The following is a 54,481-nucleotide window of genomic DNA, read 5'->3' as shown; positions in this document are numbered from 1 at the left end:
GCAACACCCCGGTCGCCGACCTGTTCCACATGGAGCCCGATCAATGAACGCAGCCCCCGCGAAGTCCGACGTCCGATCTACGCCCATCCGGATTGGCTTCGTCATCAACGACATGGCCACCGAGAAGAACAACTACACCACCATCCGGCTCGCCCGCACCGCAGTGAATCGCGGTCACGGAGTGGCATTGATCGGGCTGGGCGACTTCATCTATGACGCCAACGGCACCATCCGCGCCAAGGCCCACGTGCCGCGGCGGGAGCGCTACGAGACCGACGACGAGTTGTTGGCCGACCTGCAGGCCGAGGACGGCGAAACCCAGCGCATTTCGGTGGAGGAACTCGACGTGCTGCTGCTGCGCAGCGACCCGGCCGACGAGGTGGTCGACCGTCCGTGGGCGCCGAACAGTGGCCTGCTGTTCGCCCAGCTCGCAGCGCTGAGGCACGTGATCGTGCTCAACGACCCGACCCACCTGACCGATGCCTCCAACAAGACCTATTTCCAGCATTTCCCGGAGGAAGTGCGGCCGATCACCTGCATCACCCGCGATGCCGAAGAGATCAAGTCGTTCATCGCTGCCCACGACGGCTGCGGCGTGATCAAGCCGCTGCAGGGATCGGGCGGGCAGAGCGTGTTCGTGGTGACGCCCGACAGCGGCGGCAACCTCAACCAGATGATCGACGCGGTCACCCGCGATGGCTACGCGATCGTGCAGGAGTACCTGCCCAAGGCCGCCGAGGGCGACCTGCGACTGATCACCCTCAACGGCCGGCCGTTGCAGATCGACGGTCGCTATTGCTGCATCCGCCGCTACAACGAGAGCGGCGATGCCCGCAGCAACATCAGCGCCGGTGGCAAGTACGAGATGGCCCAGCCGAGCGAGGAGGCCCTGCGGGTCGCCGAGATCGTCGCGCCCAAGCTGATGCGCGACGGCATGTACCTGGCCGGGCTGGACATCGTTGGCGACAAGATGATGGAGATCAACGTCGACACCCCCGGCGGCATCACCATGGCCGACGACCTGACCGACATCGATTTCAGCGGCTGCATCATCGGTGACCTGGAGCGCAAGGTGCGGCTGCGCGAGCTGTACAACCGCACCCTGAGCAACGCCGAGCTGGCCATGATGTAACCGCGCGGGCGTGGGCGATACTGTCGGGCAACGCTACCGAGCCGCCCGCCTTGGATACTTTCCTGATCGCCTTCGACCTCGTCGGCACCTTCGTCTTCGCGATCTCCGGTGCCGCCGTCGGGGTGCGCAACCGGCTCGACCTGTTCGGCGTGCTGGTGTTGTCGTTCGCGGCGGCGACCTCGGGCGGGATCGCCCGCGACGTGCTGATCGGCGCCACCCCGCCGGTCGCGCTGGTCAACTGGCAATACCTCGCCGTCGCCTGCCTGGCCGGGCTGATCACGTTCTACCGCGATGCCGCGATCGAAAAGCTGCGCAATCCGGTGCAGATGTTCGATGCCGCCGGCCTGGCGTTGTTCGCGGTATCGGGCGCGCTGAAGGCGCTCGAGTTCGGTCTCGGCCCGGTTTCGGCGACCCTGCTGGGCATGCTCAGCGGCATCGGCGGCGGCATCGCCCGCGACGTCCTGGTCGCCCGGACCCCGGTGATCTTCCAGTCCGACCTGTACGCGGTCGCGGCGCTCGCCGGCGCCGCCGCGGTGGTGGCCGGGCATGCGCTGGCATTGCCCTTGGCGCCGGTGGTCGTGGCTGGCGCGATCCTGTGTTTCGGTTTGCGCTACATGGCGATCCGCCACGGCTGGCGGCTGCCGGTGGCCGACCATCGCGAGCCCTGAGCCGGCTAAGATGGGCCGATGTCAAAGCTGCTGCTAAACCTGCGTTACGTGCTCGATGACGAGATCGAGCACGTCCGCGCGATGCTCGACGAGCACCGCATCGAGTACTACGAAACCCAGCCCAGCCGCTGGGGGATCTCCCACGGCGGCATCTGGATCCGCGAGGACGGCGACCTGCCGCGGGCCAAGCAACTGATGGCCGACTACCAGGCCAAGCGCCAGACGCGTGTGCGCGCCGAGAACGAGGCCGCCAGGCGCGACGGCACCGCGGAAACCTTCATGGACGTGGTCCGCGCGCAGCCGCTACGGGTGTTGCTGATCGCGCTGGCGATCCTGGTCTTGCTCGGGCTGGTGGCGCTGCCGGCGGTGCTGCTGCGCGGCTGACCGCCGTTGGCCTCGGCCGCGCGGATATGCAATCGTCGCGAGAGGGGGCCGGGGATGGCGTCCTCCTTCCTCCGTCATTGCCATGAGGTTGTCCGCATGACCCAACACCGTTCGATCGTTCGCCGCACGTTGTGCGTCGCCAGCGTGACGTTGGGGCTGGCCGGCTGTGTCACTGGAGCGTTCCGTGCTCCGGGTGACCGGTTGACCGACTACACCGCCGCGACCGGCGCGCCGATGACGACCGAGCAGCAGGCGGTGGTGTTCGAAACGGCCGACCTGAAGTTCAAGGTGTTCCCCAAGCGCCGACGCATCAGCGGCGATGCCACCCTGGTGTTTCGCGCGACTGCCCCGGTCGAACGGCTGGTGGTCGATCTGGACAGCCGTTACGCGATCGAATCGGTGTCGATCGACGGAATGCCGCGACCGGCCGACACCTACGCCAATCCCGGGGGACGATTGACGGTGGACCTGCCCAAGCCGCTGCCGATCGGCGAGGAGGCCACGCTGCGCATCGTCTACAACGGCGCGCCGCACGTGGCCGAGCGCGCGCCGTGGGACGGCGGTTTCGTCTGGGCGACCGCGCCGACCGGCGAGCCGTGGATCGCCAGCGCCGTGCAGGGCGAGGGCTGTGATCTGTTCTGGCCGTGCATCGACCATCCGATGGGCGAGCCGGGCGTGGTGACCCAGCACATCACCGTGCCCGACCCGCTGGTCGCCGCCGGCAACGGCGTCGCCACGGGCATGGACCAGCACGACGGCTGGCGCACCTGGCACTGGCGCACGCACGACCCGAACACCTACGCCATCGCCCTCAACATCGGCCCCTACGAGCTGTTGCGGGACGAATACCGCAGCCGTTACGGCAACACCATCGCATTGCGCTTCTGGCACCTGCGCGGCCGAGAGGACAAAGCGCGCGAATTGTTCGCCGAGTTCCCGGTGATGCTGGATTTCTTCGAATCGACCATTGGCCCGTACCCGTTCGCCGATGAAAAGATGGGGGTGGTCGAGACCCCGCACCTGGGGATGGAGCACCAGACCATCAATGCTTACGGCAATGACTACAAGAAGGGCGAGTTCGGCTACGACTGGCTGCTGCAGCACGAGTTCGCGCACGAGTGGTTCGGCAACCAGCTGACCAATGTCAACTGGGACGACATGTGGTTGCACGAAGGCTTTGGCAGCTACATGCAGCCGTTGTACGCCCAGTACCTGCGTGGCGACATGGCCTATTACACCCAGCTGCACGGCCAGCGGGTGGGCGTGCTCAACCGGCACCCCATCGTCTCCGGGAAGCCGATGCTGGAACACGAGGTGTACGAAGACGAGATCGGTCCCGGCGGCGACATCTATGCCAAGGGATCGGTGGTGTTGCACAGCTTGCGCGAGCTGATCGGCGACGACGCATTCTTCGAGGCCACCCGTCGGTTGGTGTATGGCACCGGCACCCCGCGTCCGGGCAATTTCAAGCCGCGCTACGCCGGCACCGACGAATTCATCGAGATCGTCAACGACGTCACCGGCGAGGACCATCGCTGGTTCTTCGACGTGTACCTGTACTCGGCGGCGCTGCCGGAGTTGCTTGCGACCCGCGACGACGAGGGGCTTGTGCTGCAATGGAAGACCGAGGGCGACAAGCCGTTTCCGATGCCGGTGCAGGTGCGCATCGGATCGGTCGATGGCGAGGTCCGCAACGTGGCGATGGCCGAAGGCCGCGGCCGCCTCGACATGCCGGCCGGCGCGCTGTACACGCTCGACCCGCATTCGAAGGTGCTCCGCGCGCTGCCGCATGTCGTCGAGTACCAGGCCGACAGGAAGGCGCGGGCAGAGAAGGCGAAGGACTAGCATCCTCTCTGCAACTGCCACAATCGCCGCCACTCATCTCTGCCACGCCGATGACCGACACGACCGCACAACCTGTCAACTCCAAGGGCCGGGTGCTGTTCGCCAGCCTGATCGGCACCACCATCGAGTTCTTCGACTTCTACATCTACGCGACCGCGGCGGTGCTGGTGTTCCCGCGGCTGTTCTTCCCGGCCGGCGACCCGGCGTCGGCCACCCTGCAGTCGCTGGCGACGTTCGCGCTGGCGTTCTTCGCGCGGCCCATCGGCTCGGCGTTGTTCGGCCACTTCGGCGACCGCGTCGGCCGCAAGGCGACCCTGGTCGCGGCGTTGCTGACGATGGGCCTGTCGACCGTGGTGATCGGCCTGCTCCCGACCTACGACAGCATCGGGGTGCTGGCGCCGTTGTTGCTGGCGCTGTGCCGGTTGGGGCAGGGCCTGGGCCTGGGAGGCGAATGGGGCGGTGCGGTGCTGCTGGCGACCGAGAACGCGCCGCCGGGCAAGCGCGCCTGGTACGGCATGTTTCCGCAGTTGGGCGCGCCGCTGGGGTTCTTCCTCGCCACCGGCGTGTTCCTGCTGCTGGCGGCGCTGCTGGACGAGCGCGAGTTCTTCGACTGGGGCTGGCGGGTGCCGTTCCTCGGCAGCGCGGTGTTGGTCGCGCTGGGGCTGTGGATGCGGCTGAAGCTGACCGAGACCCCGGCGTTCCAGCGCGCCATCGACCGCGAGGAGCGGGTGCGCCTGCCGATGCTGGTGGTGCTGACCCGCCACCCGCGCGCATTGCTGGCCGGCATGCTCGCCGCGCTGGCAACGTTCGTGCTGTTCTACCTGATGACCGTGTTCGCGCTGAGCTGGGGCACCTCGTCGCTGGGCTACTCGCGCGATGCGTTCCTGTGGATGCAGATGCTAGGGGTGGTGCTGTTCGCGCTGACCATACCGTTGTCGGCAATCTACGCCGACCGCCGCGGCGCACGGGCGGCGATGATCGCGGCGACGGCGGCGATCGCGCTGTTCGGACTGGTGTTCGCGCCGATGTTCGTCGCCGGCAGCCTCGGCGGGACGCTGTTGTTCCTGTCGATCGGGCTGGCGCTGATGGGGTTCACCTACGGCCCGGTCGGGACGATCCTGGCGGAGATGTTCCCGACCTCGGTGCGCTATACCGGCGCCTCGTTGGCGTTCAACCTGTCGGGCATCTTCGGCGCCTCGCTGGCGCCGTACATCGCCACCTGGCTGGCCCTGAACCACGGATTGGCATCGGTCGGCTACTACCTGACCGGCGCGGCGGTGCTGACCCTGCTGGCGCTGCTGATGGTGCCCCGGCAACCGTCCTGGAGTTCCGCATGAACGACACCTCGCTCCTGCTTCCCTGTCCGCATTGCGGCGCGATGAACCGCCTGCCCGGGGCCCGGCTCGGCGAATCTCCCAAGTGCGGGCGCTGCCACGAGGCCTTGTTCGAGGGACGACCGCTGAACCTCGGTGCCGGCAATTTCGACCTGCATGCCATGCGCAGCGGACTGCCGCTGCTGGTCGATTTCTGGGCACCGTGGTGCGGGCCGTGCCGGACGATGGCGCCGCATTTCGAGGCGGCGGCATCGATGCTCGAACCTCAGGCACGACTGGCCAAGGTTGATACCGAGGCGGAGCCGGCGCTGGGTTCGCGCTACGCGATCCGCAACATCCCGACCTTGCTGCTGCTGCACCAGGGCCGCGAGATCGCCCGCCAGGCCGGCGCGATGGGTTCCGAGCAGATCGTCCGCTGGGCGCGCTCGCAGCTGCCAAAGTAGCCATGATGGTCGACCGCGATCCCGCCAGCGCCGCTCCGGCCGCAAACCCGAACGACCCCGCACCCACACGGCCGGAGGAACCCGACCCGGCCGACTGCTGCGGTGAAGGTTGCGTGCGCTGCATATACGACGTGCACGACGAGGCGATGGAACGCTACGAAGCCGCACTGGCCGCGTGGAAAGCGCGGCAAGGCTAGCCGGTCGGCGCCGTCGCCACGGCCTTGCGGTACTCCGGGTCGAACCACGGCAGCGCGACCTGGATCAACGGGCCGATCGCCAGCATGTACGCGATCGTGCCCAGCCCCAGGGTGCCGCCGAGCAGGAACCCGGATACCAGTACGCCACCTTCGATCAGGGTACGGATCAGACGCACCGACCAGCCGCTGCGGCGTACCAGGCCGGTCATCAAGCCGTCGCGCGGACCGGGGCCGAAGCGCGCGCCGATATAGGCCGCCGTCGCCAGCGCATTGAGGACGATGCCACCGATCAGCAGGCCGACCCGCGGGACCAATGCCAGGTCGGCCAGCCCGTCGCCGATCAAACCGTTGACCGCATCGAACACCAGGCCGATCACGATCGCGTTGCTGATCGTCCCCAGCCCGGGCTTCTGCCGGATCGGGATCCACGCCAGCAACACCGCGAAACTGGTCGCCACCGCGACCCGGCCCATGCTCCAGCCGCCCTGCAGCGCGATGCCCTGGTGCAGCACGTCCCACGGCATCAGGCCGAGCCGTGACTGCAGCATCAGCACCATCGATACGCCGTAGGCGATCAGGCCGAGGTAGAGCTGCAGCAGGCGTTGCGGCATCGGGTGGTCAGCAGGGTGGGCAGTGCGCCAGTTTAATCGGGCCGATGCGCGTCTCCGCGACGATCGCTGGAACACAGCGGTGCGGCAGGGATGCCGGCGCCGGCGCCAGCGGAACTGCCGGGCGACGCGCTACCATCGACGGCTTCCCACGAACTCCAGAGGCTCCGATGACTCTTTCCATGCACGCCGCATCCGCGCCGGTGTTCAAGCAGATGCTCGGCAGCCTCGGCGCGCTGCTGGCCAAGGCCGAGGCGCATGCCGAGGAACGCAAGATCGATCCGGACGCGCTGCTGCAGGCGCGGCTGTTCCCCGACATGTTCCCGCTGGTGCGGCAGGTGCAGATCGCCTGCGACTTCGCCAAGGGCGTGACCGCGCGCCTGGCCGGCGCCGAGGTGCCGGTCTACGACGACAAGGAGCAGTCGTTCGAACAGTTGCGAGCGCTGGTCGAGCGCACCATCGCGTTCGTCGCCAGCTTCGACGCTGACGCGTTCGAAGGCAGCGAGGCGCGCGAGATCGTGACCCGTCCCGGCACCCCGAAGGAGCGCCGCTTCAACGGCCAGGACTACCTGCTGACCTACGGCCTGCCGCAGTTCTTCTTCCACGTGAACATGAGCTACGCCCTGCTGCGCCACAACGGCGTGGAAATCGGCAAGCGCGACTACATGGGCGCGTACTGAGCGACCGCCGCCGCGGTGGCGTTCAGAACCGGTCGCCGACCGGCGAATAGCGCCACTCGCCCGGCGGCATCTTGTTGAGCCCGATCCGGCCGATCCGCAAACGCCGGATCGCCACCACGTCGAGCTCGACCTCGGCGCACATGTGCCGCAGTTGCCCGGGCCGCACGTCCTTGATCGCGAAGCGCAGTCGCACCTCGTTCTGCCAGCTGACCTTGCACGGCGGCAAGGCGCGGCCCTCATAGCTCAGCCCGCGCGACAGCTTGCCGAGGGTGTAAGGGCCGGTGGCGCCGCGCACCTCGACCAGGAATTCCTGCTCGATCTTCGCCCCGTCCTCGTTGAGGCGGCGGGCAACGCGGCCGTCCTGGCTCACCACCACCAGCCCGCTGGCTTCGGTGTCTAGCGGCATCAGCGGCGCGAGGTGGGCGAAATGGCGTTGCAGCATACGGACCTCGCTGCTGTCGCCGTCGGCGCGGGTATCGGGCGTCACCAGTGACGTGCACGCCTCGAAGTCGACTCCTGCCGGCTTGTGCAGCAACATCGTCGCCGGCTCGGCGGCCTGCACCATCGCCACCGGCGGGGCGTCGGCGTCGAGCGCGACCTGCGCCGCATCGACCAACGCCTGCGGGGTCTCGACCACCTCGCCGGCGACCCGAACCCAGCCGCCCTCGATGTATTGCTCGGCCTGCGCGCGCGAGCAGCCCAGCAGTTCGGCCACGCATCGGGACAGGCGTTCAGGCGGATGGGGCGTCGGCGGTGGGGTCGGACTGGACATCGATGGCGCCTGCAGCGGGCGGGCCAGTGTAGAACGAGGCGGGCGAGGTCTGCGGATCGGCGGCCGGCGTGCCGACTTCGGCGGCGAGCGCCCGCAGCACCTGCTTGTCCGCGTCGATCGCCAATGCCAGCATCGCCCGTTCAAGCGCGAGCGCGGAATGCCGACGGGCGCTGGCGACATGGCGCGCGTCGCCGAGCCGGGCCAGTGCCCGCAACGATTTCTGCAGGCGGATGCCGACTTCCACCAGCGCCGCGCCGTCGCGCGCGATCGGGTTGAACAGGTCGTCGTACAGCTCCGCGACGTCGACGCCGGGGACATGCACCTGCGGATAGCGGACCTCGTCGTCGGCGATCTCGCGCGGCACGCTCCAGATCGACAGCAGCCGCACCGCGCGGCCGAGGATGTCGATGGCGGTGCCGGGGTCGTTGACCGCCGGTGACAAGGCGCGCGACGCGATTTCCGAGAGCACCGACATGCCGAACCGCGGGTCCTGGTCGAACGAGCGCAACTGGCCGATGGTGAACGCCGCGCGCACGTCGTCCTGCATCGCGTTGTGGTCGATGCCACCCACCCAGGCCAGCGGCCGCGAGGGATCGACGAAGGTGCCGGGCAGCGCCCCCAGGTAGATGGCGGCGTCGGCCTGCCCGGTGGCCAGGCCCGCCAGCGCGTCCATGTCGATGTGCTGCACGTAGCCGATGCGTTCGGCGAACAGGGGCGTGGCGTTCGCGGGGATCTCGCGCGCCGGGTCGAGCAGCGGACGGCCGCCCAGGTAGGGCCGCTGGTGGCGGGCACGCATCGCCGCGCTCGTCGCCGCCTCGATCCGGCCGCTGGTTTCGGCGACCTGGCCCAGGGTCGACACGTGGTCGATCCAGTGCAGCAGCGTCATCACCACGAACGCGATCACCGCCAGGGTCACCACGAACAGCACCAGCCGCCCCTGCACGCCGTACATGCCGGTGCTGAGCGCGATGATGCCGACCAGGCTGAACAGGAACGCGCCGATGAACGTGCCCAGCGCGTTGTGCGCGGTGGCGTCCTCGTCCAGCAACCGGATCGCGCGCGGGGTGACGTTGCTGTTGGCGGCGATGTAGGCCGACACCATCGTGCTGAGCGAGAAGATCGTCACAGCCAGCATGCTCGCGGCGATGACGCCGAGGATCTTGTCGACCGCGTCGGCGCCGACCTGGGTCGAGATGTCCGCCGGGATGTAGGGCTTGAGGACGATCGCGGCCAGCGCGGTGGCAATCGCCAGCACCGAGAACAGCGAGGCGCGGAACCAGAGCTTGCGGCTGAGCTGCAACAACAGCCATTGCCAGCGGGAGGTCATCGGATGGCGGGCCTTGTCGATGGACGGGAGCGACCATCATCGCCGCAAGCGCGGCCGGGGTGAACCGCCGCGCGCGTTGGTGTGGCGGTCAGTGCTCGAGTTTCCCCAGTGCGCTGTCGAGCACCCGTTGCAGCTTCTTCGCCGCGCCGTTGATCGCGCCGCGCACGTTCTCGGCGTCAGCGGTGGCCGCGAGCGGCTGCAGGCCCTCCACCCGCGCCTCCATCGTGCAGTGCTTGTCGGCGGCACCGGACTTGCCGCCGTTGGTGTCGGCCAGGTGGACCTCGACCCGGCCAACCCGGTCACCGAAGCGGGCGAGGGTATCGCTGACCACCTGTTCGACGTGCTGGGCGAGCGGCTCGTCGCCCTGGATGTGGTGGTCGGTGTTGAGTCGGACTTTCATGCGAATACCTCCGTTGGAAGCGGGTGGGGTCGGTCGATGCAGGCTAACGCCGGGCCCATTCACGCCGCGAGAAGGTGCCGGCGGCCTCGTGCCGGCCGGTAAAATGGGCCGATGATCGTCAATCTCGCCGCCTACCACTTCACCCGGGTCGAACACCCGGAGACCATGGCCAACGCCCTTCGCGACTGGGCAGAGGCCGGCGCGCTGCGCGGCACGGTGCTGGTGGCGGGCGAGGGGATCAACCTGTTCCTGGCCGGTGGCGCGGCGGCGGTCGACGGCTTCCTGGAGCGGTTGCGCGGCGACCCACGTTTCGCCGCGATCACGGTCAAGCTCAGTCACAGCCGGGCCCAGCCGTTCGCGCGACTGAAGGTCAAGATCAAACCGGAGATCATCAGTTTCCGCCGCGACGACGCGTCGCCGCTGGCCGGCCGCGCGCCGGCGGTGGCACCGCGCGACCTGGCACGCTGGATCGCCCAGGGTCATGACGACAGCGGCCGACGGCTGGTGCTGTTGGACACACGCAACCGCGAGGAGGTCGGACACGGCACCTTCGCCGGCGCGCTGACCCTGCCGATCGACAACTTCACCGATCTGCCCGGTGCGCTGGCGCCGCACCGCGAGTCGCTGGCCGACGCGACCGTGGTCAGCTTCTGCACCGGCGGGATCCGCTGCGAGAAGGCTGCGCTGTGGTTGCGCGCCGACGGCATGGACAACCTGCTGCAGCTCGATGGCGGCATCCTGGGGTACTTCGAGCAGGTCGGGGGCGAGGGCTACGACGGCCGTTGCTTCGTGTTCGACGAGCGGGTCGCGCTGGATCCGGCGCTGCAGCCGCTGGTGGATGGGGAGCGGGCGTAAGCGCGAGGCCGTTGTAGGAGCGGCTTCAGCCGCGATCGTGGAATCGTGCACCCGCGCCGACTGACGATCGCGGCTGAAGCCGCTCCTACAAGAGCGCGTTCCGCTGTAGCCACTCCACCGCACCCGATCCCGCGCGCCGGCCGCTGGCAAAACACGCCGTCAGCAGGTAGCCGCCGGTCGGCGCTTCCCAGTCGAGCATCTCCCCGGCGCAGAACACGCCGGGCATCGCCTCCAGCATCAGTCGGGCGTCCATCGCCTCCAGCCGCACGCCGCCGGCGCTGCTGATCGCCTCTTCGACCGGTCGTGCGCGCTTGAGCACGAGCGGCAGGCGCTTGATCGTCGCCGCCAGCAACGCATCGTCGTTCATCCGCTCCCGACCAATTACCTCGAACAGCAATGCCGCCTTGGCTCCCGACAACCCCGCCTGCCGGCGCAGGTGGTCGCTGGCGCTGCGGCCGTTGCGCGGCTTGCCGAGGTCGCGTTGCAGGCGGGCGAGTTCGCGGCCCGGCGCGAGGTCCAGATGCAGCGTCGCCACGCCGTCGCGGGCGATCGTCTCGCGCAACGGCGCCGACAGCGCATAGACAAGACTGCCTTCGATGCCGGTTTCGGTGACCACGCACTCGCCCTGCTGCGCGTGCTCGCGACCGTTCTCTTGCCAGTATGCGACCACCGGTTTCAGCGGCGCGCCGGCGTGGCGGCTCGCGAAGTGCGCGCTCCAGCCGATGTCGAACCCGCAGTTGGAAGGAGTCAGAGGGGCGACGTCGACGCCGCTTGCGACCAGCGCTGCCTGCCATGCGCCGTCGGAACCGAGCTGCGGCCAACTGGCACCGCCTAGCGCGAGCACGGTCGCCGCGGCTACCACGCGATGCTCGCCATCGGGCGTGTCGAAGCGCAATGCGCCGACGTTGGCCCAACCCAGCCAGCGGTGTTGCACATGGAAGCGCACGCCCTGTTCACGCAGCCGCCGGACCCAGCCGCGCAGCAGCGGTGCCGCCTTGCGGTCGGTCGGAAAAACCCGGTCGGAGCTGCCGACGTAGGTGTCGACGCCAAGCCCGTGCGCCCACTCGCGCAAGGCGTCGGCATCGAAATCGTCGAGCCAGGCGGCGACCGCGTCGCCGCGTTCGCGGTAGCGCGCGTCGAAACCGGGCCGCGGCTCGGCATGGGTCAGGTTGAGCCCGCCCTTGCCGGCGATCAGGAACTTGCGTCCGACCGAACCCTTGGCCTCGAACAGGTCGACCTCGACCCCCGCCGTGCGTGCGACCTCGGCGGCCATCAGGCCGGCGGGACCGCCGCCGATGATGGCGAGGCCGGGCAGGGGGTGGGAACTATCGGGCATGAGTCACACGGGTCTTTTAAGACTGGAAGGATCGCACGCTCGTGGCAGCCTCGGGCTCTTGTAGGAGCGGCTTCAGCCGCGATCTGGAATCGGATGAGGGGCCGGACACCCGATCGCGGCTGAAGCCGCTCCTACAAAATCGAGGGCAGGCATCGGCGATCAGCTGCGGTAAGGTCCGTGTTTTGTTTCCGGGGATCGATCTGATGCACGTCCAAACACGCAGGGTGCGCGCCATCGCACTGGCACTCGGCTTCGCACTCGCTCATGGCGCGTCAGCGCAGACGGCGCCCGAAGTTCTCGAGACGAAGGTCGCCGCGCCGGCTGGCACCTCTGCGGCCCTGCAAACCTTCGACGCCTACGTCGAAAACGTCCGCAAGCAATTCGACGTGCCCGCCATCGCCGTCGCCATCGTCAAGGACGGCAAGGTCGTGCTCGAGCGCGGCTACGGGGTCAAGGACCTGCAGTCGCGCGAGCCGGTCGACGAGCACACCCTGTTCGCGATCGCCTCCAACACCAAGGCTTTTACCGCCGCCTCGCTGCAGATGCTGGCCGAGGACGGCAAGCTCGACATGGACGACCGGGTGATCGACCACCTGCCGTGGTTCCGCATGTCCGAGCCCTACATCACCCACGAGATGCGCATCCGCGACCTGCTCGCGCACCGCAGCGGCCTGGCCCTCGGCGCCGGTGACCTGCTGTACTGGCCAGGCACCGACTACAGCACCGAGGAGGTCGCCCGGCGCCTGCGCCACGTCCCGATCGACGGCGGTTTCCGCGCGGGCTACGCCTACGACAACATCCTGTTCGGCGTCGCCCAGCTGGTGATCGAGGCCGCCAGTGGCCAGTCCTACGAGGACTTCTTGCGCAGCCGCATCCTGCAGCCGCTCGGCATGGACGCGACCCGCTTCAACAGCGACCACCTGCAACCGGGCGACAACGTCGCGACCGGCTATTCCAAGGCCAACTTCGAAGACCTGGTGCCGGCGCCGCTGATGTCGTGGAGCAACGTGTCCGGCGCCGGCGGGCTGTATTCCAGCGCGCATGACCTGACCCGATGGGTCCGCGCACAGCTCGACCAGGGCGTCATTCCCGGCAGCGATGGCGACCGACTGTTCAGCGAGGAAAGCCAGCGCGACATGTGGACGGTGTTGACGCCGATCCCGGTCGGCAAGACCGAAACCCCCGAACTCGAAGCCGCCCAGCCCAATTTCCGCGGCTACGGCCAGGGCTGGAACCTATCGGACTACCGCGGCGAAAAGCTGGTCTGGCACACCGGCGGCTGGCCCGGCTTCTACTCGCGGATCACGATGGTGCCGGAGCAGGAGATCGGTGTGATCGTGCTGACCAGCGCCGAGGTTGGCGGCGCCTTCAACGCGGTGACGATGCGCGCACTGGACGAGATGCTCGACGCCCCGAAGACCGACTGGACGGCTGCCTATGCCAAGGCCCGCGGCGCGGCCGAGGACGAGGCCGCGACCGACTGGCACAACCACCAGGCCGAACGCGACGCCGACGACAAGCCTTCGTTGCCGCTGGCCGACTACGCCAGCACCTACACCGACCGCTGGTACGGCGATGTCGAAATCAGCCGACAGGGCGACACCCTGCGGATCGCCTTCAGCCACAGTCCGGCGTTGGTCGGCAGCCTCTCGCACTGGCAGCACGACACCTTCGTGGTGCGCTGGGACCAGCGCTGGCTCAACGCCGATGCGTTCCTGACGTTCAGCCTCGACCCCGACGGCCAGATTCGCGAGGCGCGGATGGAGGCGATCTCGCCGATGACCGACTTCAGCTTCGACTTCCACCACCTGCGGCTGGTCCCCGCAGAACCCACCGAACCCGAGTCGGAACCGGAGTCCTGACATGAGCTGGATCGGCATCGTGCTGGTAATCGTCGGCCTGTGGCTGGCCCTGAAAGTCGCGGGTTTCGCGTTGAAACTGCTGATGTGGGCGCTGGTGCTGCTTGGCCTGTACTGGCTGCTGGCGCCTCTGCTCGGGTTGCCACCTGTGTTCTGAGCGCGGCGCCCCCATCTCCATGGTTCGACCCCACCCAGGTTCCGACATGGTCCCGTACTCGCTCCTCGACCTCGCCCCCGTCACCGAGGGCAGCGACATTCGCCAAGCGTTCGCCAACACCCTCGACCTGGCGCGCCATGCCGAGCGGTTGGGCTATCGCCGCTACTGGCTGGCCGAGCACCACAACATGCCCGGCATCGCCAGCGCCGCGACCTCGGTGCTCATCGGCCACGTCGCCGGCGGCACCTCGACGATCCGGGTCGGCGCGGGCGGCATCATGTTGCCAAACCACTCGCCGCTGCGGGTGGCCGAGCAGTTCGGCACCCTGGCCGCGCTGTATCCGGGCCGGATCGACCTGGGCCTGGGGCGCGCGCCCGGCACCGACCAGGCCACGATGCGGGCACTGCGCCGCTACGTCGACGGCGCAGACACGTTCCCGCAGGACGTCGTCGAGTTGCTGCATTACTTCGAGCCCGCGCAGCCCGGCCAGGCGGTGCGCGCCGTGCCCGGCGCCGGCCTCGAGGTGCCGGTGTGGCTGCTCGGTTCCAGCCTGTTCAGCGCAAAGTTGTCCGCCGCACTGGGGCTGCCGTTCGCGTTCGCCTCGCACTTCGCGCCGGACGCGATGGATCAGGCACTGGCGCTGTACCACCGCGAGTTCACACCCTCCGCGCGATTGCAGAAGCCTTACGCGATCCTGGCGTTGAACGTGGTCGCCGCCGAAAGCGACGACGAGGCGCGGCGGCTGTTCACCACCCAGCAGCAGGCGTTCGTCAACCTGCGCCGCGGCCGACCGGGACTGGTACCGCCGCCGATCGACGACATCGAGTCGTGGTGGACGCCAGTGGAGAAGCACGGCGTCGAACGCGCGCTGGCCTGCGCCGTGGTCGGTAACGCGGACACGGTGAAGCAGGGCATCGCCGCGTTCGTCGACCGCCACCGGCCGGACGAGTTGCTGCTGACCGCCAACGTGTTCGACCACGCCGCGCGGATACGCTCGTTCGAGATCGCCGCGGACGTGATGCGGGCGGGTTGAGCACTACTGCTTCTTGACGTCGACCAGCTCGACCTCGAACACCAGCGAGGCATTCGGCGGGATCACCCCGCCGGCGCCCTTGCGGCCATAACCCAGCGCCGACGGAATCAGCAGCACCCGTTGCCCGCCGACGCGCATGCCGGCGACGCCGTCGTCCCAGCCGCGGATCACCCGCCCGGCGCCGAGCAGGAACGTGAACGGTTCGCCGCGCTCGCGCGAGCTGTCGAACTGCTCGCCGCGCTGGTCCGGCGCGTTCTCGTCGTACAGCCAGCCGGTGTAGTGGACGCTGACCTCGTCGCCGGACGAGGCGACCGCGCCGGTCCCGGTCTTGAGGTCGATCCGCTGCAGCTCGGCGACACTGCCGCCCGGCGGAGGCCCCGGATCCGCACAGGCGGCCAGCAACACTCCGTACAGCAGCAAGGCAAAGAGACGGAACGGGCGCAGGCGCATCGGTCGGGTTCCTGTATGGCTCCGCTCAGGTTAGCCGATCCGTCCGCGACGTTGCCGCGGCATTCGACCATACTGGCCGCCATTTCCAGGACGAACCGCGAATAGATGAGAACCCCCGCAGGCTTGCAGCCGCTGATCGACGACGGCGTCATCGACGAGGTGTTGCGCCCGCTCAAGAGCGGCAAGGAAGCGTCCGTCTACGTGGTCCGCGTCGGCGAGGAGATCCGCTGCGCCAAGGTCTACAAGGACATGGCCCAGCGCAGCTTCCAGCAGCGCGTGCAGTACCAGGAAGGCCGCAAGGTGCGCGGCAGCCGCCAGGCGCGCGCGATCGGCAAGGCCACCAAGTTCGGCCGCAAGGAGCAGGAAGCGGCCTGGAAGAACACCGAGGTCGATGCGCTCTACCAACTGGTCGATGCCGGCGTGCGCGTGCCGCAGCCGCACGGGTTCTTCAACGGCGTGCTGGTGATGGAACTGGTGGTCGACGCCGACGGCCATTCGGCGCCGCGGCTGGGCGAGGTCGAGCTGTCGCCGGTTCAGGCGCGCGGGTTCCACCGCTTCCTGGTCCACCAGGTGCAGAAGATGCTGTGCATCGGCCTGATCCACGGCGACCTGTCGGAGTACAACGTACTGGTCGCGCCCGACGGCCCGGTGGTGATCGACTTCCCGCAGGTGGTCAGCGCCGCCGGCAACAACGCCGCGCGGCGGATGCTGCAGCGCGACGTCAACAACCTGACCCTGAGCCTCGGCCGGTTCGCCCCGGAGCTGCTGTCGACCCACTACGCCGAGGAGATGTGGGCGCTGTACGAAGTCGGCGACCTGCGGCCCGACAGCGAGCTCACCGGCGAGTTCGAGTTCGACGAATCCAGTGCCGACCTCGACAGTGTGCAACTGGCGATCCGCGACGCCCGCGAGGAAGCGCTGATCCGCCAGCAGGGCCGCGAGATGGCCGAACAGGACGACTGACGGCGCCGAACACGCGTGCATAACCCCGACGGGCTTACGGTCGCTGCATCGACCGGCACCGAGGAGATCGACATGCACACAGTTCCGCCGAACGCGCTCGTGGTCGTGGCCGATGGCACCGGCGCGCGGGTGTTCCGCAACCAGGGCGATGCGCGCGCCGTATCGCTGCACCAGTTCCAGCTGCTGGAACTGATGAACATGAACGACGACGGCCCCGCGGGCAGCCTGCCGGACGGCGCGACCGGCTATCAGATCGACAAGGCCACGTTCGCCAAGCAACTGGCGCAACGGCTCAACGACACCGCGCTCAAGGGCGCCTACGACGACCTGGTGCTGATCGCCGACGAGCAGACCCTCGGCGAGATGCGGCCACTGCTGCACAAGGAAGTCCAGAACCGGCTGCGGATCGAACTGGGCAAGAACCTGACCAACGTCCCGCTCGAGGAGATCGAGCGCGAACTGTCCTGAACGGGCTTCTCCGGGGGGCGTACCGGAGCGTCACGCCGGTTACACGCCTGCATAACTTTGCAGCCACTAGTGTCGCGCAGCAGTCCGCGCAATGCGCGCTCCCCCGACCGAGGAACCCACGATGAAGCGTTTCAATACCCTAGCTCTCCGTACTGCCACCGTGATCGGCGCGCTGGCACTGGCCGGCACCGCGTTGGCCAACGAGGAAAAGTGGCAGAAGCTCGACACCAACGGCGATGGCATGATTTCCGCGCAAGAGCACGACGCCGGTGCCACGGCGATGTTCCAGGAAGCCGACGCCGATGGCGATGGCAGTATCACCGCCGCCGAGATGGATTCCGCCCACGCGGCGAAAGGCGGTGCACACGGCAAGTCCTCCGCCGAAATGATCCAGAAGATGGACACTGATGGCGACGGCGCCGTGTCCGCGGCCGAACACGCTGCGGGCGCCCAGGAAAAAATGACCAAGCTCGATGCCGATGGCGATGGCAACATCAGCCAGGCCGAGTTCGAGGCCAAGAACGACCGTTAAAGCACCGCTCGCACCAGTGGGCGCGCGGCACTCAGGCCGCGCTGCCCGCCGCATGGCCCGACGCCCAGGCCCATTGGAAGTTGTAGCCGCCGAGCCAGCCGGTGACATCGAGCACCTCGCCGACGAAGTACAGGCCCGGCACGTGGCGCGACTGCATCGTGCTCGACGATACCCCGTCGGTATCGACCCCGCCCAGGGTGACCTCGGCCGTCCGGTAGCCCTCGGTGCCGCTGGCGACCAATGGCCAGTCGGCCAGCACCGCGGCGACCTCGCGCAACTGCGGCAGGTTGAACTGGCGGATCGGCCGGTTGGGTTGCAACTGCGGCAGCCAAACCTCGCACAGGCGTTGGGCGAAACGCTTGGGTAGCAGTTCGCCGAGTAGGGTTCGCAGTTCCGCGGCCGGCCGCTCGGCCTGCAGTTGCAGCAGCGCGTCGAGCGCGTCGCGGCCCGGCAGCAGGTCGAGCCGCAGCGTATCGCCGGGCTGCCAGTACGACGAGATCTGCAAGATCGACGGCCCGCTGATGCCGCGATGTGTCACCAGCATGTAATTGCTGAAGTCCTGTCCGTTGCAACTGGCGGTGACAGGCAACGCCACGCCGCTGAGGTCGGCCAGCCGCTCCTGGTGCTTGCCGCTGAGCGTCAGTGGCACCAGCCCGGCGCGGGTCGGCAGCAGCGCATGGCCGAATTGCCGCGCCAACTCGTAGCCGAACCCGCTGGCGCCCATGCTCGGGATCGACAGCCCGCCGCTGGCCACCACCAGCGCCGGCGCGGCGAACGCCCCGCGCGCGGTGTGCAGGTGGAACATTTTGCTGCCGGTCGCGCCGGCCTCGCCATGCACCACCCGGTCGACGCCGCAGGAAGTCTCGATCCGCACCCCGGCATCGCTGCACTCGTCGAGCAGCATCTTCACGATCAGCTTGGATGACACGTCGCAGAACAGCTGGCCCAGCTCCTTCTCGTGCCAGGCGATGCCGTGGCGCTCGACCATCTCGATGAAGTGCCACGGGGTGTACCGGGCGAGGGCGGACTTGCAGAAATGCCGGTTGGCCGACAGGAAGTTCTCCGGCGACGTGCCGGTATTGGTGAAATTGCAGCGCCCGCCGCCCGACATCAGGATCTTCTTGCCGACCTTGTTGGCGTGCTCGACCACCAGCACCCGCTTGCCGCGGCGCCCAGCGGTGACCGCGCACATCAGCCCGGCGGCGCCGCCGCCGATCACCAGGACGTCGTAATGCTCCATCGCCGCGCGCGGTCGCTCAGCGCGGCGCCATCCGCACCGTCGGCCGCACCGAGGTGCTGCCGCGCTCGCCCATCAACTGCAGTTCGCCGTCCTGCATCAGCGCGTTCAGGCGCATCCCGCGCTCGCCGATTGCCGGCAGCGCGTCGACCACCTCGGCCGGGAGGTCGATCACGGTGACGTTCTTCAGCCGAGTCAGCGAACTGGCGATCTTGTCCCACCAGATGTCCGACGCACGGCCACCGTAGTTGACCACCACCACCTGCTCGGCGCGGCCACTGGCCTTCTTGATCCGCGACTCGTCGGGATGGCCGAGCTCGATCCACAACTGGATCTCGCCGGTGTAGTCGCGCTTCCACAACGCGGGCTCGTCCTCGTCGCTGATCCCGCGGCCGAACTCCAGCCGCTCGTCGGCATACAGCGCGAACGCCAGCAACCGCACCATCAGCCGCTCGTCGGTTTCCGACGGATGCTGGGCGAGGGTGAGGTTGTGGGTCGCGTAGTAGTGCCGGTCCATGTCGCTGACCTGCAACTCGGCTTTGACGACGGTGGAATTGAGGGCCATTGGCGATGGGCTCGCGGAAGGGCAGCCATTCTAGCGTCCATGGCCAGGTCGCGTTCCCCCGGACCACGCTCGTCGAGCGCCTCCACCGGCGTCAGGGCAGCTGCTCGAACTTCGCAAGTTGGTCGGTAAGTTCGAACCAGGGGGCTTTCGACGCGGTAAATATGTGGACGTTGGGTCTCTGCGTGGGCGCGTCGTCCAGGATGCCGAGCCGGACAATGTAGCTTCCGAGTTTCAGCTTCTTGGAAAACAAACTTGCACCGCAGGTGCCGCAAAAACACAAGTCCGTTTCCTCGGAATTATGGTAGCAAGAGACAAGTTCCTCGCCCGAGACGATCTCGAAATTCTCGGCGCCGACAAGTCCGCCCGCGGCGAATGCCGAGCCGGACCATTTCCGGCACTCCGAGCAGTGACAGTAACCGACAAAGTGGAACTGGTCGGCCACGCGAATTTTTACGTTGCCACACAGGCAAGAACCGGTTAAATATTTCATCGAATTCTCAATTGCTTAAAGTTGGTCGAACAGTACCTATTCGCCGACCTTGTCACGACGATGTTTGCCCAGGATCGCTCCCAGAGACGCAAGGACGGCATAGGATGCGATTATCACCGGTGCCCCTGCCCAAGAGTATCCTGGCACTAGAGATACAGGAGCAATAAACAACAGTACGCCTACCGCGCCACCGATAGTGCCATGCAAAACACGCCTGTCAGGCGCACGGTAGGCCGCTACGTACCCGGCGACCACAGGAACCATGTAGCCCAACACGGTAAACAACGACCACCCGGCCGTGCCTATGGGTGAAGGGCCAACGTTTACTACGCCCGTACCGATGACGCTCATGGCCAACCAGCCGGCGATAAATGTGGCGAATCCGTAACCGATTGCCTTGAGATCAAGGGGGAATATCATCTGGGCTCTCCAGGCAGTACCTAGGCTCGTTTGATCCTGTAGCGGAGCGGCGTCGGCTTGAATGAATTGTCAGGCCGCAGCCAGTTCTGGGCCTAACGCTCGAATCGGCTTGAACGAATTGTTAGGCGCCAAACTACTTGCAACGGGCCGCCCCACGCAGCGTGGCGACAAGAGTGCCAGCGTCAACTTGAACTGAAGGCGCCGGGTCCGGGGTGAGGTCATATCCGGTTGGACACTCGATTGAGGCAGCTGTTTCCAGCATGTCGCCTAGCTGCAGCGTGGCTTCACTTGAGGCGTCGGCGCAGCGGTCTTGCCGGTCACGACTAATGCAACTGAGCCATCGGGTTAGCGAGTGGCTGTGTAGTTGCTAATAGCGTCAGCAGAGGAGTGCGGGGAGTTGGTAGCGCATGCCGCGAGCGTTATGAGTGAAATTGAGAGTGCGAGAGCTTTCATGCTGAAGTTCTCCATGATTTGACGACGTGTCATTTGGNCCAATACCGCTGCACTTTGAGCAGTAAGGCCAGTCTCAAAGCGCCCAGCAAGCTGAGTTAGGAAAGGCTTAACCAAGTGTGCGTCAAAGTTGGCCGATGCTTCGACTAAGCCATCAGTGGCAATAGGCTCTTTGCCGGATCTGAGGCCAATTGCAGCAAAGAGTGCTAACGGTAGTGACAAAGCTGCCTCCAGGGGCCTAACGCCTGAGTTAAGCCGAACCGCGTAGTGGAGCCAAAGGCATGGCAAGCTTAACCTGCCATGCCTTTGGTGGAACGAAGCGGTTTCGGCTTGAACGAATTGTTAGGCGGCCTACGGCAGAGGTAGGCCGTACGATCTTGGTATTTGCGCGCCCTTTGCAGCATGTCGCTATCACCTTCGGCGCCAGAAGAGCACATATGAAAGCAACCGCCTCCGACGCCCTTGGCGCATCCGCTACGGATGCATGATAGGACACACGCATCTGTTGCGTCACAACGTTCGGCAGATGCCGCAAGGTAATCTCGATCCTCGGGATACGAAAAAGTAATGCCGCTAAGGTGGCAATACTTAGCCCAAGGCTTGCCTGAATTGCTTGACACGGACGAGCTTGATTGAGCCGCAGTGCCCGCAGCCGACAGAAGCAGTAGAAAACTGAGCAATGCGATTCTAGACATGGCCGCCTAACGCCTGAGTTAAGCCGACTTGTGTAGCGTAGCCGACAACGTGGCAAGCTTTACCTGCCCCGTTGTTGGTGTAGCGAAGCAAGTTCGGCTTGAACGAATTGTTAGGCACCGGCCCGTGAACCGCACACCTAGATCGTTCGATCGGCGGTCCCGCGGGATCTTAACCGGTCAAGAAGTGCTGAAAGAGACCAGCGCAGTGCAGGCAGCAGCCGCCCCTCCTTCGCTGCGGCGGTCGCGAGCAGTTCTTTGGCACGGAGCAGTCCTAGTGTCAACGCTGCCTTGGCATGGTGGCGCGCGAAAACGACCTGCTCCGGGCTGGGTGATTGATCGAGGACGATCTTGGCGCACATATAGTGTCCAATACGGTTGTCGAACTCTGCCATTTTCTCGTAAACGCGTAGCGCCTCGGGAATATCCTGGACCCCAGTCTTGCCTAAATACTTGATGCGAGCATAGCCGAGCGCTGCCTCTACGGAGCCGCCGAGCTCTACCGCCATGGTGTAGTTATGCAGCGCCTTTTCTGCGTCAGGCTTCAGGTCACTCGCACCGAGCTCATAGATGGCGCCCAAGAGGGCGTGGCCGTGTGAGTCGCCTTTTGCAATCAGACGCTCGGCATGCTTCCGCGCGTCGAGGCCTGACCCGTCGCGAAGCCGATCGAGTGCCCGGCCGTATGCGGGCACATCAAGAATGTTGGTGATCTTGGGGTCGCGTTGTCTGGACAAGCCGACGATCTCGATTCCGCTGCCTAACGCCTGAGTTAAGCCGACTTGCGTAGTGGAGCCAAAGCCATGGCAAGCTTTTTGGCCATGGCTTTGGTGGAACGAAGCAAGTTCGGCTTGAACGAATTGTTAGCTTGCAAGCGGTGGCTCCTCCTGCAAGCTCTCCAGAAACGCTCGATTAACGCCTCTGAAGGAGGTGGCGACGTGGCGCAGTTCGCCGTGGAGCTTGGCCAAGCTTGCGAGCACCTCGGTGTGCTTGCCAGCTTCTAGGTCCGCACCATATACCTCAAAGAAGTGGTGAACTACATTATTGCGGCGATCTAGTAATAACTGAAAGTAACTTTCTAGATGGGCGACACTGCCTTCCGTTACGGTCACATTTGCAAGGAAGCGTTTTACGACCTCGCCCAAAGAGCGGCGCCTTAGCCCCTGATGTCGCTGGATTACGGACGTCGTCGCTGGTTGATCCATAGCCGCCACGACCAGCTTGAGATTGCGCTCAAGCTCTTGGCTCTGAAGCACAATCAGGCCAATGTTGTGGGCAAGTTTACTGGCGAGTGGCAACTGATCTGTCATTGCAAGCTAACGCTTAGTAGATCCCCAAAGTGGGGTATTAAAGGATCGTCGCCTGCGGCGGTGGGCGGCGTCAATCAGGGAAATCTTACACAACACCAACGACTTATCCGCTTTCGACGTCGCGACGGATGTCGGACGCTGGATGGAAATCCGGCGTTTGTGAGGTGTCATGTCTTATCGCCCCGAAGATGCGGTGTTATCTGGCGGGAAAGGCGCGTCGGACGGGGCTTCAACGCCGACCTCCACTTTTCAGGAGCGGGTGCGGGCGCCGCGGTTGCTGGAGCAGGTTCGCGCGCGTTGCAGGGTCAGGCACTACAGCGTTCGCACCGAGCAGGTGTATCTGTACTGGATCAAGCGCTTCATCCTGGCCTACGGCAAGCGGCATCCGCGCGATCTGGGAGTGGTCGAGGTCGAGGCGTTCCTGTCATCGCTGGCCACGCGCGACGATGTGGCGGCCAGTACCCAGAACCAGGCGCTGTCGGCACTGTTGTTCCTGTACCGGCAGGTGCTCGGCATCGACCTGCCGTGGATGGAGTCGGTGGTGCGGGCCAAGCGGCCGCAGAAGATCCCGGTGGTGTTGTCGCGCGAGGAGGTGGCGCGGCTGCTGGCGCTGCTCGATGGGCAGGTATGGCTGATGGGGGCGCTGTTGTACGGGACCGGGATGCGGTTGATGGAATGCTTGCGGCTGCGGGTCAAGGACGTGGACTTCGGTCGCAACGAGATCTGCGTGCGCAACGGCAAGGGCGGCAAGGATCGACGGGTGCCGTTGCCGCGCAAGTTGCGCGAGCGGCTTCGCGAGCAGGTCGGGCGGGTGCGCGTGATCCATGGCCAGGATCTGCTGCTCGGGCTGGGTGAGGTCCATCTGCCGCACGCGCTGGCGCGCAAATATGTCAATGCGGGACGCGAATTCGGTTGGCAGTACGTGTTTCCGTCGCCGCGACATTCGCTGGACCCGCGCAGCGGCCGCAAGCGCCGCCATCATGTCGACGAGGCGGTGCTGCAACGCGCGGTCAAGACGGCGAGGGAGCGCGCAGGTATCGACAAGCCGGCGACCTGCCATACCCTGCGCCATTCGTTCGCCACCCATCTGCTGGAGTCGGGCCAGGACATCCGCACGGTGCAGGAACTGCTGGGCCACAAGGACGTGGCGACCACCCAGATCTACACCCACGTGCTGGGGCGCGGCGCGGGCGGGGTACTGAGTCCGCTGGATCGCGACTGACCCGAGCGGAGGGGCTGGTCCAGGTCGATCAGCGCAGCAGCACCAGCGTCGCCAGCCCGAGGAAACTCAGGAACCCCATCACGTCGGTCACCGTGGTCAACACCACGCCGCCGGCCAGCGCGGGGTCGAAGCCGAGTCGCTTGAGCGTCATCGGCACGATCACGCCGCCGGTCGCGGCGGTCAGCAGGTTGATGGTCAGGGCGCTGCCGATCACCAGCGACAGCATCGGGTCGCGGAACCACCACAGCACGATCAGGCCCAGGCCGACGCCCAGGCACAGGCCGTTGATCAGCGCGACCGCCAGTTCCTTGCGCAGCAGCACGCCGACGTTGGACGAGCCGATCTGGCCCAGCGCGAGGCCGCGGATCATCAGCGCCAGCACCTGGGTGCCGGCGTTGCCGCCCATGCCGGCGACGATCGGCATCAGGATCGCCAGGGCGACGATCTGCTCGATCGCGCCCTCGAAGCGGCCGATCACGCCGGCGGCGAGGAACGCGGTGCACAGGTTGACGCCGAGCCAGATCAGCCGTCGCCGGAACGCGCGCCGCACCGGCGAGAACAGGTCCTCGTCCTCGTCCAGGCCGGCGGCGCTCAAGGCCTGGTGCTCGGCCTGCTCGCGGATGATGTCGACCACGTCATCGATGGTGATGCGGCCGAGCAGGGTGTGGTTGTCGTCGACCACCGGCGCGCTGAGCCAGTCGTGGTCGGAGAACTGCCGGGCCACCTCGTTGGCCGACTCCTCGACGTCGATCGCGGGCTGCTCGTCGTCGATCAGCCGGTTGATCGGGGTGCTGGCCTCGTGGGTCAGCAGCGCGGCCAGGGCGATCCGGCCGAGGTACTGGTGGCGGCGGCTGACCACGTACAGGTGGTCGGTGTGCTCGGGCAACTCGCCGCGCAGGCGCAGGTAGCGCAGCACCACGTCGACGGTGGTGTCGGTGCGCACGGTCACCACGTCGGGGTTCATCAGGCGCCCGGCGGTGTCCTCGGGGTAGGACAGCACCTGCTCGAGCCGCTCGCGGTTCTCGCGGTCCATCGACTTGAGCACTTCGTCGATGACGGTGTCGGGCAGGTCCTCGACCAGATCGGCGAGGTCGTCGATGTCGAGGTCTTCGACCGCGGCGACGATCTCGTCGGGGTCCATGTGCGCCAGCAGGCTCTCGCGGACCTCGTCGCCGACGTGGACCAGCACCTCGCCGTCGTCCTCGGCGTCGACGAGGCCCCACACGATCATGCGCTTGCCGGGCGGCAGCGATTCCAGCAGGTTGCCGATCTCGGCCGGCGACAAGGTGTTGACCAGGCGCTTGACCGGGCCGAGGCGGCCGCTGTCGAGCGCCTCGGAGAGCAGCCGCAGCTGGCGCGAGGTCTTGTCGTGGCGGACGGCTTCGGCCATGCGGGCTCCGGGGCGGGCGGAAGAGCCGCAGCGTCGCCGGGTGTCCCGGGACGGAGTGCGACCGAATCAGGTGGTCATGGCTGCATTATCGCTGTTGCGCTCGCCGCTGCCCAGCGGGCTTGTTGTAGGAGCGGCTTCAGCCGCGATCGGGAGTCGGACGAGCGACCGGCCATCCGATCGCGGCTGAAGCCGCTCCTACAGGGTTACGAGGTCAGTGCCCGATCTGCGCGTCGACCCAGCGTTCGATGTCATTGCGGTCTCGCGCACGCATCAACGCCGGCGCGTTCGCGCGCAGCCGGTCGAGGTCGCAGTTGCGGATGGTCCGGCGCACCTCCAGCAGGCTGGTCGGGTGCAGGCTGAACTGTTCCAGCCCCAGCGCCAGCAGCAGTGGTGCGAACCGGGCGTCGCCGGCGACCTCGCCGCAGACCGCGATCGGCACGTTGCGCGCGTTGGCCAGGCGGATCGCGTCGCGCAGCAGCCGCAGCACCGCCGGGTGCATCACCGTGTAGAGCTCGCCGAGCGCCTCGTTGTTGCGGTCGGCGGCAAGCAGGTACTGGATCAGGTCGTTGGTGCCGATCGACAGGAAGTCGACCCCGCCGATGAAACTCGACAATCCGATCGCCGCCGCCGGCACCTCGATCATCGCCCCGAGCGCGACGAAGTCGGCGATTTCGTGGCCTTCGCTGCGCAGGTCGCGGGCGATCCGCATCATCTCGGCGCGCACGGTGCGCACTTCCTCGCGGCTGCTGATCATCGGCAGCAGGATCCGCAACGGGCCGTAACCGGACGCGCGCAGCATCGCCCGCAACTGGGTTTCCAGCAGGCCGGTGCGCGCCAGCGACAGCCGCACGCCGCGCAGGCCGAGCGCCGGGTTGGGTTCGTCGCGCAAGGCCAGGCCGGTGCGGTCGGCCTTGTCGGCGCCCAGGTCGAGGGTGCGGATCGTCACCGGTCGTCCGCTCATGCCCAGGATCACGTCGCGGTAAGCGCGGAACTGCTCCTCTTCGTCGGGCAGTTCCATCCGCTGCAGGAACAGGAATTCGGTTCGGTACAGGCCGATCCCGGTCGCGCCCAGCGCATGCGCCTCGGCGACGTCCTCGCGCGACTCGGCGTTGGCGTAGATCTCGATCTCGGTACCGTCACGCGTGCGGTTCGGCTCGCTGCGCATGCGGTTGAGCTCGCGCAACTCGCGCGCATAGCCGCGCTGGCGGGCGCGGTGGCTGCGCAGGTCGTCGGGCGCGGGTTCCAGCACCACCCGGCCGCTGCCGCCGTCGACGATCAGCGCGTCGCCGTCGTTGACCCGTTGCAGCACGTTGGCGACGCCGACCACCAGCGGCAGGTGCAGACTGCGGGCCAGGATCGCGCTGTGCGACAGCGCGCTGCCAACGCTGGTGACGATCGCGACCACGCCCTGCGCCTGTAGCTGCGCCAGTTCGGCGGGAGCGACGTTGTCGGTCACCAGGATCTCGCCGGCCACGCCTTCCATGCCGACATCGCGGCGGTGCAGGGCGGCGTGCACGCGGCCGATCACCTGGTCGATGTCGTCCAGCCGGCTGCGGAAGTAGGCGTCGTCCATCGTCTCGAACACCGAGGCGATGCGATCGCGCTGCAGCCGCAGCGCGTAGTCGGCGCTGTAGCGGCCGGTGCGGATCAGCTCGTCGAGCCCCTGCAGCAGTTCCGGGTCGTCCAGCAGCAGCGCGTGCAGGTCGAGGAACTCGCCGACCTCGCGGGCGAGGGCGCCATGCAGGCGCTCGCGCATGACGTGCATCTCGGTGCGCACCCGGTCGATCGCGTCGTGCAGGCGCCGCAATTCGGCTTCGACCGCCTCGGCGGCGATGCGCTCCTCGACCACGTCGAGCACATGCGGCAGGCGCACCCGGGCACGGCCGAGCGCGCTGCCGCGCGAGGCCCCATGTCCGGAGAATTCCTGTCGCACCGGCGCGCCTTACTGGTCTTCGTCGAAGCGGCGGTCGAACAGGCTCTGGACCGCCTCGGCCACCGTCTGCTCGTCTTCGCCGTCGACCCGCAATTTGACCGCGGTCCCCTGGCCGGCGGCGAGCAGCATCACCCCCATGATGCTCTTGGCGTTGACCTCGCGACCCTTGGCGGTCAGCGTCACGTTGCAGCGGTAGCCCGACAGCAACTGCACCAGCTTGGCGGTGGCACGCGCATGCAGGCCGAGGCGGTTGGAGACGGTCAGTTCACGTTCGATCATGGGGGAGGTTTCCTGTGGTTCCGTCTTTCGGCACCGTCTCGATGGTGGCGCTCAGGTATCGTCCAGTTGCACGCCGTTGCGGGCGCCAGCGGCGGCGACCGCCGGCAGTTCGTCCAGTGGCAGTTCGGCGTAGTTCATTACCCGCAGCAACATCGGCAGGTTCAGTGCCGACACCCTCCGTACCGGGGTGCCGAGCCGCGCGACCCGTGCGGCCAGGTTGCTCGGGGTGGCGCCGTAGAGATCGGTCAGCACCAGCACGCCGTCGCCACCGTCGACCTTGCGCAACGATGCGCTGGCCTGCGGCAACAACGCATCGGGATCGCCGTCGAACGGCACCTCCAGCGCCTCGATCGGCAGCGGCAGGGTGCGCAACAGGCGCGTGGCCACTGCCACCAGCGCGCTGCCGATGCCGGGATGGGTGATGAGGAGGATGCCGACAGCCATCCGGAGAAGTTAACAGACGGGGGTGAATTCCCGGAAGGCGCGGGCGCCGGGCCTGCGCGCCAGGCACGACGCGTCAGTCCAGCTCGCGATGGTGCACCGCGACCTCGTCCCAGCCGCTCTGGCGGGCCCGGGCGGCCATGTGTTCGGCCAGGTAGACCGAGCGGTGGCGGCCGCCGGTGCAGCCGAACGCGACGGTGATGTAGCTGCGGCTGGTGTCGGCGTGCATCCGCGGCAGCCAGGTGTCGAGGAACTGGCCGACCTGCGAGGCGAACGCGGTCACGTCCGGCTGCGCATCGAGGTAGGCGGTGACGGCGGCATCGCGGCCCGACAGCGGTCGCAGGGTCGGGTCCCAGTGCGGGTTGGGCAGGCAACGGGCGTCGAACACGAAGTCGGCATCGGCCGGCACCCCGCGGCGGTAGGCGAACGACTCGAACAGCAGCGACACGCTGCCGTCGTCGCCCAGGCCGAACTCGGTGATGACGTGGCGGCGCATCTGGTGGACGTTGAGGTCGCTGGTGTCGAGCACGATGTCGGCCAGTTGCCGCAACGGCTTGAGCACCTGCCGTTCCAGCGCGATCGCGTCGGCCAGCGACAGGCCGAGCTGGCTCAGCGGGTGGCGCCGGCGGGTGTCGGCGTAACGCTTGAGCAGGATGTCGTCGCGGCTTTCGAAATAGATCAGCTTGGGGTCGAGGCCGAGCGCGCCGACCGCCGACAGCCACGACGGCAGGCTGCTGAGGTCGTTATGGCTGTTGCGCACGTCGATTCCGACCGCCAGCTTGGCGGCGGTGCTGCCGTCGCCGGTGGCGCTCCTGACGAACTGCGGCAGCAGCTCGGCTGGCAGGTTGTCGACGCAGTAGTAACCCAGGTCCTCGAAGGTCTTGAGCGCAACCGACTTGCCCGAGCCGGACATGCCGCTGACGATCACCAGGGTGGCGTGGGGCGCGCTGGAGTTGGGGACGGTGATCATCGTGACTCAGCTCTCGCCGCGTTCGAGGAAGTTGCTGTGCCGGGCGATGAACGCCGCGGCCGGGTCCATGCCCTTCATCCGCAGGCTGTGCAGGCGCGCGGCGGCCTCGGCCAGCACCGCGAGGTTGCGGCCCGGCATTACCGGCAGGGTGGTGGTTGGCACGTCGAGGTCGAGCACCCGGCGCGCGCTGTTCTCGCCGGTCAAGCGCTCCAGCCCGGTCATCTCCGGGCCGGGCGGATCGCCGGCGCGGGTCGGGCGGGTCAAATGGATGATCAGGCGCAGGTACTTGTTGCCCTTGACCGCGGTGTCGCCGAACATCTCGCGGATGTTCAACACGCCCAGGCCGCGCACTTCCAGCAGGTCCTGCAGCATCTCCGGACAGGTGCCGTCGAGCACGTCCGGAGCGATCTGGGTGAACTCGGGCGCGTCGTCGGCGACCAGCCGGTGGCCACGGCTGATGAGTTCCAGCGCGAGCTCGCTCTTGCCGGCGCCGGCATCGCCGGTGATCAGCACGCCGATCGAGTAGATCTCCATGAACACGCCATGCAGGGTTACCCGCGGCGCCAAGGTGCGGGCGAGGTGGTACTGCAGCAGGTTGAGCAACTCGTGGCCGCGGCAGCTCGAGCCCCACAACGGCGTGCCCGACTCCTCGGCCGCGACTATCAGGTCGGCGGGGCAGGACTGGCCCTTGCTGATCACCAGCGCCAGCGGCCGGAACTGGATGATCTTCTCGATGGTTTCCCAGCGGTGGCGCGAATCCAGCGCATCCAGCCAGGCCAGTTCCTCGGTGCCGAGGATCTGCACCTTGTTGGGGTAGATCGCATTCAGGTAACCGGCCAGCGAAGGCCGGCGTGCGAGGGTCTCGCCGGCTTCGAGGAAGCGGTCCTCGCCGGCCTGGCCGGCAAACCAGCGCAGGTCGAGGCGCTCGCATTGCTGCTCGAACAGCTCGCCGGCGCTGATACGGGCGTACATCGGCATCGTCAGGCCGTCGTGGTCTTGGGGGACAGGGGGCGGGTCGACGGCTGCAGCAGGCAGCGGCGCAGTTCGGCGAGGTCGACCGCCGTGCGCAGGCGTTCACGGAACGCGGCGTCGGCGAACTGCTCGGCCACCTCCGCCAGTTGCTGCAGGTGCTCCTGCAAGGAGTGCTCCGGCACCGCCATCGCCAGCACCAAGTCGACCGGCTGGCCATCGGCGGCGCCGAAGTCGACCGGTTCGGCCAGCCGCAGGAACGCGCCGCGGGTGGTGGCGAGCCCGCCCACCCGGCCGTGCGGAATCGCCACGCCGTGGCCGATCGCAGTGCTGGCCAGTTGCTCGCGCGCGTGCAGGCTGGCGCCGATCGTCGCGGCGTCGACGGCGGCCGTGGCCAGCCGTGGCGCGGCCGCGTCGATGACCGCGTCGCGGTCACCGGGCGTGTTCAGGATGGCGATGCGATCGCCATCGAGCAACTGCTGCAGCGGCATCGCGACTAGCCGAATTCGCCGCTGCGGGCGAGGCTTTCGCCACGGTGGTGGTCGACCTGCTGTTCCTTGTGCTTCATCAGCAGGCGGTCGAGCTTGTCGGTGAGCAGGTCGATCGCGGCGTACATGTCGATCGCGGCGGCGTCGGCGTGGAGGGTGCGGCCGGCGAAGTTGACGGTGGCTTCGGCGCGGTGGTCGGGCTTGTCGAGGCTGAGCTGGGTGCGCACGTCGAACGGCTGGTCGAAGTGCCGCTGCAGGCGGCCGAGCTTGGTTTCAACGTAGTCGCGCAGGGCGGCAGTGACTTCGACATGCTGGCCGTGGGTTTCGATACGCATCGGAGACCTCCTCTAACGTCGCGACTGGGAGTCCAGCATAGCCCAGCCCGGCGTCGATGGCTGCCCGCTCAGCCCATCCGCACGCGATCCTGCGACGAGGCAATACCCATGGCCTCGCGATACTTGGCGACGGTGCGGCGGGCGACCGGAATCCCGGTGGATTTCAGGCTTTCGGCCAGACGCGCGTCCGACAGCGGCTTGCGCGGGTTCTCGGCGTCGATCAGCTGCCGGATCATCGACTGGATCGCGGTGCTGGAGGCTTCGCCACCGCCGCCGGTGTCGATCCCGGAGGCGAAGAAGCCGCGCAGCGGGATGGTCCCGCGCGGGGTGCGAGCGTATTTGCGGGCGATCGCGCGCGAGACCGTGGATTCGTGCAGGCCGACCTCGGCGGCGACCTCGCGCAGGGTCAGCGGCCGCAGCGCGCTGTCGCCGAATTCGAGGAAGCCGGCCTGCTGGCTGAGCAGGCAGCGGGTCACCTTGAGCAGGGTGTCGCCGCGCGCCTCCAGGCTCTTGAGCAGCCAGCGTGCTTCCTGCAGGTGGCCCTTGAGGTAACTGGCGTCGGACGCGCTGGCGTGGCGGATCATGCCCTCGTAACCGCGGTGGATGCCGACCCGCGGACGCATGCTGTCCGACAACGCGACCCGCCATACGCCGTGCTGGCGCCAGATGACCACGTCGGGGGCGACGTAGGTGTCGGTCGAGATCGCGCCGATCTGGGCGCCGGGGCGGGGGTCGAGCGAGCGCAGCAACTGCACCGCGGTATCGACCTGCGCCGGGTCGAGCTTCATTTCCGCGGCCAGCCCGGCGACCCCGACCTTCGGCAGGCGTTCGAGCACGCCGTTCGCGAGCTTGCAGGCCAGTGCCTTGCCCGGGGTGTCGTCGGGCAGCGGCTGCAATTGCAGGCGCAGGCACTCGGCGAGGTCGCGGGCGCCGACGCCGACCGGGTCGAAGCGCTGGATCTGGCACAGCGCGGTGTTGATCTCTTCGCAACCGGCGTGGAAGTCGGTGCCCAGGGTCGCGGCGATCGACTCCAGCGATTCGTGCAGGTAGCCGTTGTCGTCGATCGACTCGATCAGCGCCACCGCGATCTGGCGGTCGCGCGGCGACAGCGGACTCAGGTGCAACTGCCACAACAGGTGGTCGTGCAGCGTTTCGGTTTCGGCGACCTGCTCGGCGGCCGAACCTTCGTCGCCGGGGTCGCCCGGGCCGACGCGCTGGTACCAGGTATCGCCGTCGCTGCCGCTCCAGTCGGCTTCCGGCGGGATCGCGGTGTCCATGCCAACGCCATCGGTGTCATGGCGGTCGTCCTGGCGGCCATCGTCGCGGCGTTCGCCGTCGCCCGGCGAGGCCGGCTCATCATGGGTGGCGAGGGCCGGGGTTTCGGTCCAGTCCAGCAGCGGATTGCTTTCGACCGCGTTGACCAGCTCGGCCTCCAGCTCGACCGCCGACATCTGCAGCAGGCGGATCGCCTGTTGCAGTTGCGGGGTCATGACCAGGTGTTGGCCGAGCGAGGTCTGGAGGCGGGGCTTCATGATGGAAAACAAACGCGGGCGGGAGAGGCCGACGGCCGCTGCGGCGCATCATGATCGCTGCACGCGCAGCGCCTTGGGCTACAGGCGGAAGGTTTCGCCCAGATACACGCGACGGACGTCGGGATTGGCCAGCAGCGCGTCCGGAGCCCCCTGCGCGAGCACGCCACCTTCGTTGAGGATATACGCGCGGTCGCAGATTCCCAAGGTTTCGCGGACGTTGTGGTCGGTGATCAATACGCCGATGCCGCGATTCTTGAGGTGGCGCACGATTCGCTGGATCTCGCCGACCGAGATCGGATCGACGCCGGCGAACGGTTCGTCCAGCAGCATCAGTCGCGGCTTGCCGGCGAGCGCGCGGGCGATCTCGACCCGGCGACGCTCGCCGCCCGACAGGCTGGCGCCGAGCTGGTCGGCGACGTGGGTGACCTGCAGTTCCTCCATCAGCGACTCGAGCTCACGCTCGCGGCCGGCCTTGTCGAGGTCCTCGCGCAGCTCCAGCACCACCCGCAGGTTGTCGGCGACCGACAGCTTGCGGAACACCGAGGGCTCCTGCGGCAGATAGCCGACGCCGTACTTGGAGCGCACGTACATCGGGTCGCCGGTGATGTCCTTGCCGTCGAGCGTGATCTGCCCGGCGTCGGCCGGGACCAGCCCGACGATCATGTAGAAGCAGGTGGTCTTGCCGGCACCGTTGGGGCCGAGCAGGCCGACCACTTCGCCGGCATCGAGGGTCAGGCCGAAGTCGCGGACGATCTCGCGCGAGCGGTAGGCCTTGCGCAGGCCCTGGGCGACCAGCATCAGCCGCCCTCCGCGGCGGAGTCGTCGGCCGGTTCCGGCGCGGTGTCACTGTCCTCGGCCGCGCCTGTGTCCCTCGGCAGGATCCGCATCCGGACCCGGCCATTGCCTTCGCCACCACTGGTGACCTGGCCGTTGACCATGTTGTAGACCACGCGCTCGCCGCTCAGGCTGCCGCGCGGCTGCTTGATCACCACGTCGCCGGTGAACACCACGGTCTCGTTGTTGACGTTGTAGTCGATCCGGTTGGCGACCGCGTTCATCGGGCTGCCGTCGTCGAGGACCTGCTGCAGGCGTGCCGGGCTGCCGATGAGCAGCACGCGGGAAATGTCGCCGCCACGGGTGTAGATCTCGGCGCGGCCGGATTCGGCGTGCAGGCTGCCCTGGTCGATGGTGACACCGCCCGACAATACGGTGGGGGTGGCATCGTCGAGGCTGCCCTGCTGCATGCCGGACTCGGCAATCAGCGGCTGGTTGCGGTCGGACTTGCGCGCCAGTGCCGCGGGGCTGCAGCCGATGGCCAGTGCGATCAGCAACCAGGTCGCGGTCGTGCGGTGGGGGATGTTAAGGGGCATACCGGGAGCGGACCTCGGATTGGAGCGTGTACTGCTTGCGGGCCAGGTTCACTTCCAGGCCATTGCCGCGAAGTATAGAGCCCGGTCTATTAATGGTGACCGCGACCGGCGAGGTCACCCGGTCGGCCTCGGGGAACACGCTGAGCTGTTCGGTGGTGATGGTGACCGGCATGTCGGTGCTGCCGTCGCTTTCGGCCTTGACCGCGCCACGCAGGCGCAACTCGTCGCCTTCGGCGCTGACCCAGCCGGTGTCGGCGCGTACCTGCCAGGCATCGCCATTGCTGGAGCCCTCGCGTGGCGGGATCAGGAACAGCGGAGTTACGATCTCCATCGTCTCGGTGCCGGGGTCGCGCGCCAGTTTCGGGGCACGCAGGGTGAAGGTCTCGCGGCCCTGGGCGTCCAGCGCGACCAGGGTGAAGTCGTGCAGCACGTAGTCGGGACGGCTGTCGGCGGCGGCGACGGTGTCGCTCGGGGCGTTGCGCTTGGACCACAGCGACCAGCCGCTGATGGCGGCGATCGCCAGCAGGCCGAGCGATACCAGCACCCGCCAGCTCATCGACGGCAGGTTGATGCCGGCGGCGCTCATGCGTTGCCCTCGACCCGCACGCCTTCGATCCGGGTGACATCTTCGAGCAGGGACTCGACCCGGCCTTGCGCGGCCAGGAGCAGGTCGCAGAATTCGCGCGCCGCGCCCTGGCCGGCAGCGGCGGCGGTGCGCCAGTTGACGCGCTCGCGGACCCACGGATGGGCGCTGGCCGGCGCGGCCGAGAAGCCGACCTGCGACATCACCCTCAGGTCGGGCAGGTCATCGCCCATGAACGAGACCTCGTCCATGCCGATGCCGAGGCGCGCGGCGATCTCGCCGACCCGCGCCAGCTTGTCGGCGACCGCGGTGTGCACCTCGGTCAGGCCCAGCTCGGCGGCGCGGCGTTCGGCGATTGTGCTGGCGCGCGCGGTGATGAAGGCGACCTCGATCCCGGCCTTGCGCAGCAGTACCAGGCCGAGGCCATCGTGGACGTGGAAGGCCTTGAGCTCGCGGCCCTCGCTGTCGAACAGCAGGCGGCCGTCGGTCAGGGTGCCGTCGACGTCGAAGCAGGCCAGCCGCACCCGCGCGGCGCGTTCGCGGATGTGCGCGGGGTAGTCGTCGTGGTGGTTGTAGGACATCGTGCTGTAGGACATCGCTCAGACCACCCGCGCGCGCAACAGGTCGTGGATGTTGAGCGCGCCGACCACGCGCTGTTCGCGGTCGACCACCAGCAGGCCGCCGATCTTGTGCGCCTCCATCAACTGCGCGGCCTCGACCGCGAGCGCGTCTGAATCGATGGTCTTCGGCGCGCGCGTCATCACCGCGTCGATGCGGGTGGTGCGCAGGTCGACGTTGCGGTCGTCGAGGCTGCGGCGCAGGTCGCCGTCGGTGTACAGGCCGAGCAGCTTGCCGTCGGCGTCGACCACCGCGGTCATGCCCAAACGCTTGTGGCTCATCTCCACCAGCGCCTCGCTGACGGTCGCATCGGGGCCGATCCGCGGCACGTCCGCTCCGCCATGCATGATGTCGGCGATGTGCAGCAGCAGCCTTCGGCCGAGCGCGCCGGCCGGGTGCGAGCGGGCGAAGTCGTCGGCGGTGAAACCGCGCGCCTCCATCAGCGCGACCGCAAGCGCGTCGCCCATCGCCAGCGACGCGGTGGTGCTGGAGGTCGGGGCGAGGTCGATCGGGCAGGCCTCGGCCGGCACGCTGACGTCGAGGTGCACGTCGGCCTCGCGCGCGAGAGTCGAGTTCGGCCGGCCGGTCATGGTGATCAGCTTGTTGCCCTGGCGCTTGAGCACCGGCAGCAGCATCAGCACCTCGTCGCTCTCGCCCGAGTACGACAGCGCGATCACCACGTCGGCGTCGGTGATCATGCCGAGGTCGCCGTGGCCGGCTTCGCCGGGATGGACGTAGAAGCTCGGGGTGCCGGTGGAGGCCAGGGTCGCGGCGATCTTGCGGGCGACGTGGCCGGACTTGCCCATGCCGGTGCAGACCACCCGGCCGCGGGCGCCGAGCATCAATCGGCAGGCGGCGCTGAAGTCGCCGTCGAGCCGTTCGGACACCGCGGCGAGCGCCTGTGCCTCGATCTCGAACACGCGGCGGCCGCTGGCGGCCAGTTCGGCGTTGCCGGGTTCCGCGGGGATGGCTGGGGTATCGGGGAATGTTGCCATTTCGGAGCAGGGGGCTTTCCGCTAGGCTAGAACGATTGATTTTACGCGTATCCCCGCGCAAAAACCCGCGTTGCGGCGCGCGTGGTTCATCGACCCTTTTTGCGGAACCCCGAAGTGAACCCAGACACCATCAAATCCCTGATCGAACAAGGCCTGCCGGGCGCCATGGCAGACGTGCGCGGCGACGACGGCGTGCACTTCGAGGCGACCGTGGTCAGCGACGCGTTCGACGGCAAGTTGCCGCTGGCCCGCCACCGCATGGTCTACGCGACTCTGGGCGAGCGCATGGGCGGCGAGATCCATGCGCTGGCGCTGAAGACCCTGACCCCCGCCGAAGCCGGCAGGAACTGAGCGATGCAGAAGATCGTGGTCCAGGGCGGCGTGCCGCTCAATGGCGAAGTGCAGATCTCCGGCGCCAAGAACGCGGTGCTGCCGATCCTGTGCGCGACCCTGCTGGCCGATGCGCCGGTCGAGATCAGCAACGTGCCGCACCTGCACGACGTGGTCACCACCGCCAAGCTGCTGGCCGAGATCGGCGCCGGCATCAGCATCGACGAGCGCTACGGCATCACCGTCGACCCGACCACGGTGCACAGCCAGGTCGCGCCTTACGAACTGGTGCGCACCATGCGCGCCTCGGTACTGGTGCTCGGGCCGCTGCTGGCGCGCTACGGCCACGCCGAGGTGTCACTGCCCGGCGGCTGCGCGATCGGTTCGCGCCCGGTCGATCTGCACATCAAGGGGCTGCAGTCGCTGGGTGCGCAGGTCACGGTCGAGAACGGTTTCATCAAGGCCCGCACCGAGCGGCTGCGCGGCGCGCGCCACGTGTTCGAGATGGTCAGCGTCGGCGCGACCGAGAACGTGCTGATGGCCGCGACCCTGGCCGAAGGCACCACGGTGCTGGAGAACGCGGCACTGGAGCCGGAGATCGTCGACCTCGCCGAGTGCCTGAAGGCGCTCGGCGCGAAGATCGAAGGCGCCGGCACCGGCCGGATCGTGATCGAGGGCGTGGAGCGCCTGCACGGCGGCGCCCATTCGGTGGTGCCGGACCGGATCGAGACCGGTACCTTCCTGGTCGCCGCGGCGATGACCGGCGGCCGCATCACCGCACGCCGGGCCAGACCCGACACGATGGGCGCGGTGCTCGACAAGCTGGTGGAGGCCGGCGCCAGCATCGACTGCGACGGCGACCGCATCAGCCTCGACATGCAGGGTCGGCGACCGAAAGCGGTCAACATCACCACCGCCCCGCACCCGGCGTTCCCGACCGACATGCAGGCGCAGTTCATGGCGATGAACTGCATCGCCGATGGCGTCGGCGTGATCAACGAGACGATCTTCGAAAACCGTTTCATGCACGTCAACGAACTGCTGCGCCTGGGCGCCGACATTCGCGTCGACGGCCACACCGCGGTGGTGCGCGGGGTTGGGCAACTCAGCGGCGCGCCGGTGATGGCGACCGACCTGCGGGCGTCGGCATCGCTGATCCTGGCCGGGCTGGTGGCGCAGGGCGAGACCATCATCGACCGCATCTACCACCTCGACCGCGGCTACGAGAACATCGAGGAGAAGTTGTCCGGGTTGGGTGCGAAGATCCGCCGGATCGGCTGATCGGTCTCGCGCGTCAACGCTCCTGCAAAAAAAAAGCCCCGCGGCTGCGGGGCTTTTTCGTTTCCGGTGTGCGTGCGATCAATGCACTGCCTTCACCTGCAGGTCGATCGCGTCCTCGCCATCCTTGCGCTGCAGGATCCGCGCCGGCACCGGCATGCCGTCGACCACCCAGGCGATCGTCTGCTTGTCGCCGTCGGTGTTGACCAGCTTGGTCGCCTGCTTATGCTCGCCGCCGACGCTGATCTGCTCCTTGCCGGCGACCTTGTAGTTCATCTGCTTGACCCGGCCGTTGTCGACCATGCGGTAATGCAACGGCTTGCCGGCCTCCAGGTCGCGCACCAGCGCCAGGTTGATCAGCAGCGCGTCCATGTCGCCGGGCTTGAGCTTGACCGGACCGGCGCGATCGGCCTTGACGTCGCCGCTCCAGCTGGCCACGCCCTTCGACCAGTCGTACTCGGCGCGCTTGTCGGACTTCTTGACCAGCACGTTGGACGAGTCCTTGCTGCTGATCGGGCGCCAGTGGCCGTTGTGTTCCTCGAACACGGTGCTCTGGCTCAGCGACGCCAGCGCGTTGCTGATGTTGAGGCTGTAGCGCCAGCGATCGTCGCCGGCCGGGGCCAGGGTCATCTGGCCGTTGGCCTGCATTCCCATGTAGCTGGCCTGGTAATCCGCGGTGAACGGTTCGACCGCCAGCGCCGGGGCGCTGGCCACGGCCAGCACCGTCGCCGCGGCGGTCACCGCGAACAGGGCGTGCAGCCGCGAACGGGGCTTGTCCAAAGTGCGTGCATGCGTCGTCGTCATCGGCATTCAATCAACTCCTCTGTATTCGACCAGGCGCAAGTCATAGGTGTCTTCGCCGTTTTCGCGTTGCAGGATGCGGATCGGGGTGGGGACGTTGCGGGCCACCCAGATCACCGTCTCCTCGTTGTCGTCCTTGGCCCGGGTGGCCCTCATGGCCTTGTAGGACAGGTCGCCGACGGTAATGGTTTCGAGCTGCTCGGCGACCACGTAGGTATGGGCGCGGGTGCGACCGTCGTCGACGAACCGGTATTGCAGGGTCTTGCCAGGTTCGGCGTCGCGGATCACCGCGAGGTTGATCAGCAAGCCGGTCATGTCGCCCGGCTGCAGCGCGATCGGACCACGGCGATGCTCCTTGGTTTCGCCCTGCCAGCGCGCCGCATTCGAGCGCCAATCGTAGAGGCCGATGGTTTGCTTGCGGGTGAATATCGACTTGTTGAGCGTCGCCTGGGTCAGCGGGCGGTAAGTTTCACCGATGAGATCGAACACGGTGCTCTGCTCGGCGTTGATCCCGGCCAGGCCGAACAGTCCTCGGGTGCCGCGCATCACCAGGTCGACCCGCCAGCGCGGCGGTTGCTGCTTGACCAACTGCATGGTCGCCTCGCCGAGCGGCTTGCCGGCCTTGTAGACCACGTAGTTGGCGACGAAGGGTTGCAACGCTGGCGCGGGATCGGTGGCTTCGGTCGCATCCGCGACCACAGGCGCCGTGGCCGGTTGAAGCGTCGATTGCGCCATCGCGACCAGTGGCAGCAGCAGGGCGAGGGAAGCGGAAACCAGGGCTCGGCGCATGGATCTCATCGGTTGGTGGGGGGCGGATGGATGGCGGGTGCCGGCGATGCCGAGAATTCGGCGAGGACATTGTCAGGACCAAGCTGAAGCGGAGCCGACAGCGGCTGGCCATCGAGTTCGACCCGCGAGCCGTGGGCCGATCCTGCCAGTTGGACGCGACCGGTGGCCAGCAATCGCAGCGTCGCCAACAGCAACGGGTGTTCTTGGGCCAGCACCCGCTGCGCCAGCCGCTCGGCATCGTCGCCGGGCTCCACCGGGACGCGAACCTGTGTGACCACCGGACCGCCGTCGAGTTCCGGGGTCACGTAGTGGACGCTGGCGCCGTGCACGCCGGCGCCGGCGTCGAGCGCCTGCTGGTGCGTGTGCAGACCCTTGAACGCAGGCAGCAGCGAAGGGTGGATGTTGATGATCCGGCCCTGCCGCGCAGTGACCACCGGTTCGCTCAGCAGACGCATGTAGCCGGCGCAGACGATGACATCGGGGCACACGGCATCGATCTGGCTGAACAGATGTTCATCGTGGGCCGGACGCGAGGCGAAGTCGCGCGGGCGCACCGCGAGCGCGTGCACGCCGAGCCGGCGCGCGCGTTCGAGCGCGAACGCACCGGGCTTGTCGGAAAACACGCCCACCAGTTCCGCGGCGAGATCGCCGGCGGCGATCGCGTCGGCGATCGCCTGCAGGTTGCTGCCGCGGCCGGACGCGAGCACCGCCAGCCGCAAAGGCGCGGGCGCCACCCTCAACCGATCCGCACGCGCTCGCCGTCGGCGGCGACGACCCCGCCGATGCGGCGGTGGGCCAGCGCCAGCCGCTCGAGTTCGGCCTCGACCGCGGCGACCTCACCCGGCGGCACCACCAGCACGAAGCCGATGCCGCAGTTGAAGGTGCGCCACATCTCGGCGTCGGCCACCGCGCCCTCGCGCTGCAGCCAGTCGAACACCGGCGGCAGCACGATCGCCGACGCTTCGATCCGCAGGCCCAGGCCGTCCGGAACCACCCGGATGATGTTCTCGCTCAGGCCGCCGCCGGTGATATGCGCCATCGCATGGATCGCCTCGCCATGCGCGCCGCGCAGCAACTCCAGCACCGGCTTGACGTACAGCGCGGTCGGCGCCATCAGCGCGTCGATCAGCTTGACCCCACCGACCTCGACATCGGCCGGGCGGCCGGCGCGGTCGAAGATCCGCCGGATCAGCGAGTAGCCGTTGGAATGCGGACCCGACGAGGCGATGCCGATCAGGACGTCGCCGGCCTCGACCCGCGCGCCATCGCGCAACTCGGACTTCTCGACCGCGCCGACGGTGAAGCCGGCCAGGTCGTATTCGCCGGGGCCGTACATGTCGGGCATCTCGGCTGTCTCGCCGCCGATCAGCGCGCAGCCGGACAGTTCGCAACCCTTGGCGATGCCGCCGACCACGGCGACGGTGGTGTCGATGTCGAGCTTGCCGGTGGCGAAATAGTCGAGGAAGAACAGCGGTTCCGCGCCTTGCACCAGCACGTCGTTGACGCACATGCCGACCAGGTCGATGCCGATGGTGTCGTGGCGGCCGAGTTGCTGGGCCAGCTTCAACTTGGTGCCGACGCCGTCGGTGCCGGAAACCAGCACCGGCTCCCTGTATTTGCCCGACAGGTCGAACAGCGCGCCGAAGCCGCCGAGCCCGCCCATCACCTCGGGCCGGAAGCTGCGCTTGACCAGCGGCTTGATCCGCTCGACCAGCTCGTTGCCCGCGTCGATGTCGACGCCGGCATCGCGATAGGTCAGGGGGGTGGGGGAGTCGGAAGTCGAGGCGGTCACGGCGGGCTCGCTGGCGCGGGGAAACCGCGATTTTAACAGTCGCGGCGCCAGCCACGGCGGCTTCAATGGACGTACCCGCGCGCGTGGGGCACCATTTCGTCCATACCTTTGGCTCCCAGGGACAACGATGGCGCGCGCAAACGCTGTGGCAATCGACGCGACACAGGCACCGGTCGCGGGACGCGGCACCGGACCGCAGTGGCTGCGCATGGCCCGCATCGCGATCTGCATGGCGGTGTTGCTGCTGGCCAGTTTCGCCGCCACCGCGCAGCGCACCGAAGGCGACCGCGCCGCGGCCCGCGGCGTGTACGCGGCCGAGGTCGAGGTCAACAGCCAGGGCGCCGGCGAGCGAAATGCCGCCTTCGCCCGCGCGCTGTCACAGGTGCTGGGCAAGCTGTCGGGCAACCGCAACGCGGCGTCGATCCCGGGCATCGGCCAGGAACTGCGCCGGGCCGAACGCTACGTGGACGGGTTCGACTACCGCCAGGACGAAGGTGTGTCGGCCAGCGGCGCGCCGAGTTTCGACACCATCCTGGTGGTGCGTTTCGACCAGGACAAGGTCGATTCGCTGGCCGCGGCGATGGGTCTGCCGATCTGGCCGCAACCGCGTCCGAAGCCGGTGCTGTGGCTGGCGATCGACGATGGCAGCGGCCCGCGCCTGGTCGGCCTGCCGAAGGCCGCGGCAGCGCAATCGACCCTGGAGCGGGCGAAGACGCGTGGCTATCGGCTCGGCCTGCCCAACGGAAGCGCCGCCGAGCAGGCGGTGGTCGGCGCGATCTGGCGTGGCGACACCGCCGCGGTCGCGCGCGCGTCCCGCCGTTACAGTCCGCCGATGCAGTTGATCGGCAAGCTCTTTCGCGACGACGGCGGCTGGCGCGCCGACTGGATCTTCGTCGACAACGGCAAGGTGCTGTCGCGCTGGAGCGAGAGCGGTGCCAATGCGCGCCAGGTCATGGCCACCGGTGCCGACGGCGCCGCCGACGCGCTGATGAAGCGTTACGCCAAGGCCCCGGAAACCGATCCGGCCGGCACCTATCGGGTCGCTTTCACCGGCCTCGACAGCACCGACGACTACGTGCGCCTGTCGGGCTACCTGCAGCAATTGGCGGTGGTCCGCGGCATCACCCCGCTGAGCGCGACGCCGGAAACCGTCGCGTTCGACCTCGACCTGGTCTCGGGGCTGTCGGGTTTCGACCGCCTGGTGTCCGGGGGCGACGTGCTGGTCGCGGTATCGACGCCCGGTGCGGTCGACCCGATCGGGTTGCCGGCCGGCGCGACCACCACCGATCCCGTCACCGGCGCGATCCCGGGTGAAACCCCGTCCCGTCCTGCCGCGGGCGACCGCGGCGCCGTCTACCGACTGCGCTGACGGGCCGCAATCCAATGAACAACGAACATCCGCTGGACGACATCGCCCGTTTCCTGCGACGGCTGCAATGGGCCGCGCTCGCCCTCGGCCTGCTGTGGCTGTTGTGGCTGTTGTCGCCGATCCTGACCCCGTTCGTGCTGGCGGCGATGCTGGCATGGCTTGGCGATCCGCTGGTCGACCGGCTCGAGCGCGCCGGCCGCACCCGCAACGTCGCGGTCACCCTGGTGTTCACCGCGATGGCGCTGCTGGTGTTGCTGGGGCTGGTATTGCTGGTGCCGACGATCGAAGGCCAGATCCAGACCCTGGTGCGCTCGCTGCCGAAGTACCAGGCCTGGTTCGTGCAGACCGCGCTGCCCTGGGTGGAGGACCGCACCGGGCTGGAGATCACCCGCTGGCTGGATTTCAACAGCTTGGTCGAATTGGTCCGCAGCAACTGGGAGCGCGCCGGCGGCGTTGCCACCACGCTGCTGGGCTACATGTCGCGCTCGGGTTTCGCGTTGCTGACCCTGGTTGCCAACATCGCGTTGCTGCCGATCATCACGTTCTTCTTCCTGCGCGACTGGGACCTGCTGGTCGAGCGGGTCGCCTCGCTGGTGCCGCGCGACCACCTCGCCACAACCACCCGGCTGGCGCGCGAATCCAGCGACGTGCTCGGCGGCTTCCTGCGCGGGCAGTTCCTGGTGATGCTGGTGCTGGGGGTGATGTACGGCGTCGGCCTGTGGGGCGTCGGCCTCGACCTGGGCATCCTGATCGGCATCATCGCCGGCCTGTTGACCTTCGTGCCGTACCTCGGACCGGCCAGCGGCATCATCCTGGGCTGCATTGCCGCGCTGGTGCAGTTCGGCGACTGGCAGCACGTGGTCGCGGTGCTGGTGGTGTTCGGCATCGGCCAGGTGATCGAGAGCTATTGGCTGACCCCGAAGCTGGTGGGCGACCGCATCGGCCTGCATCCGGTCGCGGTGATCTTCGCAGTGCTGGCCGGTGGGCAGTTGTTCGGCTTCCTCGGCATGTTGCTGGCGCTGCCGGTGGCAGCCGTCATCAACGTGCTGCTGCGCTACGCCCAGGAGCGCTATACCCACAGCAGGCTGTATGCCGGCGAGCAGCCCGCGATCGTGATGGGCGGCGCCGGGACCGGCAGCTACCCGCGCGAGCCGGAAGGCGAGTGAAACCGGCGGCACCCGGCACCCGGTCGACGTCCCCGACGCCCGGCCCGCAATTGCCGTTGACCCTGCGCTACCCGCCGGACCAGCGGCTGGATACGTTCGTCGGCGCCACTGCCGGCACCATCGAGCAGTTGCAGGCGCTGGCCGACGGCGGCAGCGACGACTGGCTGTACCTGGCCGGCCCCGGCGGCGTCGGCAAGACCCACCTGCTGCTGGCCAGCTGCGCGGCCGCCGAGGCCGCCGGCCGCCGTGCCGCCTACCTGCCGCTGGCCGCCGCCGTAGGTCGCCTTGGCGACGCGCTGCAGGCGCTGGAAGGTAACGACCTGCTGGCGTTGGACGGGCTTGAAGCGATCACCGGCGACCGTGGTGACGAGGTCGCGCTGTTCGACGCACACAACCGCGCGCGCGCTGCCGGCAGCCGGATCATCTACGCCGCCCGGGTCGCGCCCGACGCGCTCGGCATCGACCTTCCCGACCTGCGTTCGCGCCTGGCGCAATGCAGCCGGATCACCCTGACGCCGCTCGACGAAGCGGGTCGCCGCGAAGTGCTGCGCCAGCGTGCCCGGCGCCGCGGCTGGGTGTTGGAGGAAACCGCACTGGACTGGCTGCTGAAGCGGGTCGAGCGCGACATGGCGGGCCTGACCGCATTGCTTGACCGGCTTGACCGGGCCTCACTGGCGGCGCAGCGACGCATTACCGTGCCGTTTTTGCGGCAGGTGCTGGGCAGCTGACCGGGCCATCGATTCGAGTGTAGGAGCGGCTTAAGCCGCGAGCTCTTCGATTCCGCTGGCGAGCAAAAAGCGGTTCCCCGCGGGAGCGACGTAAGTCGCGCCCTGTACCTCGTCTCTGGCGTTCGGCGGGTCGCGACGTACGTCGCTCCTACACAACCGCTTCAAGAGCCGCGGTCCGCCCGATTGCAGCATCGCCGCCACGGATCACCACGGCTATCGACCCGCGCGCAGGCGCTCGTCCAGCTCTGCCAGCCTGTGCGGCGTGCCGACATCGGTCCAGCGGCCACGGTGGTGTTCGCCGCTGACCCGGCCCCGCGACATCGCCGCGCGCAGCAGCGGCGCCAGCTTGAAACGTGGCGGCTGCTGATCGCTGCCCCCGGCCGCGCCAACGACCTGCTTCCAATCGTCCAGCAACGAGGGTCGGTACAGGCCGATACCGGCGAAAGTAAGGCGCGGTTCGCCGTCCACCGCCAGCCGGCCATCGGCGCCCAGCGCGAAATCGCCGTCGGGGTGCTGCGAAGGATTGTCGACCAGCACCAGGTGCGCATCGCCGTCCGGCTCATCGGGCAGCGCGGTGAAGTCATGGTCGGTCCAGATGTCGCCGTTGACCGCGATGAACGGCGCATCCGGGACGGACTCGTCACGCAGCAGGGTCAGCGCGTGGTGCATGCCGCCGCCGGTTTCCAGCGGGCTCGGGCCCTCGTACGAATAATGCAAACGCAGGCCCCAGTGCGCACCGTCGCCCAGCGCCTGCGGAAACTGCCCGGCCAGCCAACTGGTGTTGATCACCACCTCGCGCACGCCCATCGCGGCCAGTTTCTCCAGGTGCCAAGCGATCAACGGCTTGCCGCCGACTTCCAGCAGCGGCTTCGGCGTGCGATCGGTCAACGGCCGCATGCGTTCGCCGAGGCCGGCGGCGAAGATGAGCGCCTTCACGCCGCCGTCTTCATGCCAGCGTCGGTCGCACGTGGCGGTCGATGATCGCCGCCAGCGGGGCCAGCTCCGGGTACTTCGGCAGCACCGCGTCGAGGTAGGCGACGAAGCGCGGAACGTCGGCGAGGTACTTCGGCTTGCCGTCGCGATGGTGCAGGCGCGCGAAGATGCCCATGACCTTGAGGTGGCGCTGGACGCCGATCAGGTCGGCATCGCGGCGGAAGCGGGCGAGCGCCGGCACCGGCAGCCCGGCCGCCAGTGCACGGGCGTGGTAGCGGTCGAGCCAAGTGTCGACCCGCGCCTGCGGCCAGCTCAGAAACGCGTCCTTGAACAGGCTCAGCGGGTCGTAGGCGATCGGCCCGCACACCGCGTCCTGGAAGTCGAGCACCGCCGGGCCGTCGGCGGGGTCGCTCGCCACCGGCATCAGGTTGCGCGGCATGAAGTCGCGATGCACGAACACCTGCGGCTGCGCCAGTGCGGCATCGATCAGGCGACGATAGGCCAGTTCCAGCGCCTCCAGCTCGCCGCAATCGAGTTCGACGCCGAGGTGGCGGCCGAGGTACCACTCGTCGAACAGGCGCAACTCACGCGCCAGCAGCGCCTCGTCGTAGGCGGGCAGGTCGGCCGGGCAGGGCAGCGCCTGCAGCTTGAGCAACTGGCCGATCGCGGCATCGAACAGGGCATCGGCGTTGTCGTCGTCGATCACCTGCAGGTAGGTATCGATGCCGAGGTCCTCCAGCAGCAGGAAGCCGGCATCGACGTCGCGGGCCAGTACCTTCGGCACCCGCACGCCGCCACCTTCGAGCAATTCGCGGATGTGCAGCCACGGGCGCACGTCCTCCTTGTCCGGCGGCGAATCCATCACGATCCGGCTCGGACTCGCCGCATCGTCGGAAGCCGCGCGCCAGTAGCTGCGGAAGCCGGCGTCGGTCGAGGCGCGGGTCAGTTCAAGCTCCGCGACGCCGGTGGCGGCGCGGGCCCAGGCCAGGCGCGCGGCGGCGCGGTCGGGGCAGTCAACAGGCTGGGTCATGCGGGCTCCGGGCGGCATCGGCCGCAGAGCGCACAGGGTAACGGCCCGTTGCATGCCGGGGAATGCCGCGCTGCGCTCAGGCGACCGCGTGCGTCTCCCCCAGCGAGGCCAGCCATTCGTCGTCGGATCCCTCGGCCACGCCCTCGAACAGGAACGTTGACAGGTAGCGCTCGCCGGTGTCGGGCAGCATCGCCAGCAACACCGAACCAAGCGGTGCCAGGTCGGCGACCTGCAGTGCGGCGGCAACGGTGGCGCCGGCGGACAGGCCGACGAACACGCCTTCCTCGGCGGCGAGGCGACGGGCGGTGTCGCGCGCGACGGTGTCGTCGACCGGCACGATGCGGTCGGCGATCGCGCGGTCGAGCACTCCCGGCACGAAATCCGGGGTCCAGCCCTGGATCCGGTGCGGCTGCCATTCCTTGCCGCCCAACAACCCGGCGACCGCCGGCTCCGCGGCGATGACCTGCAATTGTGGCCGCGCGGCCTTCAGCACTTGGCCGGCGCCGGTCAGCGTGCCGCCCGTGCCCCAGCCGCTGACGAAGCAATCGAGCCGGCGGCCGGCGAAGTCGAGCAGGATTTCCGGCGCGGTGGTCTGGCGGTGCCAGGCCGGGTTGGCCGGGTTCTCGAACTGGCGCGCGAGGAACCAGCCGTGTGTTTCCGCCAGTTCGGCCGCCCGTCGCACCATGCCGGTGCCACGCTCGGCCGCCGCGGTCAGGATCACCCTGGCGCCGTACGCGCGCATCAGTTTGCGGCGCTCGATCGAGAAGGTCTCGGTCATCACCGCGACGAACGGATAGCCGCGCGCGGCGCAGACCATCGCCAGCGCGACGCCGGTGTTGCCCGACGTGGCCTCGACCACGGTCTGCCCCGGTTTCAGCGCGCCGCTTCGTTCGGCATCGAGGATGATCGCCAGCGCCAGCCGGTCCTTGACCGAACCGCCGGGGTTGAACGACTCGACCTTGGCGTACAACGCGACGTGGTCGGGGGCGATGCGGTTGAGGCGCACGACCGGGGTGGAGCCGATCGTGCCGAGGATGCTTTCGTGGATGGTCATGCGAGGTCTCTTCGTGAATGGGTCTGCGACGATCGGCGCGGGATCAGGCGGCCTGGGCCAACGCCGTCTCCGATGGAGCGGCCAGCGGCGGCGCGCCGAACCAGTGCAACTCGCCGGCCAGGGTCGCGACTTCGCCGACTATCAGCAGCGCGGGAGACTGCACGCCATGGGCGTATGCGGTTTCGCCGAGCTTGGCGAGGGTCCCGGTGACCACGCGCTGTTCGGGTCGCGAGCCGTTCTCGACCAGCGCGAACGGCGTGGCCGGGTCGCGGCCGTGGGCGATCAGCCGTGCGCCGAAATCGGCCAGCGCGGCCACGCCCATGTAGACCGCGAGCGTCTGCCGCTCGGCCGCGAGCGCGGGCCAGTCGAGGCTGTCGTGCGAGTCCTTGCAGTGCGCGGTCAGCAGGCGCACCGACTGGGCGTGGTCGCGGTGGGTCAGCGGGATCCCGGAATACGCGGCGCAGGCCAGCCCGGCGGTGATGCCGGGCACCACTTCGTAGTCGATGCCGTGCGCGCGCAGCACCTGCAACTCCTCGCCGCCGCGACCGAACACGAACGGGTCGCCGCCTTTCAGGCGAACCACGCGCCGGCCGGCGCGGGCATGTTCAAGCATCAGCGCGTGGATGCCGGCCTGGGGGGTGTGGTGGTCGCCGGCCTGCTTGCCGACCTCGACCAACTCGGCGTCGCGGCGCGCCAGCGCCAGTACCTCGGCGCTGACCAGGCGGTCGTGCAGGATCACGTCGGCTTCGTTGAGCAGGCGCAGGCCGCGCAACGTCAGCAGGCCGGGGTTGCCGGGGCCGGCGCCGACCAGCGCGACCGAGCCGGTCGAGCCGGTTGGCGTAGCGGCCAAGGCGCGGTCGAGTTCGCGTTCCGCGTCATCGAGGTCGCCGCGGCGCAGCAGCGCCGGCAGCCGTCCGGACAGGGCCCGGTCGAAGAAGCGCCGGCGTGCACCGATATCGACGAAACGCGCGCGGATCCGGCCGCGATGCCGGGTCAGCAGCTCGGCCAGCGCGCCCAGTGATTCGTCGAGTTGGGTTTCCAGCCGTTCGCGCAGCGCCCGCGCAAGCATCGGCGCGCCGCCGCCGCTGGAAATCGCAATCTGCAGCGGCCCGCGTTCGACCCGCGCCGGCACCTGGAAGCTCGACAGTTCGGCGTCGTCGACCACGTTGACCCAGACCCGCCGCGCTTCGGCGGCGGTGGCGACCGCGCGGTTGCTCGGGCCGTGATCGGTGGCGGCGATCGCCAGCCACATCCGGTCAAGCCAGTTCGGATCGAAGCGGCCGAGGCGGCACTCGATCCGGCCCTGCGCGGCCCATTCGGCCAGACCCGGCTCCAGTTGCGGCGCGCCGACGGTGACGCGGGCACCGGCGTCGAGCAACGCGGCGACCTTGCGCCGGGCCACCGCCCCACCGCCGACGACCAGCACGCGGCGGCCGCGCAGATCGGCAAACAGCGGGAACAGCGATGGCGCGGGCGGGGGCGGAGAAGCGGCGGTCATGGCGGCAGGTCGGAGTCGGAACTGGCCATCGACGCTACCCATCGCGGCCAGCCCGCGGAAATGACCGCCGCCTCTGCCGACATCGCGCAATGGCATGAGCGCTGGACGCCCGTTCCGGCGCGTTATAAGTTATAAATCGCTATATCCGAATAGAAAGATGAATATGAGTCCGACCAAGATGCGTCCGATCAAGCGAATGTCCCCGTGTTGCCGTCGCGCCCATGCCGTCAATTGCGCCTCGCCGCCACCCTGGACACCCCGATCATGACCCTGACCCAACTGCGCTACCTCGTCGCCATCGCCGACTCCGGCCTCAACATCACCCAGGCTGCCGAGCGCATGCACGCGACCCAGCCGGGCCTGTCCAAGCAGCTCAAGCTGCTGGAGGACGAACTCGGTTTCCAATTGTTCGTACGCAAGGGCCGCAGCCTGGACGCGGTCGCGCCGGCCGGCGAGCGCGTGCTGGCGCATGCGCGGCGGGTGCTGGAGGAGGCCGCCAACATCCGCAGCCTTGCTGCCAACCAGCGCGGCGAGCACGCCGGCGAACTGGTGCTGGCGACCACCCATACCCAGGCCAGATTCGTGCTGCCGGCGGCGATCGCGCGGATCAAGCTCGCGTTCCCACGGGTCACCGTGCACCTGCAGGCCGCGGCCGAGGGCGAGGTGATGGAGCAGATTGCCCATGGCCAAGCCGACCTCGCGATCGTCAGCACTTCCGGCAGTGAGCCCGAGGGCGGATTGGCGGTGCCGTTGTTCCGCTGGCGGCGGCGGGTATTGGTGCCGTTGGCGCATCCGCTGGCCGGATTGGACCGGGCGCCGAGCCTGGCCGAACTGGCGGCGTTGCCGCTGGTAAGTTACGAGTCGTCGGTGCGCCCCGATTCGTCGCTGCGGCGCGCGTTCGCCGACGCGGGTTTGCAGCCGCAACTGGCGATGACGGCCCGCGATGCCGACCTGATCAAGACTTACGTGCGCGCGGGTCTCGGTGTCGGCGTCCTGGCGGAAATGGCGTTGGGCGTCGGTGCCGACGAGGACCTGCGTGCCTTGCCGGCGCCGCCGAGCCTGCCCGAATGCGTGACCTGGGCGGTGATCCCGCGCGCCCGGGTGTTGCGCGAATACGCGCTGGAACTGCTGCATGCGGTGGCCCCGCAGCTCGACCCGCGAGACCTGCGGCGCGTGGTCGAAGGCAACCAACCGGCCGACTGGCCGCGCGCGCCGAGCTGGGTGGAGCTGAGCCAGCCGATCACCGTGTGATCGCGCGGCGCCCGGCTGCTCCCTGTAGGAGCGGCTTCAGCCGCGAACCGGAATCGTTTGCAGGTGATCTTTAACGATCGCGACGAATCCCGCTCCCCCACCTCTCGACGCAGGTGGCGACATCCCGAACCTGGCATTGATGTACAGGTCGCGGCTGAAGCCGCTCCTACACAAGCTGGGTGGCGGGCTCGTCGAAATGCAGGCCGCATTCGCGCTTGAGGCCGAAGAAACGGGTGTCCTCCTCGCGCATGCCCGGCTGCAGGCGGCGGGTGCTGTGGGTGTCGCCGATCGAGACGTAGCCGTCGTGCCATAGCGGGTGGTACGGCAGGCGGTGGCGCTGCAGGTATTGCCAGACGTCGCGGTCGCTCCAGTCGGCCAGCGGGTGCAGCTTCCACCGGCCGTCGCGGCGTTCGACGAACTCGATCGCGGCGCGGCTCGACGACTGGCCACGACGCAGGCCGGCGATCCAGGTGCCGACGCCGAGTTCGCGCAACGCGCGCTGCATCGGCTCGACCTTGTGCACCTGGTTGTAGCGGTCGATCCCGGCGATGCCGGTGTCGCCCAGCCCGGCGACGGCCGCGTCGTTCCAGGCATGCGCCGGGTCGGGACGGTAGACCTTGAGGTTCAGGTCGAGTCGCTCGCGCAACTGCTCGGCGAAGCGATGGGTTTCGGGAAACAGGTAGCCGGTGTCGACCAGGATCACCGGCAACTGCGGCGCCACCCGGGTCGCCATGTGCAGCGAAACCGCCGCCTGCGCTCCGAAACTCGACGACAGCGCATGCGGGCCGGGCGTGGCGTCGAGTGCCCAGGCGATGCGCTGCTCGGCGCTGCGGCCGGCCAGCCACTGGTTGAGCTCGCGCAGGGCGCGCGGCGAGGCGGCGGCAGCGGGCGTATCGGCGGCGTCCGATGTGCGGACCGGAGCGGGCGCGGTCACGGTTGCACCTCGATCGCAATCTGCCGCCGCGGCGGCGCAACCACGCCGGCGCGCACGAGGTAGTCGCCGAAGCCTTCTCCGGATTCGCGCGCTTCGGCATAGCCGGCCAGCAGCGGATCGAGCGCGGCGAGGATATCGGCTTCGGCAACGTTCTCGCGGTACAGCGTGTTGAGGCGCTGGCCGCGGTGGTCGGCGCCGAGCATCAGGTTGTAGCGGCCGGGCGCCTTGCCGACCAGCGCGATCTCGGCGAGGTACGGCCGCGAGCAGCCGTTGGGGCAACCGCTGAGACGCAGGTTGATTGGCGCGTCGAGCAAGTCGTGCGCGCTCAGCAGCGCTTCGAGCTTGTCGATCACGTCCGGCAGGTAGCGCTCGGCCTCGGCCATCGCCAACCCGCAGGTCGGCAGCGCGACGCAGGCCAGCGCGTTGCGGCGCAGCGGGCTCGCGGTGCGGTAGCCGTCGAGCGCGTATTGCGCGACCAGTGCATCGATGTCGCCGCGCAATGTCGCGGGGACGTTGGCGATGACCAGGTTCTGGTTCGGCGTCAGACGGAACCGGGCGTCCTCCGGCAACACTTGCGCGATCGCACGCAGGCCGCTCAGGTGGCGGACCTCGTCGTTGTCGACGATGCGCCCGGACAGGATCCGCAAGGTCAGGTGTGCGCGATCGCCCTCGCCGTCGATCCATCCGAAGCGGTCGCCGTTGTGGGCGAATTCGAACTGCCGCGCGGGTTCCAGCGCGAAACCGGCGCGCCGTTCTATCTCGGCTTTGACGGTGTCGAGCCCGTGGTCGTCGATCGTGTACTTGAAGCGCGCGCGCTTGCGCGATTCGCGGTTGCCGAGGTCGCGCTGGGTGGTCATGACCGCCTCGGCCAGTGCGACCACCCGCTCGGGAGTGACGAAGCCGAGCACGTCGGCTACCCGGGGATAGGTCGCGGGATCGCCGTGGGTCGCGCCCATGCCACCGCCGATGGCGACGTTGTAGCCGACCGGCGCCTCGTTGCCGGCGGCGTCGCGCCCGATGATCGCGACGAAGCCGAGATCCTGCGCGAACACGTCGATGTCGTTGTAGGGCGGGATCGCGAAACCGATCTTGAACTTGCGCGGCAGGTAAACCTCGCCGTAGATCGGCTCATCTTCCTTGTCGTTGCCGGCGACCTGTTCCTCGTCGAGCCATATCTCGTACCAGGCGCGGCTGCGCGGCAGCAGGTGCGCGGCCACCGCGGTCGCCTGCGCATAGACCCCGGCATGCAGCGCCGATTGCTGCGGGTTGGTAGCGATCACGACGTTGCGGTTGACGTCGCCGCAGGCGGCGATGGTGTCGAGCACCGCGTCGTGGATCACCCGCATCGTCGCCTTCAGGTCGGTCTTGATGATGCCGTGGAACTGGAACGTCTGGCGGGTGGTGATGCGGAAGCCGCGTTCGGCGTAAGTGGTGGCGATGCGGTCGAGCTTGAGCCACTGCGCCGGCGTCAGCACGCCGCCCGGGGTGCGGGTGCGGATCATGAAGCTGTGCGCCGGCTCGAGCTTGGCCAGGCGGCGCTCTTCGCGCAGGTCGCGGTCGTCCTGCTGGTAGCTGCCATGGAACTTCATCAGCACCTTGTCGTCGTCGCGCAGGCCGCCGGTGGCGGTGTCGGCGAGCGATTCGACCAGGCTGCCGCGCAGGTGGCGGCTGGCGAGTTTGATGTCCTCGACGGAGTGGCTGCTCATCAGTACACGTCCCGGGCGTAGCGCCCTTGTTGCTGGATGTCGTTGAGGCGGGTCTCGGCGTCCTCGCGCGATTTGCCGCCGTGTTCGGCGATGACGTCGATCAGGGCCGCATGCACGTCCTTCGCCATGCGGGTGGCGTCGCCGCAGACGTACAGGTGCGCGCCGTTGTCGAGCCAGGCGTACAGCTCGCGGCCGTGTTCGCGCAGGCGGTCCTGCACGTAGATCTTTTCGGCCTGGTCGCGCGAGAATGCGAGGTCGAGCCGGTGCAACTGGCCGTCCTTGAGCGCCTGTTGCCATTCGGCCTGGTAGAGGAAGTCGGTGCGGAAATGCGGGTTGCCGAACAGCAGCCAGTTGCGGCCGCTGGCGCCTGCTGTCATGGAGCGCGTCTCGCTGCGCTCCTGCACGAAGCCGCGGAACGGGGCGACGCCGGTGCCTGGTCCGATCATGATCACGTCGCGCGCGGGATCGGCCGGCAGCCGGAAGCGTTCGTTGTGCTCGATGAACACCGGCACCCGGTCGTCGTCGCCGCGCGAGGCGAGGAAATGCGAGGCCGCGCCCCAGCGGGTTTCGCCGCCTACGGCGTACTCGATGTGGGCGACGGTCAGGTGGGCTTCCTCGCCGACCGCCTTCTGGCTCGACGCGATCGAGTACAGGCGTGGGGTCAGCGGCCGCAGCGCGGCGACCAGTGCATCGGCGGTCCATCGGCCGGGGTAGGCGCGCAGCAGGTCGATCAGTTGCTGCCGGCCCAGCAGCGCGGTGAGATCGGTGGCGTTATCGGGCTGCAACAGGCGGTCGAGCGGGGCGCTGCCGGCGAGCGCGGCATGCGCGCCGACGAATGGCCGGGTCAAGCGGGTCAGTTCGCGCTTGTCGAGCAACCATTGGCGCAGCGGCCGCTCGGCGCCGTTGTGGCTGACCGGCGCATCGCCATCGAGGGCGAGGGTGGTGAGCACCGCCTCGACCAGCGCCGGCGGATTGCGCGGCCACACGCCGAGTGCATCGCCGGGCTCGTAGTGCAGGCCGGAGCCTTCCAGCGACAGCTCGACGTGGCGGACATCGCGGTCGCTGTGCTGGCGCGTGCTGCCGCGCGCGGTCAGTGGCTGGTTGGCCAGCACTTCGGCGGCAAACGGCGTGGCGCGGTCGAAGGCGGGCGCCAGCGGCCGCAGCGCAGTGACGGTCGCGCGCGGCGCCTGCACCGGCTGCGATTCGCGGGCACTGGCGAGGGCGCGGTCGAGCCACGGCGTCGCCACGCTGTCGATGTCGAGGTCGGCGTCGCCGCGTTCGAACAACCGGGTTGCGCCGAGTTCGGCCAGACGCGCGTCGAGCTGACGGCCGATCGAGCAGAACTGCGGATAGCTGGAGTCGCCGAGGCCGAGCACGGCGAAACGCAATTGCGGCAGTTTCGGCGCGCGCTTGCCGGCGATGAACTCGACCAGCGCACGCGCATCGTCCGGGGGATCGCCGTCGCCCTGGGTGCTGATCACCAGGTACAGCTGGCGTTCGTCCTTGAGCTCGCGGGTCGGGTAGGTGTCGGCGCGCCACAGCCGCGCCGGGATGCCGCCGGCGTCGAGTTGCCGCGCCAGCTTCTCGGCCAGCCGTTTGGCGTTGCCGGTCTGGCTGCCATAGACCACGCTGACCGGCGGAGTGGTGGCAACCGGCGGCGCGGCCGCGGTGTCGGTCGCCGCGCCGACCAATGCGACCTGGCCGCGGGCGAGCCCGGCGGCGTAGCCCGACAGCCACCACAGCCCGGCGCCGTCCAGGCGCTCGGTCAGGCGGTGCAGCAGGTCGGCCTGGTCGCGCGACAAGGGAGTCGGCGGGGTCGACGGAACGGCGGCGGCAACGGCGTTGGCGGACATGGACGGCTCACGGCATTCTCGATGCGGTGAGCGTAGGCAGCGGCCGAGGCCACCGGAAAGGATCGCTGGTTATCCGCTTATGCGCTTTCCCCAGTTCCGGCGGCGCGTACGGGTTTCGATACTGCAGGTCCACCTTGCCCAGACGTTTCCATGTCCGTTCCCGTGCCGATATTTTCGCCAGCCGATCTTTCCCATCTCGACCGCCTCGAAGCCGAGAGCATCCACATCCTTCGCGAGGTG

60 protein-coding genes (1 of these 60 cut by a window edge) are annotated in these 54,481 nt (G+C 68.3%); 23 read left to right on the top strand and 37 right to left on the bottom strand.

What is annotated here, in order from left to right:
* The 8 genes from SNE34_RS03395 to SNE34_RS03360 form a co-directional block, all read left to right on the top strand.
* On the top strand, window positions 1-47 hold the end of the coding sequence (locus SNE34_RS03395; RefSeq protein WP_332614742.1) for a peptidase MATCAP family protein. The gene continues 1,165 nt to the left of window position 1, outside the view; only the last 47 of its 1,212 coding nucleotides appear in the window; its start codon lies off the left edge, out of view; its stop codon occupies window positions 45-47.
* Window positions 44-1,132, top strand: coding sequence for an ATP-grasp domain-containing protein (locus SNE34_RS03390; RefSeq protein WP_332614740.1), 1,089 nt, complete (start codon window positions 44-46; stop codon window positions 1,130-1,132). Before SNE34_RS03395 ends, SNE34_RS03390 begins: the two co-directional genes overlap by 4 nt.
* A 50-nt stretch (window positions 1,133-1,182) precedes the next feature.
* Window positions 1,183-1,800, top strand: a complete 618-nt coding sequence (locus SNE34_RS03385; RefSeq protein WP_332614739.1) for a trimeric intracellular cation channel family protein — start codon at window positions 1,183-1,185, stop codon at window positions 1,798-1,800.
* Window positions 1,801-1,818: 18 nt separating this feature from the next.
* Entirely contained in the window at window positions 1,819-2,184 is a 366-nt protein-coding gene (locus SNE34_RS03380) for a DUF6164 family protein (RefSeq protein WP_332614738.1), read from the top strand.
* 96 nt (window positions 2,185-2,280) lie between these two features.
* Window positions 2,281-4,029, top strand: a complete 1,749-nt coding sequence (locus SNE34_RS03375; RefSeq protein ID WP_332614736.1) for a M1 family metallopeptidase — start codon at window positions 2,281-2,283, stop codon at window positions 4,027-4,029.
* 50 nt (window positions 4,030-4,079) lie between these two features.
* Entirely contained in the window at window positions 4,080-5,366 is a 1,287-nt protein-coding gene (locus SNE34_RS03370; RefSeq protein WP_332614735.1) for an MFS transporter, read from the top strand.
* Window positions 5,363-5,806, top strand: a complete 444-nt coding sequence (gene trxC / locus SNE34_RS03365) for a thioredoxin TrxC (RefSeq protein WP_332614732.1) — start codon at window positions 5,363-5,365, stop codon at window positions 5,804-5,806. Before SNE34_RS03370 ends, trxC begins: the two co-directional genes overlap by 4 nt.
* Window positions 5,807-5,808: 2 nt before the next feature.
* On the top strand, window positions 5,809-6,003 hold the full coding sequence (locus SNE34_RS03360; protein WP_332614731.1) for an oxidoreductase-like domain-containing protein: 195 nt from the start codon (window positions 5,809-5,811) through the stop codon (window positions 6,001-6,003).
* Here SNE34_RS03360 and yczE read toward each other — a convergent pair.
* The gene (yczE, locus tag SNE34_RS03355) at window positions 6,000-6,614 is read right to left on the bottom strand and encodes a membrane protein YczE (RefSeq protein ID WP_332614730.1); all 615 of its coding nucleotides are present in this window, start codon (window positions 6,612-6,614) and stop codon (window positions 6,000-6,002) included. The genes SNE34_RS03360 and yczE overlap by 4 nt on opposite strands.
* A gap of 179 nt (window positions 6,615-6,793) precedes the next feature.
* Between yczE and SNE34_RS03350 the strand changes: the two genes are divergently transcribed.
* On the top strand, window positions 6,794-7,291 hold the full coding sequence (locus SNE34_RS03350; protein ID WP_332614729.1) for a DUF1993 domain-containing protein: 498 nt from the start codon (window positions 6,794-6,796) through the stop codon (window positions 7,289-7,291).
* Between the two features lie 22 nt (window positions 7,292-7,313).
* Here the strand turns inward: SNE34_RS03350 and SNE34_RS03345 are convergent, their stop codons facing one another.
* The 3 genes from SNE34_RS03345 to SNE34_RS03335 all read right to left on the bottom strand — a co-directional run bounded on the left by SNE34_RS03345 (window position 7,314) and on the right by SNE34_RS03335 (window position 9,790).
* The gene (locus tag SNE34_RS03345) at window positions 7,314-8,063 is read right to left on the bottom strand and encodes an rRNA pseudouridine synthase (RefSeq protein WP_332614727.1); all 750 of its coding nucleotides are present in this window, start codon (window positions 8,061-8,063) and stop codon (window positions 7,314-7,316) included.
* Window positions 8,023-9,390, bottom strand: a complete 1,368-nt coding sequence (locus SNE34_RS03340) for a DUF2254 domain-containing protein (protein ID WP_332614725.1) — start codon at window positions 9,388-9,390, stop codon at window positions 8,023-8,025. Before SNE34_RS03340 ends, SNE34_RS03345 begins: the two co-directional genes overlap by 41 nt.
* An 88-nt stretch (window positions 9,391-9,478) precedes the next feature.
* Window positions 9,479-9,790 (bottom strand): HPF/RaiA family ribosome-associated protein, encoded by a 312-nt coding sequence (locus SNE34_RS03335; protein WP_332614723.1) that lies wholly within the window; start codon window positions 9,788-9,790, stop codon window positions 9,479-9,481.
* A gap of 111 nt (window positions 9,791-9,901) precedes the next feature.
* Here SNE34_RS03335 and SNE34_RS03330 point away from each other — a divergent pair, with 111 nt between their 5' ends.
* Window positions 9,902-10,645: a sulfurtransferase gene (locus SNE34_RS03330; RefSeq protein ID WP_332614721.1), complete on the top strand. Its 744-nt coding sequence runs from the start codon at window positions 9,902-9,904 to the stop codon at window positions 10,643-10,645.
* Window positions 10,646-10,730: 85 nt separating this feature from the next.
* On the opposite strand, the gene SNE34_RS03325 is transcribed toward SNE34_RS03330, so the two are convergent.
* Window positions 10,731-11,981, bottom strand: a complete 1,251-nt coding sequence (locus tag SNE34_RS03325; RefSeq protein WP_332614719.1) for a TIGR03862 family flavoprotein — start codon at window positions 11,979-11,981, stop codon at window positions 10,731-10,733.
* 203 nt (window positions 11,982-12,184) lie between these two features.
* Here SNE34_RS03325 and SNE34_RS03320 point away from each other — a divergent pair, with 203 nt between their 5' ends.
* Genes SNE34_RS03320 through SNE34_RS03310 form a run of 3 tightly spaced genes read left to right on the top strand, consistent with a single transcriptional unit; the run spans window position 12,185 to window position 15,030 of the window.
* Window positions 12,185-13,843, top strand: a complete 1,659-nt coding sequence (locus SNE34_RS03320) for a serine hydrolase (RefSeq protein WP_332614717.1) — start codon at window positions 12,185-12,187, stop codon at window positions 13,841-13,843.
* 1 nt (window position 13,844) lies between these two features.
* On the top strand, window positions 13,845-13,997 hold the full coding sequence (locus SNE34_RS03315; protein ID WP_332614715.1) for a hypothetical protein: 153 nt from the start codon (window positions 13,845-13,847) through the stop codon (window positions 13,995-13,997).
* 46 nt (window positions 13,998-14,043) lie between these two features.
* Window positions 14,044-15,030 carry an LLM class flavin-dependent oxidoreductase gene (locus SNE34_RS03310; RefSeq protein WP_332615662.1) on the top strand — a complete coding sequence of 329 codons (987 nt, stop codon included), beginning with the start codon at window positions 14,044-14,046 and terminating at the stop codon, window positions 15,028-15,030.
* A gap of 3 nt (window positions 15,031-15,033) precedes the next feature.
* Here SNE34_RS03310 and SNE34_RS03305 read toward each other — a convergent pair whose 3' ends face one another.
* Window positions 15,034-15,480: an FKBP-type peptidyl-prolyl cis-trans isomerase gene (locus tag SNE34_RS03305; RefSeq protein WP_332614714.1), complete on the bottom strand. Its 447-nt coding sequence runs from the start codon at window positions 15,478-15,480 to the stop codon at window positions 15,034-15,036.
* A 105-nt stretch (window positions 15,481-15,585) separates the two neighbouring features.
* On the opposite strand from SNE34_RS03305, the gene SNE34_RS03300 reads away from it, so the two are divergent.
* From SNE34_RS03300 to SNE34_RS03290, 3 genes are all read left to right on the top strand, one after another.
* The gene (locus SNE34_RS03300) at window positions 15,586-16,443 is read left to right on the top strand and encodes a PA4780 family RIO1-like protein kinase (RefSeq protein ID WP_332614713.1); all 858 of its coding nucleotides are present in this window, start codon (window positions 15,586-15,588) and stop codon (window positions 16,441-16,443) included.
* Between the two features lie 72 nt (window positions 16,444-16,515).
* The gene (locus SNE34_RS03295) at window positions 16,516-16,911 is read left to right on the top strand and encodes a host attachment family protein (RefSeq protein WP_332614711.1); all 396 of its coding nucleotides are present in this window, start codon (window positions 16,516-16,518) and stop codon (window positions 16,909-16,911) included.
* Window positions 16,912-17,032: 121 nt separating this feature from the next.
* On the top strand, window positions 17,033-17,443 hold the full coding sequence (locus tag SNE34_RS03290; RefSeq protein ID WP_332614709.1) for an EF-hand domain-containing protein: 411 nt from the start codon (window positions 17,033-17,035) through the stop codon (window positions 17,441-17,443).
* Between the two features lie 31 nt (window positions 17,444-17,474).
* Here the strand turns inward: SNE34_RS03290 and SNE34_RS03285 are convergent, their stop codons facing one another.
* The 6 genes from SNE34_RS03285 to SNE34_RS03260 all read right to left on the bottom strand — a co-directional run bounded on the left by SNE34_RS03285 (window position 17,475) and on the right by SNE34_RS03260 (window position 22,604).
* A complete protein-coding gene (locus tag SNE34_RS03285; protein ID WP_332614707.1) occupies window positions 17,475-18,683 on the bottom strand; it encodes a BaiN/RdsA family NAD(P)/FAD-dependent oxidoreductase in 1,209 nt (402 codons plus the stop codon).
* Window positions 18,684-18,699: 16 nt separating this feature from the next.
* Window positions 18,700-19,245 (bottom strand): YaeQ family protein, encoded by a 546-nt coding sequence (locus SNE34_RS03280; RefSeq protein ID WP_332614705.1) that lies wholly within the window; start codon window positions 19,243-19,245, stop codon window positions 18,700-18,702.
* Between the two features lie 91 nt (window positions 19,246-19,336).
* Window positions 19,337-19,735 carry a GFA family protein gene (locus SNE34_RS03275; RefSeq protein ID WP_332614703.1) on the bottom strand — a complete coding sequence of 133 codons (399 nt, stop codon included), beginning with the start codon at window positions 19,733-19,735 and terminating at the stop codon, window positions 19,337-19,339.
* A 36-nt stretch (window positions 19,736-19,771) separates the two neighbouring features.
* On the bottom strand, window positions 19,772-20,155 hold the full coding sequence (locus SNE34_RS03270; protein WP_332614701.1) for a hypothetical protein: 384 nt from the start codon (window positions 20,153-20,155) through the stop codon (window positions 19,772-19,774).
* A 1,282-nt stretch (window positions 20,156-21,437) separates the two neighbouring features.
* Entirely contained in the window at window positions 21,438-22,031 is a 594-nt protein-coding gene (locus SNE34_RS03265; protein ID WP_332614699.1) for an SEL1-like repeat protein, read from the bottom strand.
* 126 nt (window positions 22,032-22,157) lie between these two features.
* A complete protein-coding gene (locus SNE34_RS03260; protein WP_332614698.1) occupies window positions 22,158-22,604 on the bottom strand; it encodes a hypothetical protein in 447 nt (148 codons plus the stop codon).
* A 274-nt stretch (window positions 22,605-22,878) separates the two neighbouring features.
* Here SNE34_RS03260 and SNE34_RS03255 point away from each other — a divergent pair, with 274 nt between their 5' ends.
* The gene (locus SNE34_RS03255) at window positions 22,879-23,826 is read left to right on the top strand and encodes an integron integrase (RefSeq protein ID WP_332615660.1); all 948 of its coding nucleotides are present in this window, start codon (window positions 22,879-22,881) and stop codon (window positions 23,824-23,826) included.
* Between the two features lie 28 nt (window positions 23,827-23,854).
* Here the strand turns inward: SNE34_RS03255 and mgtE are convergent, their stop codons facing one another.
* The 14 genes from mgtE to SNE34_RS03185 form a co-directional block, all read right to left on the bottom strand.
* Window positions 23,855-25,216, bottom strand: a complete 1,362-nt coding sequence (gene mgtE, locus SNE34_RS03250) for a magnesium transporter (protein WP_332614697.1) — start codon at window positions 25,214-25,216, stop codon at window positions 23,855-23,857.
* 211 nt (window positions 25,217-25,427) lie between these two features.
* Window positions 25,428-27,149, bottom strand: coding sequence for a phosphoenolpyruvate--protein phosphotransferase (gene ptsP / locus SNE34_RS03245; protein WP_332614695.1), 1,722 nt, complete (start codon window positions 27,147-27,149; stop codon window positions 25,428-25,430).
* A 9-nt stretch (window positions 27,150-27,158) separates the two neighbouring features.
* Window positions 27,159-27,428 (bottom strand): HPr family phosphocarrier protein, encoded by a 270-nt coding sequence (locus tag SNE34_RS03240; RefSeq protein ID WP_332614693.1) that lies wholly within the window; start codon window positions 27,426-27,428, stop codon window positions 27,159-27,161.
* A 51-nt stretch (window positions 27,429-27,479) separates the two neighbouring features.
* Complete coding sequence (locus tag SNE34_RS03235) at window positions 27,480-27,872, bottom strand: PTS sugar transporter subunit IIA (protein ID WP_332614690.1); 393 nt, start codon at window positions 27,870-27,872, stop codon at window positions 27,480-27,482.
* A gap of 73 nt (window positions 27,873-27,945) precedes the next feature.
* Window positions 27,946-28,839 carry an RNase adapter RapZ gene (gene rapZ, locus SNE34_RS03230; RefSeq protein WP_332614688.1) on the bottom strand — a complete coding sequence of 298 codons (894 nt, stop codon included), beginning with the start codon at window positions 28,837-28,839 and terminating at the stop codon, window positions 27,946-27,948.
* A gap of 6 nt (window positions 28,840-28,845) precedes the next feature.
* Entirely contained in the window at window positions 28,846-29,811 is a 966-nt protein-coding gene (hprK, locus tag SNE34_RS03225; protein WP_332614687.1) for an HPr(Ser) kinase/phosphatase, read from the bottom strand.
* An 8-nt stretch (window positions 29,812-29,819) separates the two neighbouring features.
* Entirely contained in the window at window positions 29,820-30,299 is a 480-nt protein-coding gene (locus SNE34_RS03220; RefSeq protein WP_332614685.1) for a PTS sugar transporter subunit IIA, read from the bottom strand.
* 5 nt (window positions 30,300-30,304) lie between these two features.
* Window positions 30,305-30,631: a ribosome hibernation-promoting factor, HPF/YfiA family gene (gene hpf, locus SNE34_RS03215; RefSeq protein ID WP_332614683.1), complete on the bottom strand. Its 327-nt coding sequence runs from the start codon at window positions 30,629-30,631 to the stop codon at window positions 30,305-30,307.
* 68 nt (window positions 30,632-30,699) lie between these two features.
* Window positions 30,700-32,163: an RNA polymerase factor sigma-54 gene (locus SNE34_RS03210; protein ID WP_332614682.1), complete on the bottom strand. Its 1,464-nt coding sequence runs from the start codon at window positions 32,161-32,163 to the stop codon at window positions 30,700-30,702.
* 78 nt (window positions 32,164-32,241) lie between these two features.
* The gene (lptB, locus tag SNE34_RS03205; RefSeq protein ID WP_332614680.1) at window positions 32,242-32,961 is read right to left on the bottom strand and encodes an LPS export ABC transporter ATP-binding protein; all 720 of its coding nucleotides are present in this window, start codon (window positions 32,959-32,961) and stop codon (window positions 32,242-32,244) included.
* The gene (gene lptA / locus SNE34_RS03200) at window positions 32,961-33,533 is read right to left on the bottom strand and encodes a lipopolysaccharide transport periplasmic protein LptA (protein WP_332614678.1); all 573 of its coding nucleotides are present in this window, start codon (window positions 33,531-33,533) and stop codon (window positions 32,961-32,963) included. Before lptA ends, lptB begins: the two co-directional genes overlap by 1 nt.
* A complete protein-coding gene (gene lptC / locus SNE34_RS03195; RefSeq protein WP_332614676.1) occupies window positions 33,523-34,119 on the bottom strand; it encodes an LPS export ABC transporter periplasmic protein LptC in 597 nt (198 codons plus the stop codon). The genes lptA and lptC overlap by 11 nt, the downstream gene beginning before the upstream one ends.
* Window positions 34,116-34,697, bottom strand: coding sequence for a KdsC family phosphatase (locus tag SNE34_RS03190; protein WP_332615659.1), 582 nt, complete (start codon window positions 34,695-34,697; stop codon window positions 34,116-34,118). Before SNE34_RS03190 ends, lptC begins: the two co-directional genes overlap by 4 nt.
* Before the next feature lie 18 nt (window positions 34,698-34,715).
* Complete coding sequence (locus SNE34_RS03185) at window positions 34,716-35,729, bottom strand: KpsF/GutQ family sugar-phosphate isomerase (protein ID WP_332614675.1); 1,014 nt, start codon at window positions 35,727-35,729, stop codon at window positions 34,716-34,718.
* 114 nt (window positions 35,730-35,843) lie between these two features.
* Here SNE34_RS03185 and SNE34_RS03180 point away from each other — a divergent pair, with 114 nt between their 5' ends.
* Window positions 35,844-36,080 carry a BolA family protein gene (locus tag SNE34_RS03180; protein WP_332614673.1) on the top strand — a complete coding sequence of 79 codons (237 nt, stop codon included), beginning with the start codon at window positions 35,844-35,846 and terminating at the stop codon, window positions 36,078-36,080.
* A 3-nt stretch (window positions 36,081-36,083) separates the two neighbouring features.
* Window positions 36,084-37,340, top strand: a complete 1,257-nt coding sequence (gene murA, locus SNE34_RS03175) for a UDP-N-acetylglucosamine 1-carboxyvinyltransferase (protein ID WP_332614671.1) — start codon at window positions 36,084-36,086, stop codon at window positions 37,338-37,340.
* Between the two features lie 78 nt (window positions 37,341-37,418).
* Here murA and SNE34_RS03170 read toward each other — a convergent pair whose 3' ends face one another.
* The 4 genes from SNE34_RS03170 to purM are packed head-to-tail and all read right to left on the bottom strand — an operon-like array spanning window position 37,419 to window position 40,719.
* Window positions 37,419-38,147 carry a DUF3108 domain-containing protein gene (locus SNE34_RS03170; RefSeq protein ID WP_332614669.1) on the bottom strand — a complete coding sequence of 243 codons (729 nt, stop codon included), beginning with the start codon at window positions 38,145-38,147 and terminating at the stop codon, window positions 37,419-37,421.
* Window positions 38,148-38,927: a DUF3108 domain-containing protein gene (locus SNE34_RS03165; RefSeq protein ID WP_332614667.1), complete on the bottom strand. Its 780-nt coding sequence runs from the start codon at window positions 38,925-38,927 to the stop codon at window positions 38,148-38,150.
* A 5-nt stretch (window positions 38,928-38,932) separates the two neighbouring features.
* On the bottom strand, window positions 38,933-39,667 hold the full coding sequence (gene purN / locus SNE34_RS03160; protein ID WP_332614666.1) for a phosphoribosylglycinamide formyltransferase: 735 nt from the start codon (window positions 39,665-39,667) through the stop codon (window positions 38,933-38,935).
* A complete protein-coding gene (purM, locus tag SNE34_RS03155) occupies window positions 39,664-40,719 on the bottom strand; it encodes a phosphoribosylformylglycinamidine cyclo-ligase (RefSeq protein WP_332614664.1) in 1,056 nt (351 codons plus the stop codon). The genes purN and purM overlap by 4 nt, the downstream gene beginning before the upstream one ends.
* A gap of 208 nt (window positions 40,720-40,927) precedes the next feature.
* Here purM and SNE34_RS03150 point away from each other — a divergent pair, with 208 nt between their 5' ends.
* The 3 genes from SNE34_RS03150 to hda are packed head-to-tail and all read left to right on the top strand — an operon-like array spanning window position 40,928 to window position 43,982.
* Window positions 40,928-42,088 (top strand): DUF2066 domain-containing protein, encoded by a 1,161-nt coding sequence (locus SNE34_RS03150; protein WP_332615657.1) that lies wholly within the window; start codon window positions 40,928-40,930, stop codon window positions 42,086-42,088.
* A 14-nt stretch (window positions 42,089-42,102) separates the two neighbouring features.
* Window positions 42,103-43,254 carry an AI-2E family transporter gene (locus SNE34_RS03145; protein ID WP_332614662.1) on the top strand — a complete coding sequence of 384 codons (1,152 nt, stop codon included), beginning with the start codon at window positions 42,103-42,105 and terminating at the stop codon, window positions 43,252-43,254.
* Window positions 43,251-43,982, top strand: a complete 732-nt coding sequence (gene hda, locus SNE34_RS03140) for a DnaA regulatory inactivator Hda (RefSeq protein ID WP_332614660.1) — start codon at window positions 43,251-43,253, stop codon at window positions 43,980-43,982. Before SNE34_RS03145 ends, hda begins: the two co-directional genes overlap by 4 nt.
* Window positions 43,983-44,195: 213 nt before the next feature.
* Here the strand turns inward: hda and murU are convergent, their stop codons facing one another.
* From murU to cysG, 4 genes are all read right to left on the bottom strand, one after another.
* Window positions 44,196-44,918 carry an N-acetylmuramate alpha-1-phosphate uridylyltransferase MurU gene (gene murU / locus SNE34_RS03135; RefSeq protein WP_332614658.1) on the bottom strand — a complete coding sequence of 241 codons (723 nt, stop codon included), beginning with the start codon at window positions 44,916-44,918 and terminating at the stop codon, window positions 44,196-44,198.
* Window positions 44,919-44,928: 10 nt separating this feature from the next.
* Window positions 44,929-45,945, bottom strand: a complete 1,017-nt coding sequence (locus tag SNE34_RS03130; RefSeq protein ID WP_332614656.1) for an aminoglycoside phosphotransferase family protein — start codon at window positions 45,943-45,945, stop codon at window positions 44,929-44,931.
* A 76-nt stretch (window positions 45,946-46,021) separates the two neighbouring features.
* Window positions 46,022-46,999 (bottom strand): cysteine synthase A, encoded by a 978-nt coding sequence (gene cysK / locus SNE34_RS03125; protein WP_332614654.1) that lies wholly within the window; start codon window positions 46,997-46,999, stop codon window positions 46,022-46,024.
* A 43-nt stretch (window positions 47,000-47,042) separates the two neighbouring features.
* Window positions 47,043-48,497, bottom strand: a complete 1,455-nt coding sequence (gene cysG / locus SNE34_RS03120) for a siroheme synthase CysG (RefSeq protein WP_332614652.1) — start codon at window positions 48,495-48,497, stop codon at window positions 47,043-47,045.
* 264 nt (window positions 48,498-48,761) lie between these two features.
* Between cysG and SNE34_RS03115 the strand changes: the two genes are divergently transcribed.
* Entirely contained in the window at window positions 48,762-49,748 is a 987-nt protein-coding gene (locus SNE34_RS03115) for a LysR family transcriptional regulator (protein ID WP_332614650.1), read from the top strand.
* 166 nt (window positions 49,749-49,914) lie between these two features.
* Here the strand turns inward: SNE34_RS03115 and SNE34_RS03110 are convergent, their stop codons facing one another.
* Genes SNE34_RS03110 through SNE34_RS03100 form a run of 3 tightly spaced genes read right to left on the bottom strand, consistent with a single transcriptional unit; the run spans window position 49,915 to window position 54,241 of the window.
* Complete coding sequence (locus SNE34_RS03110) at window positions 49,915-50,682, bottom strand: phosphoadenylyl-sulfate reductase (protein WP_332614649.1); 768 nt, start codon at window positions 50,680-50,682, stop codon at window positions 49,915-49,917.
* On the bottom strand, window positions 50,679-52,388 hold the full coding sequence (gene cysI, locus SNE34_RS03105; RefSeq protein WP_332614647.1) for an assimilatory sulfite reductase (NADPH) hemoprotein subunit: 1,710 nt from the start codon (window positions 52,386-52,388) through the stop codon (window positions 50,679-50,681). Before cysI ends, SNE34_RS03110 begins: the two co-directional genes overlap by 4 nt.
* Window positions 52,388-54,241 (bottom strand): assimilatory sulfite reductase (NADPH) flavoprotein subunit, encoded by a 1,854-nt coding sequence (locus tag SNE34_RS03100; protein ID WP_332614644.1) that lies wholly within the window; start codon window positions 54,239-54,241, stop codon window positions 52,388-52,390. The genes cysI and SNE34_RS03100 overlap by 1 nt, the downstream gene beginning before the upstream one ends.
* Window positions 54,242-54,481 lie beyond the last annotated feature (240 nt).

Origin of the sequence: Novilysobacter erysipheiresistens (assembly GCF_036663935.1) — a bacterium.
Classification (GTDB): Bacteria; Pseudomonadota; Gammaproteobacteria; order Xanthomonadales; family Xanthomonadaceae; genus Novilysobacter; species Novilysobacter erysipheiresistens.
The sequence above is the reverse complement of the archived record's forward strand: the minus strand, read 5'-3'. Positions and strand labels throughout refer to the sequence as shown.

Coding starts and splice junctions, on each gene's coding strand:
- SNE34_RS03390 (WP_332614740.1), top strand. CDS start 44: ATGAACGCAGCCCCCGCGAAGTCCGACGTCCGATCTACGCCCATCCGG.
- SNE34_RS03380 (WP_332614738.1), top strand. CDS start 1,819: ATGTCAAAGCTGCTGCTAAACCTGCGTTACGTGCTCGATGACGAGATC.
- SNE34_RS03375 (WP_332614736.1), top strand. CDS start 2,281: ATGACCCAACACCGTTCGATCGTTCGCCGCACGTTGTGCGTCGCCAGC.
- SNE34_RS03370 (WP_332614735.1), top strand. CDS start 4,080: ATGACCGACACGACCGCACAACCTGTCAACTCCAAGGGCCGGGTGCTG.
- trxC (WP_332614732.1), top strand. CDS start 5,363: ATGAACGACACCTCGCTCCTGCTTCCCTGTCCGCATTGCGGCGCGATG.
- SNE34_RS03360 (WP_332614731.1), top strand. CDS start 5,809: ATGATGGTCGACCGCGATCCCGCCAGCGCCGCTCCGGCCGCAAACCCG.
- yczE (WP_332614730.1), bottom strand. CDS start 6,614: ATGCCGCAACGCCTGCTGCAGCTCTACCTCGGCCTGATCGCCTACGGC.
- SNE34_RS03350 (WP_332614729.1), top strand. CDS start 6,794: ATGCACGCCGCATCCGCGCCGGTGTTCAAGCAGATGCTCGGCAGCCTC.
- SNE34_RS03345 (WP_332614727.1), bottom strand. CDS start 8,063: ATGTCCAGTCCGACCCCACCGCCGACGCCCCATCCGCCTGAACGCCTG.
- SNE34_RS03340 (WP_332614725.1), bottom strand. CDS start 9,390: ATGACCTCCCGCTGGCAATGGCTGTTGTTGCAGCTCAGCCGCAAGCTC.
- SNE34_RS03335 (WP_332614723.1), bottom strand. CDS start 9,790: ATGAAAGTCCGACTCAACACCGACCACCACATCCAGGGCGACGAGCCG.
- SNE34_RS03330 (WP_332614721.1), top strand. CDS start 9,902: ATGATCGTCAATCTCGCCGCCTACCACTTCACCCGGGTCGAACACCCG.
- SNE34_RS03325 (WP_332614719.1), bottom strand. CDS start 11,981: ATGCCCGATAGTTCCCACCCCCTGCCCGGCCTCGCCATCATCGGCGGC.
- SNE34_RS03320 (WP_332614717.1), top strand. CDS start 12,185: ATGCACGTCCAAACACGCAGGGTGCGCGCCATCGCACTGGCACTCGGC.
- SNE34_RS03315 (WP_332614715.1), top strand. CDS start 13,845: ATGAGCTGGATCGGCATCGTGCTGGTAATCGTCGGCCTGTGGCTGGCC.
- SNE34_RS03310 (WP_332615662.1), top strand. CDS start 14,044: ATGGTCCCGTACTCGCTCCTCGACCTCGCCCCCGTCACCGAGGGCAGC.
- SNE34_RS03305 (WP_332614714.1), bottom strand. CDS start 15,480: ATGCGCCTGCGCCCGTTCCGTCTCTTTGCCTTGCTGCTGTACGGAGTG.
- SNE34_RS03300 (WP_332614713.1), top strand. CDS start 15,586: ATGAGAACCCCCGCAGGCTTGCAGCCGCTGATCGACGACGGCGTCATC.
- SNE34_RS03295 (WP_332614711.1), top strand. CDS start 16,516: ATGCACACAGTTCCGCCGAACGCGCTCGTGGTCGTGGCCGATGGCACC.
- SNE34_RS03290 (WP_332614709.1), top strand. CDS start 17,033: ATGAAGCGTTTCAATACCCTAGCTCTCCGTACTGCCACCGTGATCGGC.
- SNE34_RS03285 (WP_332614707.1), bottom strand. CDS start 18,683: ATGGAGCATTACGACGTCCTGGTGATCGGCGGCGGCGCCGCCGGGCTG.
- SNE34_RS03280 (WP_332614705.1), bottom strand. CDS start 19,245: ATGGCCCTCAATTCCACCGTCGTCAAAGCCGAGTTGCAGGTCAGCGAC.
- SNE34_RS03275 (WP_332614703.1), bottom strand. CDS start 19,735: ATGAAATATTTAACCGGTTCTTGCCTGTGTGGCAACGTAAAAATTCGC.
- SNE34_RS03270 (WP_332614701.1), bottom strand. CDS start 20,155: ATGATATTCCCCCTTGATCTCAAGGCAATCGGTTACGGATTCGCCACA.
- SNE34_RS03260 (WP_332614698.1), bottom strand. CDS start 22,604: ATGACAGATCAGTTGCCACTCGCCAGTAAACTTGCCCACAACATTGGC.
- mgtE (WP_332614697.1), bottom strand. CDS start 25,216: ATGGCCGAAGCCGTCCGCCACGACAAGACCTCGCGCCAGCTGCGGCTG.
- SNE34_RS03240 (WP_332614693.1), bottom strand. CDS start 27,428: ATGATCGAACGTGAACTGACCGTCTCCAACCGCCTCGGCCTGCATGCG.
- SNE34_RS03235 (WP_332614690.1), bottom strand. CDS start 27,872: ATGGCTGTCGGCATCCTCCTCATCACCCATCCCGGCATCGGCAGCGCG.
- rapZ (WP_332614688.1), bottom strand. CDS start 28,839: ATGATCACCGTCCCCAACTCCAGCGCGCCCCACGCCACCCTGGTGATC.
- hprK (WP_332614687.1), bottom strand. CDS start 29,811: ATGTACGCCCGTATCAGCGCCGGCGAGCTGTTCGAGCAGCAATGCGAG.
- SNE34_RS03220 (WP_332614685.1), bottom strand. CDS start 30,299: ATGCCGCTGCAGCAGTTGCTCGATGGCGATCGCATCGCCATCCTGAAC.
- hpf (WP_332614683.1), bottom strand. CDS start 30,631: ATGCGTATCGAAACCCACGGCCAGCATGTCGAAGTCACTGCCGCCCTG.
- SNE34_RS03210 (WP_332614682.1), bottom strand. CDS start 32,163: ATGAAGCCCCGCCTCCAGACCTCGCTCGGCCAACACCTGGTCATGACC.
- lptB (WP_332614680.1), bottom strand. CDS start 32,961: ATGCTGGTCGCCCAGGGCCTGCGCAAGGCCTACCGCTCGCGCGAGATC.
- lptA (WP_332614678.1), bottom strand. CDS start 33,533: ATGCCCCTTAACATCCCCCACCGCACGACCGCGACCTGGTTGCTGATC.
- lptC (WP_332614676.1), bottom strand. CDS start 34,119: ATGAGCGCCGCCGGCATCAACCTGCCGTCGATGAGCTGGCGGGTGCTG.
- SNE34_RS03190 (WP_332615659.1), bottom strand. CDS start 34,697: ATGTCCTACAACCACCACGACGACTACCCCGCGCACATCCGCGAACGC.
- SNE34_RS03185 (WP_332614675.1), bottom strand. CDS start 35,729: ATGGCAACATTCCCCGATACCCCAGCCATCCCCGCGGAACCCGGCAAC.
- murA (WP_332614671.1), top strand. CDS start 36,084: ATGCAGAAGATCGTGGTCCAGGGCGGCGTGCCGCTCAATGGCGAAGTG.
- SNE34_RS03170 (WP_332614669.1), bottom strand. CDS start 38,147: ATGCCGATGACGACGACGCATGCACGCACTTTGGACAAGCCCCGTTCG.
- SNE34_RS03165 (WP_332614667.1), bottom strand. CDS start 38,927: ATGCGCCGAGCCCTGGTTTCCGCTTCCCTCGCCCTGCTGCTGCCACTG.
- SNE34_RS03150 (WP_332615657.1), top strand. CDS start 40,928: ATGGCCCGCATCGCGATCTGCATGGCGGTGTTGCTGCTGGCCAGTTTC.
- SNE34_RS03145 (WP_332614662.1), top strand. CDS start 42,103: ATGAACAACGAACATCCGCTGGACGACATCGCCCGTTTCCTGCGACGG.
- SNE34_RS03130 (WP_332614656.1), bottom strand. CDS start 45,945: ATGACCCAGCCTGTTGACTGCCCCGACCGCGCCGCCGCGCGCCTGGCC.
- cysK (WP_332614654.1), bottom strand. CDS start 46,999: ATGACCATCCACGAAAGCATCCTCGGCACGATCGGCTCCACCCCGGTC.
- cysG (WP_332614652.1), bottom strand. CDS start 48,497: ATGACCGCCGCTTCTCCGCCCCCGCCCGCGCCATCGCTGTTCCCGCTG.
- SNE34_RS03115 (WP_332614650.1), top strand. CDS start 48,762: ATGACCCTGACCCAACTGCGCTACCTCGTCGCCATCGCCGACTCCGGC.
- cysI (WP_332614647.1), bottom strand. CDS start 52,388: ATGAGCAGCCACTCCGTCGAGGACATCAAACTCGCCAGCCGCCACCTG.
- SNE34_RS03100 (WP_332614644.1), bottom strand. CDS start 54,241: ATGTCCGCCAACGCCGTTGCCGCCGCCGTTCCGTCGACCCCGCCGACT.